This window comes from Moraxella catarrhalis (assembly GCF_001632285.1).
GTDB lineage: Bacteria > Pseudomonadota > Gammaproteobacteria > Pseudomonadales > Moraxellaceae > Moraxella > Moraxella catarrhalis.
The window spans coordinates 1-57671 of sequence record NZ_LWAH01000011.1 but is presented as its reverse complement, the minus strand read 5'-3'; the positions used below and the strand labels follow the sequence as shown (position 1 = coordinate 57671).

The window sequence follows — 57671 nt, the reverse complement described above, 5'->3', positions numbered from 1 at the left end:
GTTGTGTTTTGTATTGGTGAGACCAAAGAGCAATATCAAGACAATCAGACCTTATCAGTACTTGATGATCAGTTATCGGTATTACAAACCTTTCGTGTGCCACGGGGCAAGCTTATCATTGCTTATGAACCTATTTGGGCGATTGGCACAGGTCTGACACCCAGCACTCAAGAAGTCATCGCAACCCATGCGCATATTAAGTCAGTCTTAGCATCGTATCACTTTGAAGGCGTCAGTGTGCTTTATGGTGGCTCGGTGAATGAGCAAAATGCTGCTGAATTTGCTCAAGCTGAAGGTGTTGATGGGGCATTGGTCGGAGGTGCTTCTTTAAAATTGGATACCTTTGCACAGATTATTGCTGCATTTGAGTCAGCATCGTAGCTTATTTTATTTTTGTATACCATACGATTGGGAAATTTATGCTTACAATTCTTTTAGCCATTCATATTATTATTGCCATTGTCATGGTGGGTTTTATTTTGATTCAACATGGTAAAGGTGCCGATGCAGGCGCATCTTTTGGCTCAGGTGCAGCAGGTACAGTTTTTGGTGCGGCAGGGTCGGCAAACTTTCTAACACGCACAACCGCAGTGCTTGCGACAATCTTTTTTGCAACAAGCCTTGCACTGGCTCACTTCGCCCAAAAACAAGCCGAAGATCAGTTACGCTTGGATGTGCCAGCCGTTGTCAGCGAGACACCGAATACCCCGCCAATTAAGTAATGATTTTGCTTGCACTTGACAGATTTTTTGGGTAGAATACTCCGATATTTTGCGATCGTGGTGGAATTGGTAGACACGCTATCTTGAGGGGGTAGTGCTTCACGGCGTGAGGGTTCAAGTCCCTCCGATCGCACCAAATTCAATTTCTGGCTTATCTTTAGGGATTTTTTGCTTGAATTAGGCATCAATCACTGCCGATAGATATGAATCACTCATAGACTTGACTGGCAGCCAGATTGCTTAGCTAAAAATTTTTAAAAATTGCTTGACATTAAAAAAATAGTCTATATAATAGACATTCTAAATTGATGCGGGGTGGAGCAGTCTGGTAGCTCGTCGGGCTCATAACCCGAAGGTCGTTGGTTCAAATCCAGCCCCCGCTACCATTTTTAAAATCCTAAGCGTTGCCAAATTACAATCTTAGGTAGCTTAATATCTTGAATTAAGCTGTCGGCTGGTATTATGATTGCCCACCAACCTTGTGTTATGTGGGTTTTTTTATATCTAAAACAAATTCATCACTGAAATAACGCTTATCACTCATGATGGGTTATACGATGTTATAATAGTGCTTTATAGACTGTTGTGATAAGTACCGCCGTTTTGTAAATATTATTTTAGGAATTATCATTCAATCATGAAACCATCAAGCAAAATTGCTGAGCTGACCGAATTGATTGCCCCTGCGGTAGCTGCCTGCGGTGTTGATTTGTGGGGCATTGAGTTTATGCCCCAAGGTCGCAAATCATTACTGCGTATTTATATTGAATCACTGCCCGAAAATCGAGCGGCAGGCGAGCATGTGACCATTGAGGATTGTTCAGCGGTTAATCATCAGGTTTCTGGTGTATTAGATGTTCACGATCCAATTGCGGGCGAATATGTCCTAGAGGTGTCAAGTCCGGGTTTTGATCGTCCTTTATTTACGCGTGAGCAGGTAGCGGCATATGTGGGTGAGACGATCAATTTGCGATTAATCCATGCCATTGGTAGCGGTGATACGAAACGCCGCAAAGTAGTGGGTCGCTTGACCTGCGTGGGCGAGGATAGCATGACAGTGATCACCGAAGATAAGCTTGAATTTAATATTGCATTTGATAGCGTGGATAAAGCACATTTGGTGTACGAAGACTGATTTATTTGGTCTAATGCCTGTCATATGAGATTGCATGGTGAAGTGATGCAATCATTGCATAAAAATTAATCAATATCAATTAACCCAAAGGATCTACAGATGAGTCGTGAAATTTTGACTGTGGTTGAGACCGTCAGTAACGAAAAAGGACTAAATCCTGAAGATATTTTTGAGGCGATTGAGCAAGCGCTTGTCGTCTCAACCAAGAAAAAAGTCTATACTGAGCAGCCTGAAGTTGCCATCCGTGTACATATTGATCGCAAAACGGGCAATTATGATACATTTCGTTATTGGACAGTGGTTGCTGATGAAGATCATGAGATGCCAGCGTGTCAGCTTGCGATCAGTGATTTGGACGAAAACGAATGGCAGATTGGTGATGTCAAAGAAGAACAAATTGAGTCGATTGAATTTGGTCGTATCGCTGCCACGCAAGCCAAACAAGTAATCATTCAAAAAATCCGTGAAGCTGAAAGAGCGTTGGTTGCCGATGCGTTTGAGTCACGCATTGGTGATTTAATCAGTGGTGAAATTAAAAAACAAAGCCGTGATGCTTATATTGTGGATTTGGGTGAAGGCGGTGAAGGTTATTTGGCAAAAGATCAGACATTGCCGCGTGAGACATTGCGTGTCAAAAGCCGAGTTTCTGCCATCTTATCTCAGGTCAATCGTGATGGTCGTAGCCCACAGCTGATGTTGTCACGGACCAGCAATGAGATGCTGATTGCTTTGATGAATAAAGAAGTGCCAGAGATTAGTGAGCAGATTATTGAGATTCGTGATGTGGCTCGCTTACCTGGTTTACGCGCTAAAATTTCGGTAAAAACCAATGATCACCGTATTGATCCTGTGGGTGCGTGTATTGGTATGCGTGGTACGCGTATTCAAGCTGTACAACAGGAGCTAGATGGTGAACGCATTGATGTGATTGTTTGGAATGAAGATCCGGCACAATATATCATCAGTGCGCTTGAGCCTGCTGATGTCATTGGTCTTGTGCTTGATGAAGATGCTAAAACTGCTGAAGTGATTTTTGCAACGAATGATCAATTAGCCCGTGCCATTGGATCTCAAGGTCAAAATGTTCGCTTGGCTTCTGAATTAACTGGCTACAAGCTGAACATGATTTTGGAGTCTGAATACAGCGAGCGCCAAGCTTCTGAAAATCAAGCAGTGATTGACCTATTTTATGAACGCTTGGAGCTTGATCGTGATTTGGCTGAAGTGTTGGCGGAAGTGGGTTTTGCCGATATTGAAACTGTGGCGTATGCACCAGTAGAGGAATTCTATGAAATTGATGGCTTAGATGATGAAACCATTACTGCCATCCAAGAGCGTGCCAAAGAAGTCATCATCAGTGATGAAATTGCCAAGCAGCAAAATATCAAAGAGCCAAGTGCCGAGCTTTTGGCTTTAGAAGACATGACGCCAGCAATCGCTTACAAATTGGCCGAGCGTGATATCATTACGCTGGATGATTTGGCAGAGCAAGCCATTTTTGATATCGAAGATATCGAGGGCTTGAACAGCCAAAGTGCTGGAAAATTCATTATGGCAGCACGCCAATCATGGTTCGAATAATCATGAGTGTAGCGGTCGTAGGCGTACAGCAATGAGCGTACAGCCATTAAAATAACTTTGCCAAGCCTAAAGGTTTGGCAGACAATACATAAGTGGGCAGTGTTTGGCAGTTGTGCCAAGCCCACTTGCCAAACCAAAACAATTAGGTGATATGAATGGCAAAAACAGTTAAACAACTTGCACAAACTTCAAAAACAACAACCGAAACCATCCTAAAACAACTTGCCGATGCTGGTCTACCAAGTCGTGGCGAAAATGATCTTGTTACCGATAGCGAGCAAGATAAACTGGTGGCTTTTTTAAAGCAAAGCCATGGTGAAAAACCCAAATCTCGCATCAGTTTAAAATCCAAAACTACCTCAACCGCTCAAGTGACAGGCACATCAGGTAAGGCAAAAACGGTCAATGTCGTGCGTACCAAAAAAGTCGTCTATGACAAACCAGATCCAGCTAAGATTGAAGCGAAAATCGCAGCCCAAGCTAAGGCTGCCGAAGAAGCACGCCTAAAAGCTGCCGAAGAAAAACAAGCTGCCGAACGCAGCAAAAAAGAAGCAGCCGAGCGTCAAGCGGCAACCTTGGCTGCGATGCGTGCAAGCAGTGAGCCTGTAAAAAATCATGAGGTTAATGCGACGGTTGTCGTCAAAAAGATAAAAAATCCAGAAGACGCCAAGCCTGCTGATAAAGCAGAAAAAACCGATAAGAAAAAACCTGCCAAACCCATCAAAAAAGAATCGGCAACTGACAAAAAAGCGCGTGAAGCTCGTGAAGCAGAAGAAGAGCGTTTGCGTCAGATGGAGGCAGAAACACGCCGTAAAGCTGCCGAAGAAGCTCAAAAACGCACACTTGAGCAGATGAAACAAATGGCGTCTCGCTATAGCGATGCTGATGACGGTGCGACTGCCGCTATTGTTCGTACCAAAGACGATGCACCGTTGGCTGATGGCTTGGTGGGTGCTGCGCTTGAAGAATCATTTGAAAAAGAGCGTCGTGAAATTAAACGAGGTGCAACAGGCACTGCTGGCAAAGGCGGTAAAAAAAGCCGCAAAGGTCAGCAAGAAGAGCGTGAAATGAAAACCCGTGCAAAGGGCTTAAAATCATCTCAAGCCAATAAACATAAATTTGAAATGCCTGTTGAAAAAATCGTCCATAATGTTGAGGTTGGTGAAAATATCGTTTTATCCGATTTGGCACAAAAAATGGCGGTTAAGGTGCGTGAAGTCATCAAATCACTGATGAAGATGGGTGAGATGGTGCGTGAGTCAGACAGTATCGATCAAATGACCGCTGCACTTGTCATCGAAGAATTTGGCCATAACTTTGTACCGATCAGCGATACCCAGCTAGAAGATGATTTACAAGTCGCTGTTGATGAAAAATCAGGTAATGTCCAAACACGCCCACCTGTAGTAACCATCATGGGTCATGTTGACCATGGTAAGACATCGCTTTTGGATAAAATCCGCACTACTAAAGTTGCAAGCGGCGAAGCAGGCGGTATTACTCAGCATATCGGTGCATATCATGTAACAACAGATCGTGGTCTAATTACCTTTTTAGATACCCCAGGCCATGCTGCTTTTACCGCCATGCGTTCTCGAGGGGCTCAAGCAACAGATATCGTGGTGCTTGTGGTTGCTGCTGATGACGGCATGATGCCACAAACCGAAGAGGCCATCGATCATGCTCGTGCTGCAGGGACACCGCTCATTGTTGCGATTAACAAGATGGATAAAGATACCGCCGATCCAGATCGTGTGATTAATGAGTTGTCCGTCAAAGAAGTCATTCCAGAAGAGTGGGGTGGCGATACTCCTATGGTTAAAGTCTCTGCCAAATCGGGTATGGGTATTGATGAGCTTTTGGAGGTTATTAGTATCCAAGCAGAACTGATGGAGCTTGAGGCACCGATTGATGGTGCTGCCCAAGGTGTGGTGATTGAATCACGCTTGGATAAAGGACGAGGTGCTGTGGCAAGCTTATTGGTTAAGCGAGGTACATTAAATCAAGGTGATTTGGTTTTGGCAGGCGAATACTATGGTAAGGTTCGTGCCATGACTGATGAAAATGGTCAACGCATCAAAACCGCAGGCCCATCAATTCCTGTTGAGATTTTGGGTCTACCAGAAGCACCCGCAGCAGGCAGTGAATTTTTAGTGGTATCTGATGAGAAAAAAGCCCGTGAAGTTGCTGATTTTCGGGCAGCACGGGAGCGTGAACGCACGCTTGATCGTCAAAATAAAATGCGACTTGATACCTTATTTGAAAGTATGGGATCGGCAGAAGTTGCAACTTTGAATATCATCTTAAAAACAGATGTCCGTGGTTCACTAGAAGCGTTATTAAATGCATTAGACGAACTTTCAACTGATGAAGTTAAAGTGCGTGTGATCAGCTCAGGCGTTGGTGCGATTACCGAATCTGATGTCATCTTGGCAGAATCAAGTGAAGCGGTATTGCTTGGCTTTAATGTCCGTGCTGATAATGCAGGTAAACGCAAGGCAGATGAAGCGGGCATAGATATTCGTTATTATAGCGTTATCTACGGTCTTATTGATGATGTCAAAGCAGCAATGAGTGGCATGCTTGCACCAGAGCATCGTGAGCAGATTTTAGGTATCGCTGAGGTTCGTGATGTCTTCCGCTCAAGTAAATTTGGCGCAGCCGCAGGCTGTATGGTTCAAGAAGGTACTATTTATCGCAATAAGCCAATCCGAGTCTTGCGTGATGACAAAGTCATCTTTACAGGCCATTTACAATCTTTGCGTCGCTACAAAGACGATGTCAATGAGGTAAAAGCAGGTATGGAATGCGGTCTTGCGGTCAAGGGCTATGAGGTTGCCGTGGGTGATAAGATTGAGGTCTTTGAGATCCATGAAGTGAAACGAGAGCTATAATTGTGATGATGGCGTTTGGGTATATTGTTTAAAATCATGCAAGTGATACGCCCAAAAGTTAGTATTTAGTCACTCCATTTAATTATTGATTTTATTTAATAAATTTTAATTAAATTTTTAATAAATTATTGGTCTGATCGTTCAAAAAGATTGGTGTTGATACACCAATCTTTTTTAATTGATATGATATGCCGTTGTATGAGTGAAACAAACTTTTATCTGATAAATCTACCAAATGAATCATTTGGCATAATCTAAGTCATCATTTTGAATCACTAAATTTTCACCTTCTTGTATATCCAGCACTTCTTTTTGTAGCTTGGTGGTAAAAACATGCTCACGCTGAATGGTTTGGGTGTTTAGGTGAATATCTTCAATGGCGTGAGCTGTTTTTGTGACCGTCGCAGTCTCACAATACAACAACATCTCAATTGGTGTATCTGGTGTTAATGAACACACCTGACCGTTGATGGTAATTTTGGCGTGTGTGGCTTTTGTGTTGTCAATAATATTAACCAAGTCATCATCATTTGACAACTGTTCATGAGTTGCCAAAGAGGCATCATCTTGTTGATAGGTGATGACAAGATGTTCTTCAGTTAAGGTGATGGGAATATTAACGGTGCGTGTGTGTATCTTTTTGGATAAAATTACCTTACCTGTATTAACACGCTGTTTTTGAACTTCGGCCCTTTCTTCCAAAAGCTCTAAGGTTTGAGTATCATCAATTGTATGCGGTGTTTTCATTGTCTTATTTCCTTAAAATTTTAGGTCTTTAAAAATTTCTTTGAGATTTGGTTTGGATTAATCAAACCCAGCTTTTCAGTATTGATTAAATTTAAAAAAAGCCAGAGCATTGCCCTGGCTTTTTGGATGCTTGACTGATGCGATTTACTCATTCAAGTCAAAGTTTAGGTTAGGTCAGATTATAGACCACGAGCACGGCGTACTTCATCAGCGGTAATGCCTTCATAGTTGACCACATTGCCATTTTTATCAACCACATTGCCTAAATCATCCACATTAAGCTCTTCACGCTGAATGGTTTCTAAAATGGTTTCTGTACGAGTTTCTGAAGTTTTGCCTAAGGTGACCTCTTCGGTGACATAAGTTTGTTTGGTAACATTGGCTCGCTCAGCTTCTAGCTCAACGCTGATGGTGTCTGCACCCGAATCATTAATACGGCGATCTGTTGGGCGATCTACAGCGGTACGCTCAATGTGAGCATGCTCTTCTTCTAAATCCACTTCCATACGGCGTTCTTCGGTAACCACATGCTTACCAAGGCTAACAATGCCTGCTACGATACGGTCTTTATTGACTGTTAAGCGTTCTTCTAACAATTCTAGCGTATTTGGAGCATGATAATGGCTTTCATCTAACTCAAGACGGCTTTCTGCAGGCAGTGTCTCTGCTGCATAAAATTCACGGTCTTTGTTATATTGTTCTTCATAGGTATAGCTATAATTTTGATCATAGCCTTCCATTGCTTCTACTTGCTCTTTGGTCAGACTGTCAAAATATACCTCATCGCCAACAATGCAAGACAAGCCTGCTGGAACCAAAACCTCTTTTGAGAAGAACCAACCACCAGCATCAACCACTAGGTAGCGAATCTTACCTGTGTCTACCTCGACCAATACATCTTGTACTTTACCAAGTTTTTCTTGACCGATGCCATAAGCAGTTTTGCCAATTGGGTTATAATAGTCATTTCCCAATGCTTCACGGTTGGTAGCTTCAATGTCATACAATCGTACTAACTTACTCACCATACTTCTCCCTTTGTTTTGTTGATCTGATTGATGGCTCAATCAGGATTTCTAATCTTTTTATATACCGCTTAAATTTATATACCGCTTAAACTTCAGATACAAATTTAAACTATCGAGGTAACCTAATATCATCAAAACGATAAAATGATTTATCTTTTCTTTTATCTGTTTTTATCTGTTGGCTACTTCTTGATGTCTAGCGATACTTTTAGTATAAAGAATTTAAAATTTTGTACTAAGCGTTTTTTGTCAATAATTATTATGATTCAATTAACTATTTATAAACCAAAGTAACCCAATGTAACTTTAAGTAAATTTAATAATTTTTTGAAAATTATGTTGATTATCGGTGACTATGGGCAAGCTGATTGATGAAATTTATCGTTTTATCATGCCTTTTATGTAAAAATCGGTGCTACTTTTAACGAGTATGTTGAATGAGTAAGATGACCAAATGCAAAAGCAGACAATAAGATCAATCGGCAAAAATGTCATTCATTGGTTTTATTAAAAAAATGGGCTATACTACCACCATCATACTGAGGTGAATTTTAATAACATTTTATTAATCGTATATCTATTTAGAGGACTTATGAATCAACGATTACAGCGACTTGCTGACCAAATTCAGCGTACTTTAGCCATTTTAATTCGAGATGAGATTAATGACCCACGCTTGACGGGGTTTGTGACCATTTCTAGTGTGAAGGTTAGCCCTGATTTGGGCTATGCTGATGTTTATGTGACGATTTTGGAGCCAAGTCAAGATGGTGGCATGAACAGTGAGGCACATGCTCAAAGCTTAAAAGTACTTAATACCGCTGCTGGATTTTTGCGAACTGAGCTGGCACGCACCATGAAAACACGCACCACGCCACGCTTAAGATTTCATTACGATGAGGTGACCGCCCATGGTAATCGTATGATGAGCTTGGTTGGTCAAGCCATGCAAAAAACCCAAGAAAGTGAAAAAAACTATCTGGATGAAGAGCATCAGTTGGATGATGATAAATCATGATGAATCGGCCGACCAAAAAAGTGGTGATTTCAGGCATTTTATTATTAGATAAACCTGCTGATATCAGCTCACACAGTGCTTTGGCAAAAGCTAAGTATTTATATCAATCCGAGTTGTATGATTCTAAAAAAGCAGGTCATACAGGCACGCTTGACCCTATGGCAACAGGGCTTTTACCGATATGTTTTGGTGAGGCAACCAAATTTGCACAGTATGGGCTTAATGCAGATAAAAGTTATGTCGCACTGTTAAGCTTAGGCGTTAAAACAGATACTGCTGATAGATATGGTCAGGTGATACAACGCACCGATGCACCAAGCTTTAATCAGCAAACACTTAATGGGATTGCCAATGCTTTAATGGGCAAACAAATGCAAGTGCCGCCTATGTATTCCGCCTTAAAAAAAGATGGTAAAAAACTGTATGAATATGCACGATTAGGCAAGGTGGTCGAGCGTGATGCCAGACCTATTATCATACATAATTTGACACTCACAAAACTGGATAATACCACAATTAAACTGATTGTCTCTTGCTCAAAGGGGACTTATGTGCGTGTGCTGGGCGAAAGTGTGGCAGAGCATTTGAACTGTGTGGGGCATTTGATTGCCTTACACCGAACCTGTACAGGTGGATTTGATGTGGCAGATGCGATAAGCCTTGGTGAGTTGGCGAATTCATCTTTGGATGAACGCTTGGGCAGACTTTTGCCCACAGATGCGATGCTTGGTCATTTGCCCATGTTGAGACTGACAACGGATGAGGCGGCACGCATTAAAATGGGGCAACGATTAAATGTCAAAGACCGTCTAGATAGCTTGCTTGAGTTTGATGATGTGTTGCTTGTGCGACTGTATGCCCAAGATATATTTATTGGGCTGGCAGAGGTATCTAAAAGCGGAAGATTACAGCCTAAAAAATTGGTCGCATAACTGATCAGCCTTTCAAGCAGTACTTGACCTTGACGGTTTGGATGATTTTAGTGTAAAATGGTTGAGCTTATCATCAGTATAAGCCGATATAACAATTCATGTGAGTATATGATGAAAAAATTAATTTTAGCAACAGTCTTGGCAGGTCTTTCAACTGCCGCTGCAGCCAATGTTTTGGTTAATAACGGTTATTATGTTCAAGCCGATCTTGGTTATTCAAATCTAGAAGCAAAATATAACGACAATCGACCCAACGACAATAAACTTGAAGATAAAGGTTTGGGCTATGGCATAAGCTTTGGTAAAGATACCGACTTGGCTCGCTATGCCTTAGATTATAAAAATTATGGTAAGATTAATTCTTCTTACACTTATCAACCACAAACGAACACGAGTATCACCTCTTCAGGCGAGCTTAAGGCACAGTCTTTGGGTCTTTCAGCCATTTATGATTTTGATACAGTGTCAGGTTTTACGCCGTATGCAGGTGCTCGTGTGGGCATTAACCAAATAAAAAGCACTGTTTCAACAGTGACAACAACGGCTGCTGCCCAATCAAGAACTACCCACAGTCAAAAACAAGAAAACAAGGTTGGCTTTGGTGTGCTGGCTGGGGCACAATATGCCATCAACCCACAGCTTAGCGTTGATGCTGGCGTTGAGTATAATTATTTGGGTAAGTATGATAAATTGGATACAGACAGCAAGCTTAAGGCTCATCAATATGGTGCGAAAGTAGGTCTGCGTTATAACTTTTAAAATTAGCAAACTGCTGATTTTAAGCTTGCTAAAAAACCCATCGTGCGATATATCGATGGGTTTTTGTAAAAAGTGATAAAAATCAGCAAAACAGCTGACAGCGGTTTAAAAAACTGTTATAATTTATTTTTAGATGCCAAATGGCGTAGGTAAGCTTTAGCAATGCGATGCTTGCCTGAATTTATTTGCATTGCTTAGTAAGGAATGAATGATGTTAACGAATAAAGATCGTGAAGCGGTAATTGCAAAATATCAGCGTGGCGAGAATGATACTGGTAGCCCAGAGGTGCAAGTGGCTTTATTGACCGCTCGCATTAATGACTTACAAGACCATTTCAAAGCACACAAAGCCGACCACCACAGTCGCCGTGGTCTTATCCGCATGGTTAACCAACGCCGTAAGCTATTGGACTACCTAAAAGGTAAAGATTTGAACCGCTATACTGACTTAATCGGTTCATTGGGTCTACGCCGTTAATTTGTCCTTGTGGCATTGGGTTTTTAACCTGTATACGATACCGAAAACGGCGTGCTTTTGCGTGCCGTTTTTTATTAATTATTTGTTTGTTATTTAAATCATCAATTGCATTGAGCATGAATTTAGAACTCTAAGGCATGACATGAAACGATGTTATGCCTTAGGGCTTTAGATTATGCCAATCAATGCCTATTATATAAAAGGATCAATTTATGTTTAATCCCATTCGTCAAGAATTTCAATATGGCAACCAACAAGTTGTTTTAGAAACAGGTCGTATCGCTCGCCAGGCCAATAGTGTGCTTGTGCATATGGGCGGCGTTTCAGTTTTGGTTGCTGTGGTCGTGCGTCCTGAAGCCATTGCTGGTCAAAACTTTTTTCCTTTGACGGTGAATTATCAAGAAAAAATGTATGCTTCGGGCAAAATCCCAGGCGGTTATGGCAAGCGTGAAGGTCGTGCGTCAGAGTTTGAGACGCTGACTTCTCGCTTGATTGATCGCCCAATCCGTCCGCTATTTCCAGAGGGCTACTTTAACGAAATTCAGGTAACAGCAACAGTCATTTCATCAGATAAAACCCAAGATGCTGACATTGCAGCGATGATTGGTGCATCAGCAGCGTTAGCAATTTCACCAGCACCATTTAATGGTCCTATCGGTGCTGCTCGTGTTGGTTTTATCAATGGCGAGTATGTACTCAACCCAACTTTGGCTGAGATGAAGCAAAGTGATTTGGATTTGGTCGTGGCAGGCACCAAATCAGCGGTACTGATGGTTGAGTCTGAAGCTAAAGAGCTATCAGAAGACCAAATGCTGGGGGCGGTGCTTTATGGGCATGGTCAGCAGCAGGTGGTGATTGATAATATCAATACATTCGCCCAAGCGGTAGGCAATACCAAGCAAGAATTTGTCGCCCCTGCCATCAATGAAGAGCTAAATACTCAGCTAAAAGAGCAGTTCACCGCTAAAGTTAGTGAAGCCTACACGATTACCGTCAAACAAGACCGCTACGCACGCTTAGATGAGCTTGCCGCAGAAGCTTTGGTACTGGCAGGCGATGAGACAAGTGATGACTATGCCGATAAAGTCGCCCAAATTAAAGAGCTATTTGAAACCCTAAAATATCGTACCGTGCGTGATAATATCTTATCAGGCAAGCCTCGTATTGATGGGCGTGATTTGGAGACTGTGCGTGCCTTGGATATTCAAGTGGGCGTCTTGCCTTATACACACGGCTCGGCACTGTTTACTCGTGGCGAAACTCAAGCGTTGGTTGTAACCACTTTGGGTACAACACGGGATGTGAACCTTGTGGATACGCTGGCAGGCACAAAGCAAGATCACTTTATGCTACACTATAATTTCCCACATTATTCAGTGGGTGAGACAGGTCGTGAAGGTGCACCAAAACGCCGTGAAATTGGACATGGTCGCTTGGCACGCCGTGGTGTTCAGGCGATGTTACCTGCCGCTGAACGCTTCCCATACACCATTCGTGTGGTCTCTGAAATCACCGAGTCAAATGGTTCATCATCTATGGCGTCTGTCTGCGGTGCGTCGTTATCTTTGATGGATGCAGGCGTGCCGCTAAAAGCCCCTGTTGCAGGCATCGCCATGGGACTGGTCAAAGAAGGTGAGCGTTTTGCTGTGCTGTCGGACATTTTGGGTGATGAAGACCATTTGGGCGATATGGACTTTAAAGTTGCAGGTTCGGTAAATGGTATCACAGCTCTACAAATGGACATTAAGATTGAAGGCATTACCGCCGATATTATGGAACAAGCCCTAAAACAAGCACACGCAGGTCGTATCCATATCCTAAATGCCATGAATGAGGTCATCGCAACCTCTCGTACTGAGATTAACGCTCATGCACCAAATTATGCCACCATCACTATCAACCCTGAAAAAATCCGTGATGTGATTGGTAAGGGTGGGGCGACCATTCGTCAGCTGACTGAGGATACAGGTGCAACCATTGATATTGATGATAACGGCACAATTCGTATTTTTGGTACAGATAAAGCATCAACCCGTGCCGCCATTACTCAAATTGAGGCGATTACCGCCGAGGTTGAAGTGGGTACAGTGTACGAAGGTACGGTTGCTCGCATTGTTGATTTTGGGGCGTTTGTTACCATTTTACCAGGCACAGATGGTCTGGTACACATCAGCCAAATCTCTGATGAGCGTGTGGAGAATGTGAGTGATTATCTAAAAGAAGGTCAAACTGTCAAGGTTCAAGTTCAAGACATTGATAATCGTGGTCGTATTAAATTAACCATGAAAGGTGTTGAGCAGTAAGCCTTTGATTTAATTGTTAAAAAACAAAAACCACTCCGACATGGGGTGGTTTTTTATTAAAAATACCTTGACATGTAAGGGAGCTACCATTATACTACTAACATTAGTAAATTTACTAATTTTAGTATTTTAACCCTAAATTTGATGAGGTAAATATGTCAAAGTTTAAAAAAATCCCCACACATTTATTGCATATCCCTGTGATAATGCTAGAAAACTATCAAGCAATAGATGGTGCATTCGCTCACAATACAGATGCACAAGGGTTATCTGTGGGTGTTGCTCAATGGAATGGTGCAGGATATACTGATTTTTCAGCGAAAATATGGCGATTTGCTTATGATGAAAACAATTCAAAAGGCGGGCGTTGGTCAAGACAATCCGAGGAAATACCGCTACACAGAACGCTTGATTTAGCAAGTTTGGTGTGTGCCAGCATTTATTATACCAAAAATGGTGAATTTCCTAGCGATTGCGATTATGACTTATCTAAAAGTAATGATGCACATCATCAAGCGTTGTTAAAACAATTTTTGGAAAAAAATGATGAGTATTTGCAAACCTCTTTAAAGCGTTTGGCAAAATTAGTCAATCAATTGGTTGAGCAGGAGTAGAGTTTTTATGAGCCATGTTAATTTTTATCGCATTCACATCAAACCACATCGTGATGACGAAAAAAACCAAGATTTATTTGAGCTTTGTCTAAATCAGGGCATACTTGGCGGTGGCTGGGCTGTGGACGATTTGGATAATGGTGCAGATTGGCGGACTTTTTCTTGGCAGGTGTTAAAAAAGTATCCAAATAATAGCGACTTAAAAGAGTTTTTAAAGCATATGCCTAACATCAAAAAAGATGACATGGTACTGACAAAAGACCGTCATTCCAATTATTATCTTGCCAAAGTCATATCTGGTTGGGAATATGTGGATTTTGATGATATTATCAATCCTAAAAAATTAGACATTCATAATATCGTGCGTGTAGAATTTCAAAAAATCCCTAACGACATTAAAGGCGGAGAGATGTATGAATTTTTCAATGGTAAATATAGAAATCATACTTTGGTAGAGATAGCAGAGTTTGAGCAAATCTACACCAAAGAACTGTATAAATATCTATGGAATAAATTGTCAAATACTTGTGATTATGCCGTTGATGATTATTTCTTGCACATGGTAAAACAAATAAAAGCCTTATGATATTTGCTTAAAATAAAGTCGCCATCGTATGATGGCGGTTTTATTTTTAAGGATTGTTGTGATGAATTAAAAATAAAATCACAAATACTGCTTTAAATTATCCCTTGCTTTATTTTCTAACGCTTGATAAAAATAATTGGTTAAATAAATTCGCTCCTTGTTATAAAATCCTTTTAACACCGATTTTCTTTTAACATGATAAATAAAACGATTGACCCACGCATATTCTTGCCTGATTTGATGATTATATTCATCAAATCTATCAAAATCACTTCCCAATATCGCCAAATCAATATCCAATAAATAATCCAAATCTGCTTTATCATCGCCCGTTAAAGGATTGATATGGTCTTTGGTGGCAAGAAATAACGCTCAGTAATACCAATATCTGTATCGGATGATATGCCTTGTAATTCATCCTTCATCATGACCGAGCTGTCGTATTCATTGGCGGGGCTTTTGGGATTATAAATTACGTCATGATAAAAAAAGGGCAATGGCAACCAAATCGGGACGAGATAAATTATCCTTTATTTCATCAAACCACATAAAATATTCAGATAAATGGGTGAGATTATGATAATGACGGTGGGGCTGTTGGTAGTGGGTAATGAGATTATCTAAAAGAAGGTCAAACTGTCAAGGTTCAAGTTCAAGACATTGATAATCGTGGTCGTATTAAATTAACCATGAAAGGTGTTGAATAAACAACCTTAGTATCATATTATCATATGACTTTAAAAAACCGCTCTTTTGAGCGGTTTTTTAATAATTTTGGTTAAAGATGGTAAGTGCTTAAGCTTGAGTAATCTAAATCACTTGAACAACCAATCATTCTACCCACCACGATGATAGGGGTGATGATTAATCAGACTCATCGCACGATACAACTGCTCTATGACAATGATACGCACCAACGGATGCGGCAAGGTCAGCTCCGATAATGACCATTTAAAATCTGCTGCTTGCAATATCTCAGGCGAAACGCCATCAGCACCACCAATCACCAAGGCAATATCTGCACCATCTTGCATCGCCACACTCAGCTTATCACTCAAATGCTCAGTAGACAGCATTTTACCCTTAACTTCAAGCAGCCATAATCGCTCTTTTGGATGTTTGGCATTTAAAATTGTCGTCGCTTCGATGGCTTTATATTTATCAATCTCGGCAGGTGAGGGGGTTTTGCTGCGTTTGGCAGGAGGTAGTTCCACCATTTCAACACTAATCATGGGCTGAATGCGTTTGAGGTATTCTTCAAAGCCTTGTTGTACCCAATTTGGCATTTTGTGCCCAATACTTAAAATTCGTAATTTCATCAAAGCTTCCTATGGTTTTGATACCATTTTACTTAAAATTTGCCAAAATTTCATCGCAAAATAACATAACTGATGGCGAAAATGACAAAATTTTGTTATTCTAAGCAATTTACCAGCAAATTTATCAAGCAGCTTAAGCAATAGACTTAGACCATAAAAATACAGGAGTAAACAATGGTAACAAATACAGCAGTGTCGCACAGTCCTCAGTACGATGATTCTGAATTTGAATATGCAGGATTTTGGATACGATTTGTGGCATGTCTTGTCGATAATTTAATTGTTATGATTATAATTGCACCGTATTGGTTTTATAATTATCAGCAAATGATGGCCATGCCTGCTGACCAAATACCGTTTTATAGTGTTGGGGATGCCATCCTTTATAGTGCTGGGGATGCTATCCTAAACTTAGTGATGGCGGCGGCGGTTGTTTGGTTTTGGGTAAAAAAAGGTGCAACACCAGGTAAAATGCTCTTTGGGCTGCAAGTCCGTGATGCCAAAACAGGGCAATTTATCAGTGTGCCAAGGGCATTATTGCGATATTTTAGTTATCTGATTTCATCCGTGATTCTTTGTTTGGGACTTATTTGGGTTGGTTTTGATAAGAAAAAACAAGGCTGGCATGATAAAATTGCCAAAACTGTTGTGGTAAAACGCATTCGCTGATGGGTCGCCAGTTAAACAATAAAACCATCAAACGCAAGCAGGGCGATGTGTTTGAGCAGTTGGCGGTAGATAAGCTAAAACAAGCAGGCTATGAAATTATTTTAACCAACTTTACCACCCCATTTGTTGGTGAGATTGATATTATCGCCAGACAGCCTTTGGAGCAATCGCACCGTTTGGTGCAGCCAAGATTTTGTACGGTATTTGTTGAAGTGCGTAGCCGAACAAGTTCTGTGTATGGTACAGCGCTTGAGAGTGTTACCTCAAAAAAGCAGGCAAAAATCTACCGAACAGCAGAACGATTTTTAATCAATTATCCCAAATATATTGATGATGCATACCGTTTTGATGTCATGGTTTTTGATTTGGTTGATGGATTGATTGAACATGAATGGATAAAAAATGCGTTTTGATTGGCTCAATGGTCGTGAATTAAAATCAATCAAGCAATCCGTAGCTTTACTATAAGATATATCCCAGTAATATGGAAACATAGCATGATGAAAAAATTATTAATCGTTTTGACGAGCATGGCAATGATTGGTTTGACAGCATGTGTCAGCAATGGCACACAAAGTGTCGGCGCTGATGCGATGGGTCGCACCATTCCTGAGCGTATCAGTGATAGTAGTATTGAGCTTACCGCACGCCGTAATCTTGCAACCATTCCGGGTGTCAGTCCAAATACAGTGCGTATTGATATTGCCAGTTTTCGCCGAGAAGTTTTATTGACTGGCGAAGTACCCAGTGAACAGATTAAGATTGAAGTTGGGCGTACGATTGACTCGATGAGAGATGTCGAAAAAGTCTTTAATTATTTGACTGTCGTTGAGACACCCAAAAGCCAAAGCCATACTTTGCATGAAAATTATTTACGCTCAAAAATCAATACCCGCTTACTAACCAACCGCCATCTTAAATCATCACAATATAAGGTTGTTGTTCGTGACCGTACCGCTTATGTGCTGGGCTATTTGACATCCGAGCAGCAAGGTTATATCTTAGAAGCCATTCAAGCGACACCCGGTATGGAGGCTGCGGTAACTTTGACGACTTTGGTGAGTGTTCAGGAGTTAGAAAGTTATACCAATCATGAAGTGAATACACAGGCGTATACCAACGATGATGGCTATGATGCCATGGTGGCAAAGCCTGATACGCAAGAAGATAGTGGCTATATATTGCAAGAAATTTATACACCCAATGCCAGTAATGTAGCCCCAGCCAATACAGCACCTGTATTTGAGATCTCTCAATAGCGATTTGTACCATCATCTATCATGGTAATTTGGTGGCATATTTGGCAGCATTTGATGATAAATGTTGCCAGATTTGATATAATAATGTAATTATTTTGGGTGGATTAACCGCCCTATGGCAATGAGAAAACCTATGAATGCACAAGCTTTAATTGAGCTACTTCGCCCACATTTTGCCGATGCCCACATTGATGCGGTGAATGAAGGTAATAAATTTGAATTGTTGATTGTTGATGATGCCTTTGAGGGCAAGCGTTTGGTAGCGCGTCAGCAGATGGTTTATACACTTGTTAATCAATATATCCAAAACGGTGCAATGCACGCTTTGACGATTCATGCGCTTACGCCTGCAGAATATACTGCCAAAAAAGCTTAAGCTTAGGGATAAGTTATGGATAAGTTTAAAATTATAGGGGCAAGTCGTATCATTGGTGAGGTCACCATTTCAGGTTCAAAAAATGCTGCTCTGCCACTGTTGGCAGCAATGCTACTACCCAATGGTGAAACGGTGCTTCATAATGTGCCGACACTAAAAGATACAGCCACTTTGATTGAACTGATTGCAGGTACTGGCGTAAAAATTTATAAAGAAGGTAATACGGTCACAGCAGATGCAAGTGTTGTGACAAATTATTATGCACCTTATGAGTTGGTGCGTACGATGCGTGCATCGATTTTGGTGCTAGGTCCATTGCTTGCACGCTTTGGTGAAGCGGAAGTCAGTTTACCAGGTGGCTGCTCTATTGGCTCACGACCTGTGGATCAGCACCTAAAGGCACTAGAAGCCATGGGTGCAACTATCGAAGTTGAAAATGGCTATGTTAAAGCTCGTGCACCAGCAGGCGGTCGCTTGATAGGCTGTGATTTTAGCTTTGATATGGTGACGGTCGGTGGTACCGAAAATATCATCATGGCGGCAACGCTTGCTTTGGGTACCACACGCTTAGAAAACTGTGCGACTGAACCTGAGGTGGTAGATTTGGCAAATATGTTGGTTGCCATGGGTGCCAAAATCAGCGGTATCGGCACAACAACAATGGTTATTGAGGGCGTTGAGAGCTTGCATGGCTGTGAATACAGCGTGATCGCAGATCGTATCGAAACAGGCTCTTATTTGGCAGGCGCACTCATGAGCCGTGGTGATGTCTTAGTGCTCAATACATCGGCAGAGTTTTTACATCCTGTACTCAAAAAATTTGAAGCCATGGGTGCGACCATTACCACAGGTCACAACTGGATTCGTGCGGTGATGACCACGCGTCCAAAAGCTGTTGATATTCGTACTCAAGTACATCCAGGATTTCCAACCGATATGCAGGCACAGTTGATGGCGGTGTGCTGTTTGGCAGAAGGTACAAGCACGATTATTGAAAATATCTTTGAAAATCGTTTCATGCATGTGCCAGAGCTTCAGCGTATGGGGGCAAATATCCGCATCGATGGTCATACTGCCATTGTTAAAGGTGTTGAAAAATTTATGCCAGCGCCCGTTATGGCAACCGATTTACGAGCATCCATGTCGCTTGTGATGGCGGCGGCGTGTGCCGAAGGTGAAAGTGTTATTGATCGCATTTACCATATAGACCGTGGCTATGATGATGTTGAAAATAAACTGCGTGGGTTGGGTGTTAATATTGAGCGTATCAAAGGCTAAAGTTATCAAGACTTTAACGCCATTTTGACCAAATAAAATTCTGACCTTTTACCATCTAAATTGTGGCAGTAGTAACTCATGATAACCATGACAGAAAATTTTTCAGGCTTAACCATTGCTCTATCAAAAGGGCGAATTTTGGACGAAACCTTGCCTTTATTTGCTAAGGCAGGGATTGTACCGCTAGAAAATATTAACCAGTCTCGAAAGCTTATTTTTCCGACCACACATCCCAATGTTCGTTTGTTGATTTTGCGAGCTTCTGATGTGCCGACATATGTAGAGCATGGGGCGGCAGATATTGGCGTGGCGGGTAAAGATGTTTTGATCGAATATGATGCACAGATTTATGAGCTGCTGGACTTGGGCATCGCCAAATGTCGTCTGATGACTGCAGGTGTCAAAGGTGCAGTACTGCCTAATCGCCGCTTGCGTATCGCCACCAAATACACCAATGTAGCACGCAACTATTTTGCGTCTCGTGGTGAACAAGTAGACATCATCAAGCTGTATGGCTCTATGGAGCTTGCTCCTTTGGTGGGGCTTGGTGATTTGATTGTGGATGTCGTAGATACGGGAAATACCTTGCGTGCCAATGGTTTAGAGCCTTTGGAAACCATCTGCCAAGTGTCATCACGCCTGATTGTCAATCCTGTCAGCTATAAGCGTAAATTGGTACAGATTGAGCCAATTTTACAAATTTTGGAAAAAGCTGTCTTGGAGCAGGGTGCTTAAAGATCGTGTCATCTTTTTTGTTTATGATACGCTTGTTCCTGATAGCATGTTGGGTAAAATATATCTTGAGCAAAGCCATATCATATTTTGCTGATAATCTCACCTTATCTAAAGTCAAACTTTGCTGATTTCATCAAGTAACCAAGATTTAATCATGATAAAACTTGTATTGAATTTGTATTTATTAAAAGAGTATCCATGCCAACTTTAAAAATTCTAAAAAGTCAAGATGATAACTTTGCCAGCCAATTAAAAGATTTGCTTGCCTTTGAAACGGTAACTGATAGTACGCTGATTGCTACTGTGAATGATATTATCGCCACAGTACGAGAAGATGGTGATGACGCAGTGCTTAAACTCACTCAAGAATTTGATAAGCACCCAGCCAAGAGTATGCATGAGCTGTTTGTCAGTGCTGATCAATTAAAAGCGGCATTTGACGGTTTGGCTGATGATGTCAAACATGCCTTACAATACGCTGCTAAGCGGATTTTTGAGTTTCATCAGCATCAAGTCGAGGCGGGTTTTCGCTTTACCGATCATTTGGGCAATAGTTTGGGACAAAAAGTCATACCCCTTGACCGTGTGGGTATTTATGTGCCGGGGGGATTGGCAAGTTATCCGTCTAGCGTTTTGATGAATGCCATACCTGCCAAAGTCGCAGGCGTTGGGCATATCACGATGGTTGTTCCTGCACCGAATGGCGAGCTAAATCCTTTGGTACTGGCGGCAGCACATCTGTCGGGTGTGGATAGCGTCATTACAATTGGTGGGGCTCAGGCAGTGGCAGCATTGGCATATGGTACAGACAGTATTGCCAAAGTAGATAAAATTACAGGACCGGGCAATAAATATGTTGCTGCTGCCAAGCGTGCAGTATTTGGACAAGTGGGCATTGATATGATTGCAGGGCCATCTGAAGTGCTGGTCTATGCCGAAGGTGAACCTGATGATAATGCTGACTGGCTTGCTATGGATCTGTTATCCCAGGCGGAGCATGACACTGTAGCACAGGCGATTTTTGTTACCACTTGCCCAAGCCAGTTAGATGCGGTCAAAGATGCCATTGATCATGCGTTGGCAGAACTACCAAAAGCGGATATCGCAAAGCAGGCTCTTGCCAGTCGTGGAGCGTTGATTTTGGTCAAAAACCGAGCTGAAGGGATTAACATCATCAATCAAGTCGCCCCTGAGCATTTGGAGCTGTCACTGAATAACCCTGAAGAAGTGGAGCAATATGTACGCCATGCAGGAGCAATCTTTCTAGGAAGGCATACGCCAGAAGCTATCGGCGATTACTGTGCAGGTTCTAACCATGTCTTGCCAACATCAGGCACGGCACGGTTTAGCTCGCCACTTGGGGTCTATGATTTTACCAAAAAAACCTCGCTTATCTATTGTACACCAAATGGTGCCAAACCTTTGGCAAAAACAGCAGATATTTTGGCAGTACAAGAAAACTTGGATGCTCATGCCTTATCGGCACGCTATCGTCATCATGATTGATATTGATTTGAATCATTTGGCACAATCAAAATCTCTGCAGCAGATAAGCACATCATAGTTAACATCTTAATAAAAGTGTCGGATAATCATGAGTATTGACAACCGTTTGTGGAGTACTAAGGCAAAAAACCTTAGCCCTTATGTACCTGGCGAGCAGCCCAAGCATGATAATTTGGTTAAACTAAATACCAACGAAAATCCCTATCCACCAAGCCCAAAAGCAGTGATGGCAATGCAGGCAGTGCTTGTTGATGAGGCTTGTGCATTGCGGCTTTATCCTGAACCTGAGTCAGACGAACTCCGCCAAACTTTAGCAGATTATCATGGGCTTGGGTTAGATGAGGTGTTTGTTGGTAATGGGTCGGATGAAGTATTGGCATTGGTATTTGCATGTTTTTTTATGAAACAGCGTCCATTATTGATGCCTGATATTAGCTACAGCTTTTATCCTGTTTATGCTGATACCTTTGGTGTCACAACCCAAAGTATCCCACTTAAGGACGATTTTAGCATTGATATAAAAGAGTATCATCAGTCGTGTGATGGTATTATCTTGGCAAATCCCAACGCACCAACAGGGCGGTTGCTGCCCATCGAAGATATCAAAAAGCTGATTGCCATGCACCCTGATGCGGTTGTTGTCATTGATGAGGCATATATTGATTATGCTGATGATGTCAAGCAGGCATCTGCGGTGAGACTGATTCGCCAGTTTGATAATTTGGTGATTACCCAAACTTTTTCAAAATCTCGTGCCTTGGCAGGTTTGCGTGTGGGCATGGCATTTGCCAATCCAAATTTAATTGCCGCATTGATGGCAATGAAAAATAGTTTTAATTCTTATCCACTTGACCGCTTGGCTCAAGCAGGTGCCAAAGCCAGTGTTGAAGATGTGGCATATTTTGAAGATAAACGCACTCAGGTCATCAAGCTTCGCAAAGCACTCACCCAAGACTTGCAGACGCTTGGCTTTACCGTACTGCCTTCAGCGGCAAATTTTGTATTTGCAACTTTGCCAAACCATCAAGCAGCTGATTTAAGTCAGGCACTACGCCAAGAAGGTGTGATTGTGCGTCATTTTAATCAGCCACGCATCAAGGATTATTTGCGTATTAGTGTGGGTACGCAAGCACAAAATCAGCGATTGATTGATGTATTGACGCAGATTTTGGCAAAAATGGATTAAATCACCAGTTAATCATTTATTGTACCAACCATATGAAATGGTAGGCACGCTCTAAAATCACTGATTTAACTGATTGATATTTGCATATCATCATTGACCAAATGTGTGATTATTAAAATCAGCTTAAGATGACTTAAGCAAAGCCAGCCGTTTGTGTTTTACACAAATTAGCCAAAAGGAAAATAACCATGACCATCATTAAACAAGATGATTTCATTCAAAGTATCGCCGATGCATTTCAGTACATTAGTTACTATCACCCGACAGATTATATTGAAGCTTTGGTTGAGGCTTTGGCGCGTGAAGAAAACCCTGCTGCCAAGGATGCCATGACCCAAATTTTGGTTAATAGTCGTATGTGTGCCGAAGGACATCGTCCCATTTGCCAAGATACGGGTATTGCAACTGTATTTTTAAAAGTTGGGATGAATGTCACTTGGGATGCGACCATGAGCGTTGAAGATATGGTTAATGAGGGAGTTCGCCGTGCTTATAATCATGCTGATAATACCCTGCGCGCTTCGGTATTGACTGACCCAGCAGGCAAACGCCAAAATACCAAAGATAATACCCCAGCGGTCATCCATATGCAGATTGTGGCAGGTGATAAAGTGGAAGTGACTTGTGCGGCCAAAGGTGGTGGTTCTGAAAATAAATCAAAGCTTGCCATGCTAAATCCATCAGATGATATTGTTGATTGGGTACTAAAAACTATCCCCACAATGGGTGCAGGCTGGTGTCCACCTGGTATTTTGGGTATTGGTATTGGTGGCACACCAGAAAAAGCAGCACTGCTTGCCAAAGAATCTTTGATGAGCCATATCGATATTCATAAACTTAAGCAAAAAGCCGACTCTGGTGCCCAGCTGTCTACGACAGAAGCGTTACGCTTGGAAATTTATGATAAAGTCAATGCGTTGGGTATTGGTGCACAAGGTTTGGGTGGATTGACAACGGTATTGGATGTCAAGATTTTAGATTACCCAACACATGCCGCTTCAAAACCTGTGGCAATGATTCCAAACTGTGCAGCAACTCGCCATGTGGAATTTGAGCTTGATGGTTCAGGTCCCGTTGAGCTTATGCCACCAAGCTTGGATGTGTATCCAGATGTGACTTATAATCCTGAAAATGGTAAGCGTATTAATGTCGATACATTGACCAAAGAAGAGATAGCCAATTGGCAAACAGGTGATGTGCTTTTACTGAGTGGTAAGATTTACACAGGCCGAGATGCTGCACACAAGCGCATGACAGATATGCTCAATAATGGTGAAACGCTGCCAGTTGATTTCACCAATAAAATTATCTACTATGTTGGTCCTGTTGATCCTGTGGGTGATGAGGTGGTTGGTCCTGCAGGCCCAACAACAGCAACACGCATGGATAAGTTCACCCGTCAAATGCTGGAGCAAACGGGTTTATTGGGTATGATTGGTAAATCAGAGCGTGGTGAGGCAGCTTGTCAAGCGATTGCTGATAATAAGGCGGTCTATTTGATGGCAGTGGGTGGCTCGGCCTATTTGGTTTCTAAGGCGATTAAAAATGCCAAAGTTGTGGCATTCCCTGAGCTTGGTATGGAGGCGATTTATGAATTTGAGGTTTGTGATATGCCAGTGACTGTGGCAGTGGATAGTAGCGGCAGTTCGGTACATGCAACAGCACCAAAGATTTGGCAGGCTAAAATTGGTAAAATCCCAGTAGTAGAAGCTTAACCAATTCTTAGCAAGTGCATTTGCCATATTACCCTAGGTTATCTTAGGGTAATTTTATTTAAACTTAATTAAATTTAATATTTTTAAATTAAAATAAAATAACAGAAAATAAAACCGCCCAAAGCAACTGAACGATTTGGGCGGCATAAATAAATGCTTAAATGGCTAAATTGCGATTACTCTACCGAAGCACTCAGCTTCATGTCAATATTGCCCTGAACTGCTTTTGAGTAGGGGCAAACGGTATGCGTTTTTTCAACCAATGATAACAGCTCATCTTCGGTGATATCGCCATTACTGGCAACAACATGAATAGCACCAGTGAAAAAGAAGTTAGAATCACCTTCTTTGTTAAGCTCAATGGTTACCTCGGTTCTGCTATCAAATGATTTGTCAGCTGATTTTTTGACAAGCGCTAAAGCACCATCAAAACATGCAGCATATCCCATTGCAAAAAATTGCTCTGGGTTATTGCCCGCTTGATTTGTACCAGGGGCAACCATGTTGTAACTTTTATCATCATCCAAAAGAGTGGCAGTGCCAGTTCTTGCACCACTGACGCTGGCGGTTGTTTGATAGATTTGACTCATCATTGACTCCCAGTTGTTGTTGTGTTTCTTTGATTGTAGCAAATCATCATATGAAGTCAAGCAAAATACTTTATCATGCCCACCAATACAAGACAAAAAAAGAAGAACCCAAAATGGATTCTTCTTTTGTGTCAGCAAATAACTTGGAACAGTTAAAACTGTTTTATGATTATTTGGCTTGTTCGGTTGCTTCAGTTGCAGCAGCTTGAGCAGCTTCAGCATTAGCTTGAGCTTGGTCAGCAGCAGCGTGAGCAGCTTCAGTGGCAGCAGCATCACCAGTCATAGCATCACCAGATGCTTCGTTGGCAGCAGCAGTTGCGTCAGCTGCTGCTTCAGCCGCAGCTTCAGCTGCATCACCAGTCATAGCAGCAGATGCTTCGTTGGCAGCAACAGTTGCGTCAGCTGCTGCTTCAGCTTGTTCTTGTGGTTTTGAGCAAGCAGTTAGTGCTAGAGTAGCGATTAGTGCAGATGCGATTAGTTTGATTTGCATGATAAACTCCAATGAGGTAAATATTCAATAAATATTTGACAGAAAAATACCTATGGATAATTAATTGAGCATTGTTTAAATCTAAATATCAGATTAAACATATCAATCATCTATCCATAGGTTGACACATATATGTATCAGTATACAACAACTTAGCAAAGATAAAAAGAAAATTTTGTTATTAGCTTAATAAAAATGTAACAAAATATTGTTTTTCTTTACTTTTGCCACCTTAAGTAAGTGGCAATAAATTGCCGTTAGACTTTGGTGTTGAAAAATTCTAACACATATTTTTTAAAATGGCAATTCAGTGATGAAAATAAAAATAAGTTAGGGTATGGGCATACCTAAACCAAAGCGATAATTTTAGTTTTGAGATTTTTTGACCATTTGCTCAAAAAATTCATCATTGGTTTTTGAGTCTTTTAGGCGTTCAAGTAAAAACTCAGTTGCTTGGGCGTCTTCCATGGGTTGCATGAGCTTACGAAGTATCCAAACTCGGCGTAGCGTGTCTTCATCTAGCAAGCGTTCTTCTCGGCGTGTACTGGATTTTTTGATATTGATGGCAGGGAAAATACGCCGTTCAGCAAGCTCACGCTCCAAGGTAATCTCTTGGTTGCCCGTGCCTTTGAATTCCTCAAAAATGACACTGTCCATCTTTGAACCTGTGTCAATCAAAGCGGTTGAAATGATGGTCAAGCTGCCGCCTTCTTCGACATTTCGTGCCGCTCCAAAAAACCGCTTGGGACGCTCAAGTGCATGAGCATCCACCCCACCTGTCAGCACTTTGCCACTTGATGGGATGACAGTATTATAAGCACGCGCCAAGCGAGTGATAGAATCAAGTAAGATCACCACATCTTGCTTATGCTCAACCAAGCGCTTGGCTTTTTCGATAACCATTTCGGCGACTTGGATATGGCGTTGTGGTGGTTCATCAAAAGTAGAGGCAACAACTTCTCCCCAAACGGTGCGTTGCATCTCGGTGACTTCCTCGGGGCGTTCATCAATGAGCAGAACGATCAAGTAGCATTCAGGATGATTTTTGGTGATGGCTTGGGCGATGGTCTGTAGTAGTACCGTTTTACCAGCTTTGGGCGGTGCAACGATGATAGAGCGTTGACCTTTACCAATGGGTGCAATCAAATCAATAATGCGGCCTGTTAAGTCCTCGGTCGTGCCATTGCCTGCTTCAAGTACCAGTTGCTGGGTGGGGAAAAGTGGGGTAAGATTTTCAAAAATCAGCTTGTGGCGACTACGATCAGGCGTATCAAAGTTAATTTCACTCACCTTTAAGAGAGCAAAATATCTTTCTGAGTCTTTAGGCGGGCGGATCTGCCCTGCGATGGAGTCGCCTGTTTGCAAATTAAATCTGCGTATTTGGCTTGGGCTGACATAAATATCGTCTGGTCCTGCCAAGTATGAACCTTCACTTGAGCGTAAAAAACCAAATCCATCAGGTAAAATCTCAAGCACGCCATTGCCATAAATTGCTTCACCATTTCTAGCATGTGTCTTTAAAATGGCGAAAATAATGTCTTGTTTACGACTGCGAGCCATATTATCCAAACCCATATGCTCAGCAATAGCAAGCAGCTCGCCAACGGATTTACTTTTTAATTCAGTTAAGTTCATAGATAGGTAAGATGTGTGATGATACACCCAAAATAGGCAGTGATGGTTTTGCAAGGTATAGAAAAAGAAAAATGCAATCTCAAGAAATCGATTGCAGGTGCGTCCATATTAAGCGTAAATCAAGCATTTGTCAAGAGTTAGGGTGAACTTCGGGTAAATTATCAAACATTTTATGCAAAAATAAACCTGATTTGAACCGTGGATCAAATCAGGTCTTAAGATAAGTTGATTTATTATAAATGCTTGTCAAGCAAAGCGGCAAACTCAGATTTTGGACGACCACCAACCACAGTTTCTACCCGCTCACCATTTTTAAAAACAAATAAGGTCGGGATGCTGCGAATACCAAAACGAGCTGCAGATTGTGGGTTGGCATCAACATCAACTTTGACAATCTTGACACGACCTTGATAATCTTCAGCCAGCTCTTCTAGCACAGGAGCGATGGCTTTACATGGACCACACCACGCAGCCCAAAAATCAACCAAAACCAGACCATCAGAATTTACAACATCGGTATCAAAGCTTGCATCAGTGGCATTAATAATTGACATAATTTGCTTCCTTTTTAATTTAACAGTTTTACAGTGAATAAATGGCAATTGCCATGATTAAGTATTATGTGGTTTCTTGTAAAAAAATTCAAGATGTCAGCTTAAATGTCAAGTCATGATATAATAACAGCCTTGTTGCCCCAAGCCTTGGGCATGGCAATTGAATTTATTAAATTTACTGATTGAGCAAATAAAAGATGACCTTAACTGATGCTGATATTTTGCGTATGAATGCACTAGAGCTTTCGCATGATGACCTATTTTTTCATGAATTTGCCAAATCAATTACCATTTATGAAGATGAGGACATTTGGGTGCTGGATAAACCAGCTGGACTCTTGAGTGTTGATGGACGCATGCTAAAGGTCAGTTTGCAGTCACGACTTTTGCGTATCAATCCAAATATTAGGCTGATCCATCGATTGGATATGGACACTTCAGGGCTGATTATTTTTGCCAAATCCAGTGAGGCTCAAACGCACATTAGTAAGCAGTTCATTGACCGTATTCCCCAAAAAGAATATCAAGCGGTTGTGTTTGGAACACTGATGATAGATGATAAAAAGGGTGTCGTCGATGTGCCTGTACGCTATGAACCAACCACTAAGCCACGCCATATTGTTGATATGGATTGGAATAAACAGGCGTTGACTCATTATGAGGTGATGCATCATGAATTACGCTGTGATGACAATGGTAGGGCATATCCTGTGACTCGAGTGGCACTCAAACCCATCACAGGGCGTAGCCATCAGCTTAGGGTGCATATGGTGCATTTGGGCCATGTGATGATTGGTGATCCCATTTATGCTGAAGATGTGGCACTCAAACTGTCAAATCGGTTGAATTTGCATGCACACAAGCTTCGCTTAAAGCACCCAACGCATGGCATTTGGATGGATTGGGTCAGTCCAGTGCCATTTTAGGGCGGTGTATTTATTGGCTGATGACCCAAAGATCATGCACCAAATCCATCAGATTAGCCCAGAAACGACGGCACATTGATACAGACGCTTGGCGCGTGAGCCTGTACCACAAAATACCATCACAGGTTTTGGTGCGTGGTTAATCAGATCGGCGAATGCTTGGGCTTGTGCAAGATGAATGTCATCAATACCAATGGGCAGAGTGTGATAGCTAAGCCCAGCGTTTTTAGCACTTTGAGCGATGTCATACCCTTTGGGTTGTCCTTTAATCTCATCATCAAAACGCAGATTGATCAGGCTTTTAAAGCCCAATTTGGCAAGCCCATCACACTGCTTGGGATGGATTTGTTTGTAAAGGGTGATTTGACTATGCATGGGTAAATCCTTAATATGTGTTTTGATTTATGATACCCAATGACAAGATAACTTGCAATTTTGATTTGGCATAAGCTTATGACGGTATGACATGGTTGTCAGTGTAATTTTAAACATAAAATAAGGTCGAAGCGGTATTTAAAGATCTGTGCTAGGCTTGGTTAGACTTTGTACGGCTTGATTGGCACTTAAAAAAATGCACCCTGACAGATTTTCAATCACAGGACTGGTCTTTAAAATATCCATCATAGGGCCCTTCACCTCGGCCAAATGTAGGTGCTGACCTCGCTTGATACAGCTTTGATTAAAGGCACATAGCATCTCTTGGGCGGATAAATCGATATGATTGACCGCAGTCATAATCAGCACAATATCATGAATGTTGGTATCATCAGATAATCGCATTAAATTGGCATGAACAGACTGAGCATTACCAAAATACAGGCTTTCATCGATGCGTAAAAGTAACAGCCCATCAAAAGTAGTTGCCGTATGTCGCTCAATATTGCGAAAATGCTCGCTGTCGCCAACACGCCCCACGATCGCAATGTGTACTTGGTGTGTCCGATAAATCATCATTGCAAAACTTGCCAAAAGCCCGACAACCAAACCGCTATTTAAACCGAAAAGAATTGAGGTGAAAAAAGTAATGCCAAAACAGATGGCATCGGATTTATCCAGCTGCCATGCATTGATCAAGGTTTTGGTATCAATCATTGAGATGACAGAGCTGATGATGACTGCTGCTAAGATAGCGTAGGGCAGGCCTGTCAAATATTGCCCGAAAACAAGCAAAACCAGCAATACACCCAAAGCACAAATGATGGATGCCAATGGTGTTTTGGCACCCACAGATAGGTTTAGGCTGGTGCGTGAAATGCCCCCTGAGACCGCAAAACCACCAAAGAGGCCGCTGGTGATATTCGCTAAGCCCAAGCCACCAAGTTCCTTGTTGGCATCGTATGACTCACCTCGTATCCGTGCCTGCTGTGCGGAAATCGTACTTGATGAGATAAAAGCGATTAGTGCGATCAAGAGTGCCGAGGGTAATAAATCTAGTAAAGTGGTTGCAGAAAAATTGGGTAAGGTAATCTTTGGCAATCCTGTGGGCAAAGGTTGTAGCAATCTGATCTGCATTTGCTCAAATCCGATATGATGGCTGAGCCAAATAGAGATGGCAACAATTAAAATGACAAAAAAGCGATTGCCAAACCCACGCCACTGAGTGGGTAGCCAGCCCCAAATTATCGATTCACCATAACGGCTGATAATAAATAACAAGGTGGCACCAATCCCAAGTAACGCTGTCGGCAAATGGATGGGCTGAGTGCTGGTATAAATACTTAAAAATAAGTTGATTAAGCTGTCGGTATTTAGAGGTATGCCAATGATGTGCTTGAGTTGACTAAAAATAATTAATACCGCTGCCCCACTGATAAATCCTGAGGCGACACCACGACTGACAAACTGCATAATCCAGCCCAAACGAATCAGTCCAGCAATCAATAAAATCCCGCCTACCATAAAGGCAAGAACAATGGCAAGTGAAATATATTGTAAGCTGCCTGTAGCGTAGCCAGACAGTGCCGATGCAGTCATGATGGCAGTAATTGCCACAGGACCGATGGAGGAGACACTACTGGCACCTATCCATGCATAGACAATCACAGGGGTAATGGCAGCATACAGACCCATGATGGGTGGTAATCCTGCTAAGGTTGCGTAGCCTAAACTTTGGGGGATAACCAGCACTGCCATCATCAGTCCAGCTGGAATGTCCGATAAAGCAGTGCGTGGGTGCTGAATGAGCTGTAAAACCCAACGAGGTAGTAGACCTTGTATGCTCATCGGTTATTCTCCGTAAATCTTGATACCTTGGATAAATATACAGTGTCTAGCATGCTCACCGTATAAGTAAGATAACATCCGCTTTTTGGCAATGTACGCTCAGCTGTTGGCGTCTATCTTCCAGCTAATCTTTGGATAGATGCCGTGGCGACTGCTTGTCACGCCGATACTCATGTCAGAAGCAGATAAACCAATTTGTGCATTTTGAGCTTTTTTAATCAAAGTGGTGTGCGGTATACTCTCTGAATGAAGCTAAGTGTAGTCATAGCTGTGATAAATATTGGGATTGACATACTGTGGTGTGATATTGGCCGTGGTGGCACAGCCTGATAACACCACCATAGACGCTACTGTGATGATGAATTTTTTCATCACAAAACCCCAATGAAGGTCATTTTAAGTTTTTATTTGACCATAAACCATTGGGCGTCAATGCTGGCTTAGCGACGAGAAGCACACAAGGGGCTGTTGGGCGTTTGCTCAAGCTGCACCCATTCGCTAGGCGTATAAGCGTGAATAGCAAGGGCATGCACCATACCGCCGTTGACAGTTAAAAAAGGCTGAGCCAAGGCATAGACTGTCTGATGGCGAGCTGCCAGACGCTGTTTTTCAAAAGCGTCGCTGACGATCACAAGCTTAAAGTGGCTTTCTTTGCCTTCAAAATAGCCAGCGTGCATATGGCTTTCATTTTGCAATGATAGTATACTTGGGCTGAGTGCTTGTAGTGCTGCAGTTAATGTCTTTGCTGTTTGATTATTCATGATAATGACTTAATTTAAGCTGCTTAATTGGGTTAATGAATGTTTTGTGATGTCTGATATAGCGGCATCACTGTTGGGACTAAGGCTTTTAAATTGGCAATGCGATTGGTGGAGCTTGGGTGTGTGCTTAAAAACTGTGGCACGCCATTACCGCCAGCTGACTGCATTTTTTGCCACAAAGTGATCGCAGCATTTGGGTCATAGCCTGCACGAGCCATCAGCTCAATGCCAATTTTATCAGCTTCTGCTTCTTGGGTGCGTGAGTGCGGTAAATCCAATCCAAGCCGACCTGCCAAGCCAACCAATTGTGCTTGCCCACCTGACAATCCAAGGGCATTCACGGCAATACTAAGCACACCTTGGGTAGCAATATGACGACTGGCTTTTTCTCGTGAATGTTCACGCAAAGCATGTGCCATTTCATGTCCCATGACAGCTGCAATTTCAGCATCAGTTAATCTAAGACGCTCAATAATGCCAGTATAAAAGACAATTTTACCGCTCGGCATGACATAAGCATTGATTTGATTGTCGGTGATGGCGTGTACTTTCCAATCCCAACGGGTCGCATCTGGGCGTAAAACCGCCGTTTGTGGAATCAGATGATTGGCGATACGGTGAAGGCGTCGAACTTGAGCGGTATTGTTATCAAGCCGACCTTTGGTGCGTGCTTCATTGATGGTTTGTAAATAGGCTTGATGAGATAGCTGCATGATTTCTTGGCTTGAAATTAACAATAGCTGTTTTCGGTCAGCACCTACCACGCCTGTACTGGTTGTGCTAGCACAGCCAACTATGGTTGTGGTCGTAGCCGCTGCCAAAGTCACTGCCAAAATATTTTTTTTGATAAAATTTTGCATATTTACCCTGCTGTAATGACTTTAATGCCTTAAAATTGTCATGCTTATTGTGATTATAAACCAAAGCCATCCATAAGCCTAGCCATCTCAATAAAAAATTCACAAATCATCATCGTTTATAGAACCACTATTTAAGTAGTTATTTTTAAAAAGCCATTTTATTTAAAGCTCGCCTGACCGACCCGCCAAAAGCCTTGTCATCAAATTGTCATATAATTTTCATATAACCGTCATCTATCAGTCATTAAATCGTCATGCACGATTTTTACAATACGCATAACTTATGTGATAAATCTCCTTAGCTTTTAACATCTATATCCTTAATAGAGTTTACCCAACGGAGTTATGATGAAAACGAACATCAAATTGATTGGCCTATCTGTCGCTGCTGTTATCGCGCTAACTGCTTGTAGCAAAAAAGACGAACAATCTGCTGCAACTCAGCCAGAACCAGCTGCAACGGCAACAGCTCCAGCTGACGCTGCCCCAGCCGCTATGGAACAAGTTGCTATCAACATCACAGGTGCAGGTGCATCTTTCCCACAACCAATCTATGCCAAATGGTCAGCTGATTTCAAAGAAGCTACCAGCGGTCAAGTGAACTATCAATCAATCGGTTCATCAGGTGGTATCAAGCAAATCATCGCTAAAACTGTTGACTTCGGTGCTTCAGATGCGCCATTGACTGTGGATGAGCTAAATGCTGAAAACCTAATCCAGTTCCCAACAGTGATCGGCGGTGTTGTACCTGTGGTGAATATCGAAGGTATCGAAGCTGGCACGCTTAAGCTAGATGGCGAAACTTTGGCAAATATCTACTTGGGTAAAGTGACGAAGTGGAACGACCCTTCGATTGTTGCACTTAACCCAGATTTGACACTGCCAGATGCTGACATCACCACAGTATTCCGTTCAGACGGTTCAGGCACGACCTTTAACTTCACTGACTACCTAAATAAAGTTTCAACTGACTGGGCAGGCTCAGCGGGTGTGGACAAAGCCATCAAATGGCCAACCGCTTCTTCAGGCGCTGCTGGTAAAGGTAACGAAGGTGTAGCAAGCTATGTTAGCCGCATCAAAAACTCAATCGGCTATGTAGAGTACGCCTACGCCAAGCAAAATGGCATGTCTCATGTAGCACTTAAAAACGCCGCTGGCAAATTTGTTCAGCCATCAGCTGACAGCTTCGCTGCTGCAGGTGACATCGATTGGTCAGCAGCACCTGGCTTTAACCAAGTGCTAACCAACTCAGAAACTGCAGGCGCTTGGCCAATCGCTGCTGCAACTTTCATCATCGTACACAAAAACCCAGAAAATCCTGAGCAAGTTGCTGGTGTTCTAAGATTCTTTGACTGGGCATACACCAATGGTGACCAAGCAGCGCTAGATCTTGACTATGTACCATTCAGCGACAAAGCGGTTGAGCTGTTCAAGGCAAGCTGGAACGAAGTGAAAGACTCAAGCGGTAATGCAGTTTATGCACAATAAGCTGCCCTATAAGCTGCGATGACTTCTTGAAATGTGGCTTGTCAGAATTGGCAAGCCCATTATTTCTTAAAATACAGCCAATTTAGCAAAATCAGGGGAATTCCCAAATGACCACCCAAAATTCCGCACTCGCCGCCAGACTCAGTCGCCAAAAGCGACTTGATGGCGCTTTTGTTTGGACAACCAAACTGTCTGCACTGCTTGTACTTTTAACTTTAGGCGGTATCATGCTGTCACTAGTCTTTGGTGCAATACCGAGTATTCGCGAATTTGGTTTAAATTTTTATACCAGCAGTAACTGGGATCCAGTCGCTGGTCAGTTCGGTGCGTTGGCACCAATTTATGGCACAATCGTTACCTCCATTATCGCGGTCGTGATTGCCGTGCCAGTCAGTTTTGGTATTGCTGTCTTTTTGACAGAACTTTGCCCAAACTTCCTAAAAAAGCCATTGGGTATCGCCATTGAGCTGCTGGCTGGTATTCCATCGATTATCTATGGTATGTGGGGTTTGTTTGTCTTTGCCCCTTGGTTCGGTGATACCGTGCAGCCATGGCTAATCAATCATTTGGCAGGACTGCCGATCATCGGTCAGATGTTTGTTGGTGCGCCTATTGGTATCGGTCTTTTCACAGCAGGTTTGGTACTTGCCATTATGATCATTCCATTCATCGCTGCGACCATGCGCGATGTGTTTTTGGTGGTGCCTGATTTGCTAAAAGAGTCAGCGTATGGCATGGGTGCGACTACTTGGGAAGTTGTTACCAAAGTTGTGCTGCCTTATACCAAAGCGGGTGTGGTCGGTGGTCTGATTTTGGGCTTGGGTCGTGCGCTTGGTGAGACCATGGCGGTGACTTTCTTGATTGGTAACACCTTTAATATCAATACAAGCCTATTTACTTCTGGGGTATCGATCACCTCAGCCTTGGCTAACGAATTTGCTGAAGCCTCAAGCGAGATGCACTTATCGTCGCTGCTACACTTAGGTTTGATTCTGTTTGTGATTAGTTTTATTGTATTATCAGCCTCTAAGCTTATGCTGATGAAGATCGACAAGCGAGTTGAAAAATAAGGATAATACCATGATTAATGAAAAAGCAAATTTTGCCAATCGCATCCATATACCAAAGTATCATCGCCGCCGTGCGGTGAGCCGCTTTGCGATGGGATTGACCGTTGTTGCGATGACTTTTGGTCTGTTTTGGTTAGCTTGGATTTTGGTGACATTATTTGCCCAAGGTATCCAAGGCTTGATGTCTATGCCAGTGTTTGGTATGGATACACCACCGCCGATGGTCGAAGGTGGTCTGCGTAACGCCATTGTCGGTTCAATCATGATTTCTTTTGCTGGTCTTGCGGTGGGTACACCGATTGGGATTTTAACGGGCGTGTACTTAGCAGAATTTGACCAAGGCGGCTGGCTTGGTCGTGCCACGCGCTTTATGAATGACATTTTGCTGTCAGCACCTTCTATCGTGATTGGTTTATTCGTATTTGCTTTGATGGTTCAAGGTCGCGGATTCTCAGGCTGGGCGGGCGTTGTTGCCTTGGCGGTGATTGTGATTCCTGTGGTGGTGCGTACCACAGAAAGCATGCTGCTACTTGTGCCCAATAACCTGCGCGAAGCAGGCTATGCACTAGGCACACCAAAATATAAATTGGTCAGCCACATTACCCTAAAATCCGCCAAAGCAGGTGTGATTACAGGCGTGCTGCTTGCTTTTGCTCGTATTGCTGGCGAAACTGCGCCGTTACTATTTACCGCGCTAAATAACCAATACTTTAGCACGGATATGTCTCAAGCGATGGCAAACTTACCAAATACCATCTATCAGTTTGCGATGAGTCCGTATGACAACTGGCATGCTTTGGCATGGGCAGCGGCGCTACTGATCACTTTTGCGGTATTACTGTTAAACATCATCGCTCGTGCTTTATCGTCCAAAGCGCATTAAGAGTCAATTGATCTTAGCCAACATAGCCAAAGTGTTTGAACAATTGCCAAATATAAGGAAAACTCAACATGAATACACTTAACCAAAGTCTAAATCCAACCATGAACACAGCGTTTACTAATAGCAATACTGATGACAAAACTCTAAGCCAAACTGCCGCCAAAGTACAAGTGCGTAATCTTGACTTTTATTATGGTGATTATAAGGCGCTCAAAAATATCAATTTAGATATTTTGGATAAAAAAGTTACGGCCTTCATCGGTCCATCAGGCTGTGGTAAATCAACGCTTTTGCGCACGCTAAACCGTATGTATGACCTGTACTCAGGTATGCGTGCAACAGGTGAGATTATCTTGGATAACCAAAATATCTTAGACAGCCGCGTCGATGTTAACTTGCTACGCGCGCGCGTTGGCATGGTGTTTCAAAAGCCAACCCCATTTGCTATGTCAATTTATGATAATGTGGCGTTTGGTGTGAAGTTATATGAAAATTTATCTAAATCTGAGCTTGACGATCGCGTTGAATGGGCACTTCAAAAATCTGCCCTATGGAATGAAGTAAAAGACAAGTTGAAAAAATCAGGTCTATCTTTATCAGGCGGTCAGCAGCAGCGTCTATGTATCGCTCGCAGTGTGGCGACGCGCCCTGAAGTGTTGCTACTTGATGAGCCGACATCAGCACTAGACCCCATATCAACAGGTGCGATCGAAGAGCTGATCCATGATCTAAAACAAGACTATACCATCGCAATCGTAACGCATAACATGCAGCAAGCGGTTCGCTGCTCTGACTTCACCGCTTATATGTATTTGGGCGATATGATTGAGATGGGCGAAACTAGCCAAATCTTCAACAATCCGCAAAATCAAGCAACGGCAGATTATATCGCTGGTCGTCACGGCTGATTGATCAAGCAAGATTCTCTGTCTTGGGCCCAAGCTTTGGTGGGGCGATCAAAGGTGTCGTATTTTGATCGATGTCTTCTTACTTTTATGAATTAATTAAAGTTTGTTAAACGAATTAAGCCATGATTTGTGGCTGTTATCGGACAATATTTATGTTACAATTTAACTCAGCCCTTACCCAAAAGCCTTATTCAATCTACCCAAAAGCCGTTTTAGGGAGTTCGTCATCTATGAATGCAAAAATCTTGGTTGTTGAAGATGAGCCTGCCATCAATGAGCTGATTGCAGGGACTTTAGATTTATCAGATTTTGATGTGGTTCAAGCCTATGACACCCAAGGCGCTTATGTGGCTGTGGTCGACGAAAAACCCGATTTGATTTTATTGGATTGGATGATGCCACATGGAGAGTCTGGGATTGATTTTGCGCGCAGACTCAAGAAAAACCCAGCAACCGCTGACATTCCTATCATTATGCTCACCGCTAAAGGTGAAGAAGATAATAAAGTTTATGGATTAGATGCTGGTGTTGATGATTATATTACCAAGCCTTTTAGTACTCGAGAATTGATCAGCCGAGTCAAGGCAGTGCTTCGTCGCACAGGCATCGACATGGGCAAAGAGCTGATGCAGGCGGGCAATTTATCCATCAACACAGCCAGTCAAAGAGTTATGGCAGGTGGTACTGAGATTACTATGAGTATTACCGAATACCGTCTGCTTTGCTTTTTTGTGACGCACTCAGAGCGAGCCTATACACGTGCTCAGATCCTAGATGCAGTGTGGGGTGGTAATGTTTATATTGATGAGCGTACGATAGATGTACATATTCGCCGTCTGCGTAAGCTGCTGGCACCTTATGGGGCAGATACACTGATTCAAACAGTACGTGGTACAGGTTATCGGTTTTCGGATAAATCATGATGAAATACTCTGCGGTCGATTTTGGTTTATTGGTAGAGAATTTGACCGATGGTATTGTGGTCATGGATATGAGTCGCTTGATAATTGAGTACATCAATCCTGCCGCCAAAAGCTTACTTGCCATCACCTCTAATGATACGCATGCTCCTATCTTGCCAAGTATGATATTTAAAAATAGCGTATTTAAAAAGCTTTATGATATTTATCAAGACCAAAGCTTGCCCAGTTCGTTTTACCAAAATCACCCTACAATTATAGGTAATGTCCTAAATCTAAGCTTGATGCGACTGGTTGATAATCGCTGTGCTGTCATCATCAAAGATTATACACACATGCAGCAGCTTGAGCAGATGCGGACAGACTTTGTGGGTAATGTATCGCATGAATTACGCACGCCTTTGACGGTGATTTTGGGTTATCTTGAAAATTTTACACTAACTGATGATATTAAACCTGCATGGATGCGTGGACTAAAACTCATGCACGAGCAAGCCATTCGCATGAATGACTTAATCAATGATTTACTTATGCTGTCACGCCTTGAAAGTGACGAAACCAAGCCAATGGCTGAGGTCAACATGCCACGCCTGTTGATGCAGGTGTTTGATCAAGCGTCTGCCAGCAATCAAGCTGGGCATCTGATTGATATTCATCTGGACACTGATAAAAATATTTTGGGCATCGAGGCTTATTTGTACAGTGCAATTATTAATTTGGTTTTAAATGCCATCAAATATACACCGTCAGGCGGCATGATTGATATCATCTATGAAGAAGATGATGGCGATGTACATCTGTCGGTGACGGATAATGGTATTGGGATTGGTGGCGAGCATCTTGGGCGGCTGACTGAGCGATTTTATCGGGTAGACAGTGGGCGTAGCCGTGCGACAGGTGGGACGGGGCTTGGACTTGCCATTGTTAAGCATGTGCTAAATAAGCATAACGCCCGCCTAGAAATCAGCTCAGAAGAAGGCGTCGGTTCTATGTTTCGTATCATCTTCCCTAAAATTCAAACCATCTCTACACAGACCTTGTCAACATAAGTGATATAATAGATGCCCCTATCAGATACCGAAAAATTAGCCGCTATCGATATCGGCTCAAATAGTATCCACTTGGCCATCGCTGAACGCCATGGCGATCAGCTCAGACGCATCGCTTCGATGAGCGAAAAAGTACAATTGGCGATGGGACTTGATGAATGCAATCACTTATCATCGGCTGTCATTGATCGTGGTATTGAATGCTTGACACGATTTGCAGGGCGTTTGGGTGATGTGAATAATTCTCGGTTGCGTGTCGTGGCGACCAATACACTAAGGCGTGCTGTCAATAGCCAAGAATTTATCGTGCGTGCTAATGATATTTTACCTGTGCATATTGAGATTATCTCAGGACGAGAAGAGGCACGGCTGATTTATTTGGGTGTATCGCACACTTGCCCAAGTCATCAGCAAAGGTTTGTGGTTGATATTGGTGGCGGCTCAACAGAGCTGATTATCGGCAAAAATCTAAATCCCATACTCACCGAAAGCACGCAAATGGGCGTTGCAGGTTTTACTCAGCAGTTTTTTGGAGATGGCAACATCAACGCACTGTCTTTTGAAAAGGCGATTTATGTCGCCCAAAAAGAAATCATTAAGTATGGCAGCCACTATAAAAAAACTGGTTTTGAGGAAGCTGTAGGATCATCGGGTACGATTAAGACCATCCAACAAGCAATCGCAGGGTTTGGGTTGGGTGATGAGATTACTTTGGCAGGCGTAGAGCAATTAAAATCGTCTTTGATTGCTTGTGGTCATATTGATGCCATCGATATGGCAGGTGTTAAGTCGCACCGCAAAGGCATCTTTCCTGCGGGTGTGGCGATCTTACTTGCGATCATGCGTGTATTTGGGATTCGCCTGCTTAGGTACTGTGATGGCGCGCTCAGAGAAGGCGTGATGTATGACATGTTATCACGCATGGATTTTCATGATGTGCGTGATGACTCGGTGGGGATGCTGATTGATCGATTTGGTGTCGATAAAAAACAAGCCAAGCGTGTCGCCAAGACGGCAGGCTCGCTGTTTAATCAGGTTCATAAACCCTTAGGCTTAGCGATAGAAGGTGAATACATGCTTAGGCGTGCAGCTTTATTACACGAAGTAGGGCTTGCCATTGGGCATAGTAGCTATCATAAGCATTCAAGCTATTTACTCAGGCATGCAGATATGGCGGGGTTTTCTCGTACTGATCAAGAAAAGCTGTCTTTGTTGGTTCGTTATCATCGCCGTACCATTAATGGGGATGATTGCGACCGAATTATCAAAAATGGGGGCAAGAGCTTGGTTTATTTGGCGCTTTTATTACGCTTATCTGTCGTTGCGAATCATGGGCGTTTTGAGATATCCAAACATCAGCTAAAACTTACCATTGATAATCATCACTGGCATGTGACCGTAAAAATCGACCGACCTGAACATCAGGCGTGCGTCATTGATATTCAAGATGAAGCGCATTGGTTTGCCAAATGGGGTATTTGTTTGACGGTATCAAGCGTTTGATGGATCATATTGATAAAATTTTATTATAAATCAGTAAGTTGGCATAAGATTTCAGTTTTTGACAAATAATTGCAAAATTTTTGCAAAAATGGCTTGACGGTATGTATTTTTCGTGTATAATACACATCCATACAGCAAATGATGATCAGCGGGAATAGCTCAGTTGGTAGAGCACGACCTTGCCAAGGTCGGGGTCGCGAGTTCGAATCTCGTTTCCCGCTCCAAATTTTAAAAAGCTCAAATCGAAAGATTTGGGCTTTTTTGTTGTTTAAATCAAGGGGTTGGAAAAATGTCATCTTGTATTACCATTTGACGACTTATAAGTATATGAGTATATACAAATTTCTGTGTGCCTAAATTGGATACCAAATTGTTAAAAATTAACACCAATTATATACGTTGAGATTTATTATAGACTTATTTTTAATCAGCCAAAGATCTATAAAAATAACATCTTTTATTGCCAAAGATGTTATTTTTAAGTTAATGAAATATTAATTAAAAATATCAATATTTGTCTTTAAAATGTTACTATTAGATGCAAAAACTATCTCACTATGCCTGCTTACTCCCATCTATTGTGCTTTTAAGCTTGCAAAATTTATGATCCTCTTTTCTTATGAACTAACTACTATTTTAGCAATATTGATTATTTCTAATTTGGAAGCCCTTTTTGTTTTGAACAGCACATTTTTATTTAGAATTCTTATCTTTTTCTAATTTTAGAAGGATTGATACAATGATTAATCTGTATAAATTTTTCAAATAAATGTCATTATTGCGTAACTAAAATTTAATATGAAAACACTATTCTTTCATTGTCTTAATATTGACTTTACCTAGGATAGTTATATGCAATTCTCCAAATCAATCCCTTTATTTTTTTTATTCTCTATACCCTTTCTCGCTAGCTGTGGTACCAACTCAAAAGATGCAGCCGAACAAGATGATAAAGCAGTCGCAACGCCTCAGCTTTCTGTAGAAGAGCTGATCGAAAAAGCCAAGTCGGAGGGTCGGGTCAACAGCGTGGGTATGCCAAACACATGGGCTAATTGGGAGGAAACTTGGAATGATATTAACACCGAGTTTGGTCTTTCTCACCAAGATACAGATATGAGCTCAGCTCAAGAAATTGCAAAGTTTCTAGCTGAAAAGGAAAATGCCACCGCAGACATTGGAGATGTTGGAGCATCATTTGCCCCTGTTGCAGTTGATAAAGGAGTAACCCAACCTTATAAGCCAAGCACTTGGGATCAAATACCTGAATGGGCAAAGGATAAAGATGGTCATTGGGTAATAGGTTATACAGGGGCAATTGCTTTTATAGCAGATAAGCAAAAAGTTAATAAAATTCCTACCAGTTGGGATGAGTTAAAGAGATCTAAATACAAAGTAACCATTGGCGATGTTTCAACTGCTAGCCAAGCAGTTAATGGTGTTTTGGCAGCAAATTACGCACTTGGTGGTACAGAAGCTGATTTAACCCCCGCTTTAGACTATTTTACCGATTTAGCTAAACAAAAACGTCTTGGCATGGCTGATCCCTCGGTAGCAAATTTAGAAAAAGGCGAGATTGAAGTTGCAGTAGTATGGGACTTTAATGGTTTGAATTATCGAGACCAGATTAATCGCGAACGCTTTGATGTGGTAATCCCTAGCGATGGGTCTGTACAGTCTGGCTATGCCACCATTATCAATAAGTATGCCAAAAATCCTCACGCTGCTATGTTAACGCGAGAGTATATACTCTCAGATAAGGGGCAATTAAATTTGGCTCGTGGATATGCTCGCCCTGTACGTATTGACCATCTTACAATTCCAGAAGACGTGCAATCAAGACTGCTACCTCAAAACCAATATATTAACGCCAGGCCTATTGCTGATGCTAAAGCGTGGGAAGAGAGTTCGGCAAAATTGCCTCAGCAGTGGCAAGAGAGAGTGCTTATACATCAACAATAATTACTGGCGTTGGTTCTGGTAAACTATTATCTGAACACCTAATTCAGCATATGTTAAAAAGTTAAGAAAATGAAAAATACTAATAAGGTTATATTGGTTGTATTAGATGGGTTAAATGCCGATGTTGGTTTAACATGTATGGGCTTTTTGCAGGCTTTGTGTGAACAACACAAAGCCAAAGCTTATAAATTGCAGTGTGAACTACCCTCTTTGTCGCGCCCCTTGTATGAGTGTATTTTAACAGGTGTGCGCCCAACAGATAGCGGCATTTATCACAACCAAATCAATCGTTTGTCTAAAGAAAAAAGTGTTTTCAATTATTGCATTCAATCAAATAAAGTGACAGCCGCCGCCGCTTATTATTGGATTAGTGAATTATATAACCGCAGTCCATTTCAAGCAGCTTTTGATAGACATACTAATGATTCAAGTCTACCTATCCAGTTTGGCCATTTTTATTATGATGATGCTTACCCAGACTCCCATTTATTTGACGATGCAGACCATTTGCGCAAAATCTACCGACCAGATTTTTTACTAGTACATTCTATGAATATAGATGATGCGGGACATAGATTTGGTCTAAATAGTATGCAATATCGCAATGCCGCACGTAGAGCAGATATGCTTTTATCAAATTATATTAATCTTTGGTTGGATGATGGGTATCAAATAATTGTAACCTCGGATCATGGTATGAACAATGATCTATCTCATGGTGGCAATTTAATAGAAGAAAGAGAAGTGCCTTTTTATACTATCGGTGATAGATTTACCAATAAGAATATGGATGAGCCAATTCAACAAACTGAGATTTGTGGAACAATCTGCGCTTTACTTAAGGTGGAGCATGATAAAACGGTTTGTAGGAATTTATTAAAATGATAGCCAAATTCTTTAGGTCTAGGTCTGAGCAAACCACAAATGTGATCTTAGTCAAGTACCCAAATAGTGGATTTGCTGACAATGCCCTGAAAGGTCTTGGAGAGTATTTAGCACTGCTCCCCTTTGTTGTATTGGTAGTAATGTTTATTTTATTGCCCTTAGGTCTAATTATTTTTAATGCTTTTTATAATGAGTATGGTGAGTTTGGTTTTGGGAATTTCTCAAAGATATTTAATAGCGAATTTTATTTACAGGCTTTGGTGCTTTCCTTAAAGATTAGTTTATATAGCAGCTTGATTGGTATTATTATTGGGTTTCAGGGCGCCTATTCTCTATATGCAATCAAAGATTCAGCACTGGGGAGAGCTTTAATTTCTCTAAACACGTTGCTGAGTAACTTTAGCGGTGTTCCTTTGGCATTTGCAATGATGATTATTTTTGGCTCTAGTGGGGTAATTACTTTAATATTATCAAGATTCGGGATAAATGATCTAATAGATATTTATTCATTTAAGGGTATATTATTAAGCTATACATATTTTCAAATTCCTGTAGCTATACTATTACTATTCCCAGCAATTTCTGGCCTGAAAAGAGAATGGCAAGAAAGTGCTGCCTTGTTGGGTGCTAGTACGCGTCAATATTTTTTTAAAGTTGGATTGCCTGTTTTATCACCTGCTATTTTAGGTACGTTTATTATTTTATTTGCTAATGCACTTGGTGCCTATGCAACTGCCTATGCACTTACATCTGGCAGCTTTAATATCTTGCCAATACGTATTGCTGCCATGATTGCAGGAAATTTAACTTTAGAGCCTAATATGGCGGCGGCATTAGCTTTAATATTGGTAGGATTAATGCTGATTATAACTTTTGTTCATCAGTATTTACTTAGCCGCTACAAAATTGACTAAATATGGAAGCTGGTAATGTCTAAGCGTTTATCATATAAAAATGACTATCGGCTAGAAAAAGCCCCATTAAGCATTAAGCAGTATTTTCATCTAATCTTTTTAATTGCCCTGATTTCATTGATGATGATTCCTGTTGTGGCAACAGGCGTTTATGCGGTTTCTGGCGATTGGTCACAGTCCATATTGCCCGAATCATGGACTATAAAGTGGTTGCTTGAAATTTGGACTCAAGAAAGATTTTTGTGGGCCTGTTTTTACTCGCTAGTGCTCTGTATTGGCAGTGCTATATTAAGTATTATTTTAATTTTTCCTGTATTGCTTATTGTACACACTAGCAAACCACAATGGCAACGTTGGATTAATTTTATACTGATACTACCGTTTACCGTTCCACCAATCGTAGCATCAATTAGTATTTTGGATCTATATTCTGGCATACTTGGTAGCAAAATCGGTACAACGTTTATTCTTATTGGTTGTTATTTCACAATTGTACTCCCTTTTGTATACCGATCTTTGGATAATAATTTTAGAGCAATTGGGGTAAAAGATTTGATTGAATCTGCCAATTTGCTAGGTGCATCGACACCACAGATAATTGCTTATATTCTACTACCAAATCTAAAGCCAGGGTTTATAGTGGCCTTCTTTATCTCTATAGCGTTTTTAATAGGTGAATTTGTTTATGTAAACATTTTAATAGGTGGCCATTTTGAAACAATTCAAACTTATTTATTTAACTTAAAAAACCAATCCGGACATTTAAGTAGTGCTGTAGTAATCTCTTATTTTTGTATTCTAATCATTATTACAGCTTTCATAAATGGATTCAGCAATTCGCAAATAATGAGAAAAAAATGAGCTATATTCAAATAAACAATGCACATAAGTCTTTCGGTTCATTGACCGTTATAGATGATTTGAATTTAAATGTAGAAAAGGGTAGTTTAGTTACCTTGCTTGGTCCTTCAGGCTGCGGCAAGTCAACTTTGTTACGTTGTATTGCCGGTCTGGAAACATTGAATCAGGGTTCAATTATATTAAACAATCAAGATATTACCTATTTAAAACCCCAGAAACGCCGTATTGCCATGGTATTTCAAAATTATGCTCTCTTCCCCAACATGACAGTGGCAGATAATGTAGAGTTTGGATTAAAGATTAAAAAAGTCTCTCTTGAAGAAAGACTGACTAAAGTCAAAGACGTGCTTGATTTGGTTGAGTTAACTTCTTTTGCTCAGCAAAAACCAGAATCTTTATCTGGTGGACAAAAACAGCGTGTTGCACTGGCTAGAGCATTAGTTATGGAGCCAGATTTGCTTTTGTTAGATGAGCCATTATCCGCTCTAGATGCCAAACTACGTAAAAGTTTACGCATGCAAATTAAGCGCATTCAAAAAGAATTGGGATTAACTACACTTTTTGTTACTCATGATCAAGATGAAGCTTTAGCGATGTCAGACGAGGTGGTCTTGCTTAATAAGGGCAAGATTGAGCAACATTCCACGCCAGACACACTATATACTCAGCCTAACAATAGGTTTACTGCGGGGTTTATAGGACATTACAATATAGGATATTTTGAATCAGTAAAATCCAAATCTGCCAAGCAACTTTCAATGATGGCAATAAGACCTGAAACTATATTGTTAGATACGGATGATGGAGATATTCCAGGGGTTATTCTTGAAAGAACTTTGACTGGGGGAGTGGTGCGTTACCAAGTCAGAACAGATTATGGTGATATATTTGATGTTGATGTACTGAACCATGGCAAAATTAGCCAATTAAAAGTCAATTGCAAGGTTTTTTTAATAATCAAAGATGAACAAGTGATCAACCTAGATAGTTAATTTTCTACCTTAGGATACAAAACACTAGCTACTAAAATGCATCATTAACCTAAGGATTGCTTCAAGGTATAAAATGATTACTCACAGAGACTCTCAGATAAAAACCCTGGCTTTGTTTGATTTAGACCACACTTTAATTGATGTTGATAGTGATTATATGTGGGGTCAATATATTGTCGAAGAGAAATTGGTGGCAGATGATGATTATGGAATAACCAATCGACAATTTTACGAAAATTATATTGATGGAACACTTGACGCAACTTTATATAATGAATTCGTAGCTCGATTCCTAAGATCCAAAACTATGCCAGTCCTTCTACAGCTGCGTAATAACTTTATTGATAAGAAAATTAAACCTGCTATGCGTCCTAAGGGTATTGTCGCTATAAATAACCACTTAAGATTAGGGCATGAAGTTGTCATAACCTCTGCTACAAATAGTTTTTTAGTGCCTGCAATTGCAGAATTGTTTGGAATACACTCTAAGAATACACTATCCACACCTTTGCAAATCCAAAAAGATCTTTTCACTGGCTTTTTAACCGACAGACCAAACTTTAAAGACGGTAAGCTTTACCATATAAATAAATGGCTTAAAAATATGGAACGAGAGAATTTATATTTTGAAGGTACTTATGCTTACTCAGATTCAAAAAATGATATTCCTTTACTTGAATGGTCTGATAACCCTGTTTGCATCACACCTGATGAAGTTTTAGCCAAGCATGCATTAACAAGAAATTGGCCAATTGAAAACTGGTCTGTCAGATAACAATGTGCTCTCTCAGCTGCAGTTGCTATAAGTAGATAGCAAAACACATAGATTATTTGCAATCTATAATTTCAGCGAAAGCTTGAGGTAATTTAGATCTGCTAAAATATCACCGAATGCGGCCAGTCCCACTGTCACAAATATTGTTTGTACTATTCTACTAAAATTTTGTTCCATTATTATTGAAAGCAAGAAAATCTAATGATATGCATAGCTATCATTAAGATTAATGCCAGATATTGGGGATGTCTTATATTTAGATTTTAAGATACCGATCCAAGAATGATTTGAACAGCCATATATTAGGTTGAAATCGCCTGCTGCATATAATTTTTAAGCAACAAGATCGCATCACTGTTATCGACATGAAAATTTAATTTCCTGCGGTCACAAAGCGATAGTAATTATATTTTATATTTTTGCATATCCATACAATCAAAAGGTAAATTCAAAGCCCAATGCTGCCATTGTGTTTATATATCATCATTTGCCCCCATATATGGATCAGATGTCCAAAACTGTCAAACAGGATTTTGGCGGAACGATCATAAAAAGAAGGTAAAATGATGACTGATTTATCCATTTTAGACTTATCCCCATTTCGTCAGGGCGAAACCTTTGCTCAGGCAGTGGATAATACCGTGGCACTGGCTCAGCATGCCGAAAAATTAGGGCTGAGCCGTTTTTGGATTGCCGAACACCACAATATGCCATATTTGGCAAGCTCTGCGACCAGTCTGCTTATTCAGCGTGTATTGGATAAAACGGCACACATTCGTGTCGGCTCAGGTGGTGTTATGCTGCCCAATCACTCACCTTTTGTGGTAGCAGAGTACTATGGGACATTGGCGAGCCTATATTCTAATCGAGTGGATTTAGGGCTTGGTCGTGCACCTGGTACAGATCCTGAGACTGCACGCGCCATCCGTCGTAATCATGATGATTTTGCGATGAGTTTTCCAAATGATATCAAAGAGTTACAATTTTATTTTGGTGATGATGCAGATAGTAATAAAGTGCGTGCTTATCCTGCCAAAGGTCTAAAAGTGCCGCTTTATATCTTAGGTTCTAGTACCGAAAGTGCGTATTTGGCGGCTCAAATGGGTCTGCCATATGCATTTGCCTCACACTTTGCACCACGCTTTTTAACGCAAGCGGTACAGATTTATCGTAATCACTTTCAGCCATCAGCAGTGCTTGATACGCCTAAGGTCATCGTTGGCGTAAACGCATTTGTTGCAGATACCGATACCGAAGCTGAGTTTTTGGCTAGCACAAGTTTACAGTTTTTCTTAAATATAGTAACAGGTCAGCGTAGCGGTATGAAGCCACCAGCGACAGACATCGCTGCCCATATCCCAGCGCATATTGTACAGATGGCTGATAGTATGATGTCATGTCGCTTGCTTGGTTCTGCTAAGACAGTCGCAGAATAGCTCGAACAATTACAAAGCCAAGTTCAAGCCGATGAACTGATGGCAGTCAGCTATATTTATGATGTCCAAAAACAGCATGATTCTTATGAGCTATTATCTGATATTGTCAAAAATTTTAAATAGCTTTAAATAGATTGGCTTAAATAATTTTTGGTATGCTGAATGAAAATAAATAGCTAAATAAAAATAGGCACTTTTAACCTAAGATAAAAAGTGCCTATTTTCCCAAAGATGGAGTTAACCAATCTGTTTGGTGCCAAAGATTTTATCACCAGCATCACCAAGACCTGGAATGATGTAGCCGTTTTCATTAAGATGACTGTCTAAAGCGGCGGTATAGATTTTGACATCGGGGTGTGCCTTATTGACTAAGCGTACGCCTTCAGGTGCTGCGACCAATACCAATGCTTTGATGTTAGTGCAGCCATGTTTTTTAAGCATATCAATCGTAGCGACCATGCTACCCCCTGTTGCCAACATCGGATCCAAAATTAATGCAGGGCGACGGTCAATATCACTGACAAATTTCTCAAAAAAAGGCACAGGTTCTAGTGTCATTTCATCTCGCTGAAGTCCAACGACAGAGATTTTGGCAGTTGGTAATAGATCAAGTACACCATCAAGCATGCCCAAGCCTGCGCGTAAAATTGGTACAATGGTGACAGTTTTACCTTTAATCTGCTCGCCTGTAATTTCACCACACCAGCCTTGCATGCTAAAGCTTTCAATCTCAAAATCACGGCTCGCTTCGTACGCCATCAGTCGCCCAAGCTCATTGGTTAGCGTGCGAAATTTATAAGTGCTGGTTTCTTTTTCACGCATGAGCGACAGTTTATGACGGACAAGCGGGTGATCAATGACATGAATATTTAAAGAAGTGGTCATAATAGTACCTTAATTGAGAAGATTTGCCACGGTTTAATGATTGAAATGTCTGGCGATACCGTGCATGATAGCAATTTTTTGCCATCATTGCACTGGCTTTTGTCTTGAAAATTTGAGCAAAAACCACTCACAAAACCCTTGATCCACTTGCTAAAATCTTTGGCGATAGCGTGCTTTGGCTATTTATTAAGTAACAGATCGCCTGTTTTAATCCAGCCTTTTTTATCGCATAGCTTGGCAAATATCCAAGTTAATATTGCAGGTAGAATGACATGAAAGCTGATGATAAGTAGCCAAGTCATGGGGCTGATACCCATGGCGTCAAGTGTGCCAATCTGACCGACAAAGCCTGATGTACCCATGCCTGCACCTGAAGGGATATTGACCATACCAAAAATCGCTGTCGCAAAGGGAGCAAGTACAGCACCTGCTAAAGTGGGTGGTAGCCAGATTTTAGGGTTTTTTAGGATATTGGGTACCTGAATCATGCTAGTACCCAGCCCACATGCTATCGCACCACCGATACCATTGTCTCGATAGCTCATCACCGCAAAACCGATCATTTGTGCCGCACAACCGACTGTTGCCGCCCCTGCTGCCAAACCGCCAAGCCCAAGACTGATGGCGATCGCTGCACTTGAGATGGGTAGAGTTAACATCAGTCCCATCGCAATTGCCACAATAATACTCATCACAATCGGCGATAAATCTACCGCCCACATGATCAACTGCCCAAGGCTTATCATCAATTGGTCAATGGCAGGACTGATAAATCCTGCGACCGCCATACCGATAATCAGCGTTGTTGCAGGTGTGACGATGATGTCTAAAGGTGTCATACGGTGGACAAATTTTCCAAACTCTGCACCAATTAATGCTGCTATGAATGCACCGATAGGACCGCCCATCGCCGCCCCTGCAAAGCCTGTTGTGATTGAGGTGAATAACACCAATGGCGGTGCTTTAAGTGCATAGGCCACACCAGCACCAATGGCCGCTCCCATTAGGCTTTGTGCTTGTTTGCCAATCTCAACCAACCATGGTAAATCAAGCCATGTACCCAAATTTTTGATAATCAAACCCAAAATCAGTGATGAAAATAAGCCAAGTGCCATAAAGTTAAGCGCTTCGATACCATAACGCTGCCAAGAGATCACAATATTTTGGCGTTCAAGATGTGCTTTAAAAGAAAATTTGGTCATAAGATGGTCTTAAGTTGATAAAAATCCACGCCTAAAAATTGTTTTGTGGCGTTCATGACAGGTCAGTCAAAACTATTATTATAATTCAAAATTTATGCCAAAGTGATGAAAATTTGATCGAGTATGGTGCGGTTGGTTGATTATTTTTGGCTGAATTTTTTGAGAGATTTTTAAGTATTTACTATCATTGAAATACTCAAAAAGCGATAAAATTTCTGCTAAAATAGGACGCTTAAGCTTAACGCATCATACCCAAAGTAGATTTATGAATACCCAAACTTCTTTTTTTAATGATACCTCTAAAAATAATCCTAGCAAAGCCAATGATCAAATTATCGCTCAAATGCGTGCCTTAATTAAGCTGCTAAAGCGTCACAATCATGCGTATTATGTGATGGATGCACCAACGATTTCAGATGGTGAATATGATGGTCTGCGTCGCACATTAATGATGCTTGAGCAGCAGCATCCCAATTTGATACAACCTGATAGCCCGATTAATACGGTCGGTGGTGAGCCGCTGCCTTTTTTTACGCAAGTGGCTCATGAAGTGCCGATGCTATCACTGGGCAATGTATTTAATGCTGATGATTTGTCAGGGTTTTTGCGTCGTGCCAATGAGCGATTGGGTATCGCCATTGATGAGTATGAAATGGAACTAAAACTTGATGGCTTGGCGGTATCATTAAAGTATCAAAATGGTCAATTCGCCCAAGCTGTCACTCGAGGCGATGGGCAGGTGGGCGAGGATATCACGCATAATGTCAGAACCATTCGTAATTTACCACTGACTTTGACAGGATGTGAGCAAATCAAACAGCTTGAGATTCGAGGTGAGGTGTTGATGCCCAAAGCAGGTTTTGAAAAATTAAATCGTGAAAGCATCGCACAAGGGATCAAGACTTTTGCCAATCCTCGCAATGCTGCTGCAGGTTCGCTAAGGCAGTTAAATGCTGCCATCGCCGCCGCGCGTCCGTTGGCATTTTTTGGATACTCAGTGAATGATGGATTGCCTGATGGTATCACCACGCAGTCAGGTGCAATGCAGTGGCTTGGTCAGCTTGGGTTTGAGATAGCACCTTTTAAGGTTGCCAAGAGTCTTGATGAGATTCAAGCATTTTATGCCCATGTCATCAAAACTCGTAGCCAGCTACCGTTTGAAATCGATGGTTTGGTGATTAAGGTGAATGATCTAAATTTACAGGCACGGTTAGGGTTCTTAAGCCGTGAACCACGCTGGGCAACAGCTTACAAATTTCCCGCCGAAACTGTGCCCACACGACTCATAGATGTAGAGTGGCAAGTAGGGCGTACAGGGACTTTGACACCTGTGGGCAGACTTGAGCCGATAACTGTGGGCGGTGTTACGGTCAGTAATGTGACTTTGCATAATTTTGGTGAGATTGAGCGTCTTGGGGTGATGGTTGGAGATGTGGTCAATGTGCATCGAGCAGGTGATGTCATTCCTAAGGTATCTGGCGTTATTGGTGAGCTACGCCCTACCGATGCCAAACCTATCCTCCTGCCAACGGTTTGCCCAGTTTGTCAATCACCGATTAGCTTACCAGAAGGTGAGGCGTTGGCAAGATGTACTGGTGGGCTATACTGTGCCGCACAGCAGCAAGAAGCATTGATTCATTTTGTCTCTCGCCGTGCCATGGATATTGATGGTTTGGGCAGTCAGTGGCTGATTAAGTTTTTTGAAATGGGGCTTGTTCAGACGGTGGCAGATATTTACAAACTCCACAAGCAGGCTGAGTATTTAATAACGCTAGAGGGTATGGGTGATAAATCAGTCACCAAAATGCTATCGGCTATTGAAAAATCAAAACAGACCACCTTACCTCGTTTTATTTTTGCTTTGGGGATTCGTGGTGTTGGCGAAAGTACAGCATTGTCATTGGCGCAGCAGTTTGGGGAATTACAGTCGATCATTGAGGCAGATTTACAAGCACTACAAGCTGTACCTGATATTGGTGAGATAACTGCCCAATCAATTTATGATTTTTTTCGGGCATCGCATAATATTGAGGTTGTGCAGGCACTGATTGAGGCTGGTGTTTCTTGGCAAGCAATGGATACGCCTGACAAATCATCATTGCCATTGACTGGAGAGACTTGGGTGGTGACTGGTACTTTAGGCAGTATGGGGCGTGATGAAGCCAAAGATAAGCTCATTGCCTTGGGTGCAAAAGTTGCTGGTAGTGTTTCAGCAAAGACCACACGGCTACTTGCTGGTGAAAAAGCAGGTAGTAAGCTTGAAAAAGCCCAAAAACTTGGCGTTACAGTCGTTTTAGAAGATGAATTTTTGGCACTGATTGCTTTATATAATCAGGTATAAAAATGCGTTGGATAAATAACCCCCAAACTCTGTCTATCCTTGGGCTTTTAATTGGGTGTATCCTGTTTGGCATGGGCAGCTTAATTGTGGCGTATGTCGATGTTGGTGCCTATGCAATGTCATTTTGGAGATTGGCAATTTCATCGGTAGTTTTTGTGCTGCTTGCACGGCTATTTCGCCAAAAGTTTCCCCAATCAAGATCTGCTTTGATTTATGCGTTACTTGCAGGTGCAGCGCTTGGACTTGATTTGGCACTATGGCATGAGAGCATTCATGCAGTAGGTCCTGGCATTTCCACATTGCTAAATAGTTTACAAATTTTCTTTTTAACCTTCATTGGGTTTTATTTTTTTGCTGAGCATCAAAAACTGATACAGCTTGTTAGTCTAATACTGGCGGTTATGGGTGTGGTGCTAATTGCCAGCCCTGAGTTTGGGCATAATATGCAGGCAGGTTGGGGCTTTATCACAGGTATTATTTCAGGTGCTTGCCTTGCAATTTCTTTGACTTGGGTTCGGCAAGTGCATTATCATGAACCAACACCACTATTTAGCTTGATGGCTTTGGTGGGTTTGGGCGGTGCGATCGTGATGTTGCCTTTGATGCTATGGCTGGATCAAGATCACATTTTACCTAAAACACCACATGAACTTGGCTGGATATTGGTCTATGGCACAGTCATGCAGTGCTTGGCATTTGGTGCGATTACTTTTAGTATCCCACGCCTAAGCTTGGCGGTGACAGGGCTTTTATTATTATCAGAGCCTGTGGCGGCATTGGTGCTGGATTATTTTTGGTTAAATAAAACCATCACTTTAATACAGTGGCTAGGTGCAATACTGACCATGTTCGCCATTTATTTGGGTTCAGTCAAGGTTAGACACTGATTTAATTATTATAAAACCTTTGGTAATTCATCGGTTTATTGGGAGTTTTGAGCTGATACAATCTCAATGGGCAGCTCCAAGCCCTCAGCAAATTTATCAGAGATAATATAGCTGTGCCGCTCATTGACAATATTGGGCGTTACTTGAATGATTAGTGCAGGGTTGCTGCCATCACGGAATTGATGAGCGATATATCGATTACCAAGCTGATCAACAATTTTACCAAGTACTTCAGGGCTTGCCATAGATAATGCCATGGAATGTTGTGCTTGTTTGGCACTGATATTAAAGGCATTGGCATAATTCATCACAGGTTCACTATCAATTAAAAAAGGATAGTTAAAATCTTGTAAGTTGGCTTTCTTGGTTTTAGTATCAATATAAGACCAATTAAGCTTAGCTTTACCATCAGCGGTAGTGATCAGTTGAGGGCTTTGTATCTCTTGAGTGTCACTTGTGTCAAGTTCATTGAATAAACTTTCAAACTCATGAGCGTTTTGGCGTGCATTTTTTGGGTCATCGCTTAACGCAGTATTTGTTTTGGCGTGATCGCTGATGGGTTGTAGATTTTGCTCAACAGTATTATCTTGACAGCCAATTAAAATGACAGCCGTCAGAAAGATGAATGGTTTTATGCGTGATATTGTGATCATATCAATCATCCAAATAGATTTTTGCATCAAATTGACCAAATTTTAAGTAGTTTGGTTTGTCTAAAGATTACAGCTGATTTTTAAAGCCTCGCTGCTTATCGCGTGCAAAATCTCGTTCTTTGAGCGTTGCTCTTTTATCATGCAGTTTTTTACCCTTTGCCAAAGCAATTTCACATTTCACCCGACCATGTTTCCAATAACAAGATAAGGCAACCACGGCATAACCTTTTTGATTGACCATGCCATAAAGCTTATCAATTTCACGCCGATTGAGTAACAGCTTGCGTGTGCGGATATTATCTGGATTAATGTGTGTTGAGCTGGTTAATAGTGGCTGAATATGTGCACCAAATAAAAATGCTTCATTATTTTTAAAAATGACATAGCTTTCGGTGATTGACATTTTACCTGCACGAATCGATTTTACCTCCCAGCCTTCAAGCACTAAACCTGCCTCATAGGTTTCTTCGATGAAATATTCATGTCGTGCTTTTTTATTGGCACAAATTTGATTACTTGGTTTTTTTGCCATAATTTGTCCTTGCTTCTATTATTTTTACGATTGCCAAAGCAATGTCTTGGTTTGGGCATAGTATAACAAAAATTATTCAGTTATTCATCTGACATCAATTATAGTTAGTTTAACTAAATTTTATGAGTGATTATTTTAAAATATAACATACCCAAGCTAACGGATTGTACAAGATTTAAATAATTTGCTAATATACAAAGTTTAAGATGAATGCATGCATGATGGACAGCTAAGATTTAACCATTTCAACTAAGATTTTGATGAATTTTAAGGAAAAAATATGCTAAATAGTCAACCCACCCTAAAAACATTGCTTGAACATCGCTCAATTCGTAAATATACAGGTGAGCCGATTGATGACAAAGTGTTGACAGCAATACTAGAAGCAGGGCGTGCAGTTTCAACCTCAAGCTTTTTACAGGCTGCCAGTATCATTCGTGTGGTGGATAAAAATAAGCGTACCCAGTTACGCCAAATTTCATGCGATATGAGCGAAGAAGAATACCAAAAAGCACTTGCTGATGGCAAGCGTTTGGGTCATGCTTATGTTGAGGATTGTGCTGAATATTTAGTTTTTTGTATGGATAGTTACCGCCATAATCAGCTTGCTAAGGTGCAGACAGATTGGACGGAGGTCATGATCATCGGAGCGATTGATGCAGCATTAATGGCACAAAATATTCTAGCAGCTGCAGAGAGTTTGGGGCTTGGTGGCGTGTATATTGGTAGTTTGCGTAATGACATTCGCCGTGCAGGTGAGATTTTAGGTTTGCCAAAGCATGTTGTACCTTTATTTGGGCTTTGCTTGGGGCATCCAGATATGTCCTCTAAAATTAATCAATCTCAGCGTCCACGCTTACCACTGGATGTGTTGGTTTCAACCGATACTTATCAAATACCAGATGAAAGTACGCTGACCAAATATAATGAGGTGGTGCGTGAATATTATCAAGGACGCAGATTGGATTTGGATTGGGCGGCACAAATCACTGCAACCTTTGGCGATGAAGTGCGTCCATTTATGCTCAACTACTTGCAAGATCAAGGCTTTGCCAAACGATGATTGACCAAATTTATCACACTTTTGATGATTTATGGTTTAATCAATAAAGGTGGATAAGTTCTGCCTTTATATTTTTATATTTAAAAATCAACCATATTTAAAAGTCAACAAAATTTTGTTACTATAGACATTTTGTTTTGTAATCAAAAGGCGTATCGCCATGACAACCACTCCTAGAAAAGTTCTTTATCCGGGTACTTTTGATCCCATAACCAATGGGCACATTGATTTGGTGACTCGTGCGCTTAAGTTATTTGACGAGGTAGTCATTGCCGTGGCATTTGCACATCATAAAAAGCCAATATTTGATTTTGATGAGCGTGTGGCATTGGTGGAGCAATATTTTGGGAACAATCCTAAAGTGTCGGTGGTGGGTTTTGAGGGGTTGTTGGTTGAATTTGCCAAAGAGCAAGGTGTAAGTGCGGTACTCCGAGGTTTGCGTGCAGTCAGTGATTTTGAGTATGAATTTGGGCTTGCCAATATGAATCGAAGTTTGGATGATGATTTTGAAGCAGTTTTTTTAACGCCATCTCAGGAGTACTCATTTATTTCATCAACTTTGGTGCGTGAGGTTGCAAAACTTGGTGGTGATGTTAGTAAATTTGTTCCTGAATCTGTATTAATAGCATTTGAGCAAAAATTTAATATAAAATAGGCAGTATTATGGCATTAAAAATCACCGAAGAATGTATTAACTGCGATGTTTGCGAACCAGTTTGCCCTAATGAAGCCATCTCTGCAGGCGATGATATTTATGTGATCAATCCAGCCTTATGTACCGAATGCGTTGGGCATTACGACACACCGCAGTGTGTGGATATTTGTCCTGTAGACTGCATTCCTAAAGACCCAAAATTTCCAGAGACCGAAGATGAGCTGCTGGTAAAATATCAAAAACTTACCTCTGATTTATAAAATGTGTTATAATGATAACTTGGCAGACTAGACAATCGCTGGCACAATTGTGCGGGAGGAAAGTCCGGGCTACATAGGGCAATGTGCTAGCTAACAGCTAGGGGGCGAAAGCCTACGACCAGTGCAGCAGAGAATAGACCGCCTATTAAATAGGTAAGGGTGAAACGGTGGGGTAAGAGCCCACCGCGTGACTGGCGACAGCTCACGGCAAGGTAAACTCCACATGTAGCAAGACCAAATAGGAACTCAATGGGTTGCCCGCTCAGAGTTCGGGTAGGTTGCTTGAGCATATCAGCAATGATATGCCTAGATGAATGATTGTCCACGACAGAACTCGGCTTATCGGTCTGCCTTTACTTTTCTAATATTTGCATGATTATTTGATTTTATATGATCATTAGCTTTTGCTATGATTGATTGATAAAATTTTAAAATTTTTTGATTTTATCGTTGACAAGCCAAAACTTTATGCTATAATTTGCGACCTGTAACGGCGATGTAGCTCAGCTGGTTAGAGCGCACGACTCATAATCGTGAGGTCAAGAGTTCAAGTCTCTTCATCGCCACCAAATATATTATAAAAATTAATGCTTGACATATAATTTTAATGAGTTATAATATTATCCTTACTCTAGCGAGTAAGAATTTTTCTAAAATTTAAAGTTTTAGAA

At 41.4% G+C, this 57671-nt stretch carries 55 protein-coding genes, 4 tRNA genes, 1 other RNA gene and 2 pseudogenes (1 of these 62 running past the window's edge); 47 read left to right on the top strand and 15 right to left on the bottom strand.

Annotated features, from left to right (window positions below; all coding sequences use genetic code 11):
* From tpiA to infB, 7 genes are all read left to right on the top strand, one after another.
* Positions 1–381 carry the 3' portion of a triose-phosphate isomerase gene (gene tpiA, locus A4U55_RS01700; RefSeq protein WP_003657309.1) on the top strand. 372 nt of this gene lie to the left of the window's left edge, so 381 of the gene's 753 nt are visible here — the last part of the coding sequence; its start codon lies off the left edge, out of view; it ends in the stop codon at positions 379–381.
* Positions 382–419: 38 nt separating this feature from the next.
* Positions 420–722, top strand: a complete 303-nt coding sequence (secG, locus tag A4U55_RS01695; RefSeq protein ID WP_003657310.1) for a preprotein translocase subunit SecG — start codon at positions 420–422, stop codon at positions 720–722.
* Positions 723–773: 51 nt separating this feature from the next.
* Positions 774–858, top strand: a tRNA-Leu gene (locus A4U55_RS01690).
* Between the two features lie 173 nt (positions 859–1031).
* A tRNA-Met gene (locus A4U55_RS01685) sits at positions 1032–1108 on the top strand.
* A 251-nt stretch (positions 1109–1359) separates the two neighbouring features.
* Complete coding sequence (rimP, locus tag A4U55_RS01680; RefSeq protein ID WP_003657311.1) at positions 1360–1857, top strand: ribosome maturation factor RimP; 498 nt, start codon at positions 1360–1362, stop codon at positions 1855–1857.
* Between the two features lie 99 nt (positions 1858–1956).
* Positions 1957–3438 carry a transcription termination factor NusA gene (nusA, locus tag A4U55_RS01675; protein ID WP_003657312.1) on the top strand — a complete coding sequence of 494 codons (1482 nt, stop codon included), beginning with the start codon at positions 1957–1959 and terminating at the stop codon, positions 3436–3438.
* A gap of 155 nt (positions 3439–3593) precedes the next feature.
* Positions 3594–6332: a translation initiation factor IF-2 gene (infB, locus tag A4U55_RS01670; RefSeq protein ID WP_003657313.1), complete on the top strand. Its 2739-nt coding sequence runs from the start codon at positions 3594–3596 to the stop codon at positions 6330–6332.
* A gap of 240 nt (positions 6333–6572) precedes the next feature.
* On the opposite strand, the gene A4U55_RS01665 is transcribed toward infB, so the two are convergent.
* On the bottom strand, positions 6573–7079 hold the full coding sequence (locus A4U55_RS01665) for a YsnF/AvaK domain-containing protein (protein WP_003657315.1): 507 nt from the start codon (positions 7077–7079) through the stop codon (positions 6573–6575).
* Between the two features lie 179 nt (positions 7080–7258).
* Complete coding sequence (locus A4U55_RS01660; RefSeq protein ID WP_003669881.1) at positions 7259–8107, bottom strand: DUF2382 domain-containing protein; 849 nt, start codon at positions 8105–8107, stop codon at positions 7259–7261.
* Positions 8108–8699: 592 nt separating this feature from the next.
* Between A4U55_RS01660 and A4U55_RS01655 the strand changes: the two genes are divergently transcribed.
* The 8 genes and pseudogenes from A4U55_RS01655 to A4U55_RS09385 form a co-directional block, all read left to right on the top strand.
* Positions 8700–9125 carry a ribosome-binding factor A gene (locus A4U55_RS01655; protein WP_003657318.1) on the top strand — a complete coding sequence of 142 codons (426 nt, stop codon included), beginning with the start codon at positions 8700–8702 and terminating at the stop codon, positions 9123–9125.
* Positions 9125–10057: a tRNA pseudouridine(55) synthase TruB gene (gene truB / locus A4U55_RS01650; RefSeq protein ID WP_063453958.1), complete on the top strand. Its 933-nt coding sequence runs from the start codon at positions 9125–9127 to the stop codon at positions 10055–10057. The genes A4U55_RS01655 and truB overlap by 1 nt, the downstream gene beginning before the upstream one ends.
* Before the next feature lie 111 nt (positions 10058–10168).
* Entirely contained in the window at positions 10169–10816 is a 648-nt protein-coding gene (locus A4U55_RS01645) for an opacity family porin (protein WP_036336020.1), read from the top strand.
* Positions 10817–11024: 208 nt separating this feature from the next.
* Entirely contained in the window at positions 11025–11294 is a 270-nt protein-coding gene (gene rpsO, locus A4U55_RS01640) for a 30S ribosomal protein S15 (RefSeq protein ID WP_036331213.1), read from the top strand.
* A gap of 212 nt (positions 11295–11506) precedes the next feature.
* Positions 11507–13597, top strand: coding sequence for a polyribonucleotide nucleotidyltransferase (gene pnp / locus A4U55_RS01635; RefSeq protein WP_003669886.1), 2091 nt, complete (start codon positions 11507–11509; stop codon positions 13595–13597).
* Between the two features lie 155 nt (positions 13598–13752).
* Positions 13753–14211 carry a DUF6530 family protein gene (locus A4U55_RS01630; RefSeq protein WP_003662910.1) on the top strand — a complete coding sequence of 153 codons (459 nt, stop codon included), beginning with the start codon at positions 13753–13755 and terminating at the stop codon, positions 14209–14211.
* Between the two features lie 7 nt (positions 14212–14218).
* Positions 14219–14797: a hypothetical protein gene (locus A4U55_RS01625; protein ID WP_003662911.1), complete on the top strand. Its 579-nt coding sequence runs from the start codon at positions 14219–14221 to the stop codon at positions 14795–14797.
* A 614-nt stretch (positions 14798–15411) separates the two neighbouring features.
* A pseudogene (locus tag A4U55_RS09385) lies at positions 15412–15504 on the top strand (hypothetical protein); the annotation flags it as partial.
* A 129-nt stretch (positions 15505–15633) separates the two neighbouring features.
* On the opposite strand, the gene rlmH reads toward A4U55_RS09385, so the two are convergent.
* A complete protein-coding gene (gene rlmH, locus A4U55_RS01615) occupies positions 15634–16116 on the bottom strand; it encodes a 23S rRNA (pseudouridine(1915)-N(3))-methyltransferase RlmH (RefSeq protein ID WP_003661523.1) in 483 nt (160 codons plus the stop codon).
* Between the two features lie 174 nt (positions 16117–16290).
* Between rlmH and A4U55_RS01610 the strand changes: the two genes are divergently transcribed.
* The 9 genes from A4U55_RS01610 to A4U55_RS01570 all read left to right on the top strand — a co-directional run bounded on the left by A4U55_RS01610 (position 16291) and on the right by A4U55_RS01570 (position 24840).
* Positions 16291–16785 (top strand): RDD family protein, encoded by a 495-nt coding sequence (locus A4U55_RS01610; RefSeq protein WP_003660481.1) that lies wholly within the window; start codon positions 16291–16293, stop codon positions 16783–16785.
* Positions 16785–17198 (top strand): YraN family protein, encoded by a 414-nt coding sequence (locus A4U55_RS01605; RefSeq protein ID WP_003657335.1) that lies wholly within the window; start codon positions 16785–16787, stop codon positions 17196–17198. Before A4U55_RS01610 ends, A4U55_RS01605 begins: the two co-directional genes overlap by 1 nt.
* Positions 17199–17282: 84 nt before the next feature.
* Positions 17283–18044 carry a BON domain-containing protein gene (locus A4U55_RS01600; RefSeq protein ID WP_003657342.1) on the top strand — a complete coding sequence of 254 codons (762 nt, stop codon included), beginning with the start codon at positions 17283–17285 and terminating at the stop codon, positions 18042–18044.
* Between the two features lie 133 nt (positions 18045–18177).
* The gene (locus tag A4U55_RS01595) at positions 18178–18420 is read left to right on the top strand and encodes a BolA family protein (protein WP_003657343.1); all 243 of its coding nucleotides are present in this window, start codon (positions 18178–18180) and stop codon (positions 18418–18420) included.
* 15 nt (positions 18421–18435) lie between these two features.
* Positions 18436–19698 (top strand): UDP-N-acetylglucosamine 1-carboxyvinyltransferase, encoded by a 1263-nt coding sequence (gene murA / locus A4U55_RS01590; protein WP_003660484.1) that lies wholly within the window; start codon positions 18436–18438, stop codon positions 19696–19698.
* 78 nt (positions 19699–19776) lie between these two features.
* Positions 19777–20433, top strand: a complete 657-nt coding sequence (gene hisG / locus A4U55_RS01585) for an ATP phosphoribosyltransferase (protein WP_003657345.1) — start codon at positions 19777–19779, stop codon at positions 20431–20433.
* A 198-nt stretch (positions 20434–20631) separates the two neighbouring features.
* Positions 20632–21939, top strand: a complete 1308-nt coding sequence (gene hisD / locus A4U55_RS01580) for a histidinol dehydrogenase (protein ID WP_003664952.1) — start codon at positions 20632–20634, stop codon at positions 21937–21939.
* An 88-nt stretch (positions 21940–22027) separates the two neighbouring features.
* The gene (gene hisC / locus A4U55_RS01575) at positions 22028–23125 is read left to right on the top strand and encodes a histidinol-phosphate transaminase (RefSeq protein WP_063453942.1); all 1098 of its coding nucleotides are present in this window, start codon (positions 22028–22030) and stop codon (positions 23123–23125) included.
* A 188-nt stretch (positions 23126–23313) separates the two neighbouring features.
* A complete protein-coding gene (locus A4U55_RS01570) occupies positions 23314–24840 on the top strand; it encodes a fumarate hydratase (RefSeq protein ID WP_003657350.1) in 1527 nt (508 codons plus the stop codon).
* Positions 24841–25016: 176 nt separating this feature from the next.
* On the opposite strand, the gene A4U55_RS01565 is transcribed toward A4U55_RS01570, so the two are convergent.
* The 4 genes from A4U55_RS01565 to trxA all read right to left on the bottom strand — a co-directional run bounded on the left by A4U55_RS01565 (position 25017) and on the right by trxA (position 28109).
* The gene (locus A4U55_RS01565) at positions 25017–25430 is read right to left on the bottom strand and encodes an Ohr family peroxiredoxin (protein ID WP_003657351.1); all 414 of its coding nucleotides are present in this window, start codon (positions 25428–25430) and stop codon (positions 25017–25019) included.
* A 169-nt stretch (positions 25431–25599) separates the two neighbouring features.
* Entirely contained in the window at positions 25600–25920 is a 321-nt protein-coding gene (locus A4U55_RS01560; protein ID WP_063453941.1) for a hypothetical protein, read from the bottom strand.
* Positions 25921–26286: 366 nt separating this feature from the next.
* Entirely contained in the window at positions 26287–27555 is a 1269-nt protein-coding gene (gene rho, locus A4U55_RS01555; protein WP_003657353.1) for a transcription termination factor Rho, read from the bottom strand.
* 233 nt (positions 27556–27788) lie between these two features.
* Positions 27789–28109 (bottom strand): thioredoxin, encoded by a 321-nt coding sequence (gene trxA, locus A4U55_RS01550; RefSeq protein WP_003657354.1) that lies wholly within the window; start codon positions 28107–28109, stop codon positions 27789–27791.
* Between the two features lie 197 nt (positions 28110–28306).
* On the opposite strand from trxA, the gene A4U55_RS01545 reads away from it, so the two are divergent.
* Entirely contained in the window at positions 28307–29035 is a 729-nt protein-coding gene (locus A4U55_RS01545) for an RluA family pseudouridine synthase (RefSeq protein WP_003671936.1), read from the top strand.
* A 48-nt stretch (positions 29036–29083) separates the two neighbouring features.
* Here the strand turns inward: A4U55_RS01545 and A4U55_RS01540 are convergent, their stop codons facing one another.
* The 4 genes from A4U55_RS01540 to A4U55_RS01525 form a co-directional block, all read right to left on the bottom strand.
* Positions 29084–29410: a beta-lactamase hydrolase domain-containing protein gene (locus A4U55_RS01540; protein ID WP_003660492.1), complete on the bottom strand. Its 327-nt coding sequence runs from the start codon at positions 29408–29410 to the stop codon at positions 29084–29086.
* 138 nt (positions 29411–29548) lie between these two features.
* Positions 29549–31258, bottom strand: coding sequence for a SulP family inorganic anion transporter (locus A4U55_RS01535; RefSeq protein ID WP_063453940.1), 1710 nt, complete (start codon positions 31256–31258; stop codon positions 29549–29551).
* A 440-nt stretch (positions 31259–31698) separates the two neighbouring features.
* On the bottom strand, positions 31699–32019 hold the full coding sequence (locus A4U55_RS01530) for a BolA family protein (RefSeq protein ID WP_003664940.1): 321 nt from the start codon (positions 32017–32019) through the stop codon (positions 31699–31701).
* A 32-nt stretch (positions 32020–32051) separates the two neighbouring features.
* On the bottom strand, positions 32052–32879 hold the full coding sequence (locus A4U55_RS01525; protein WP_003664938.1) for a M48 family metallopeptidase: 828 nt from the start codon (positions 32877–32879) through the stop codon (positions 32052–32054).
* A 348-nt stretch (positions 32880–33227) separates the two neighbouring features.
* On the opposite strand from A4U55_RS01525, the gene pstS reads away from it, so the two are divergent.
* From pstS to A4U55_RS01450, 15 genes and pseudogenes are all read left to right on the top strand, one after another.
* Positions 33228–34367, top strand: a complete 1140-nt coding sequence (gene pstS, locus A4U55_RS01520; RefSeq protein WP_063453939.1) for a phosphate ABC transporter substrate-binding protein PstS — start codon at positions 33228–33230, stop codon at positions 34365–34367.
* Positions 34368–34474: 107 nt separating this feature from the next.
* Positions 34475–35437, top strand: coding sequence for a phosphate ABC transporter permease subunit PstC (pstC, locus tag A4U55_RS01515; RefSeq protein WP_003657367.1), 963 nt, complete (start codon positions 34475–34477; stop codon positions 35435–35437).
* A 10-nt stretch (positions 35438–35447) separates the two neighbouring features.
* Positions 35448–36320, top strand: coding sequence for a phosphate ABC transporter permease PstA (pstA, locus tag A4U55_RS01510; RefSeq protein ID WP_003657368.1), 873 nt, complete (start codon positions 35448–35450; stop codon positions 36318–36320).
* A gap of 101 nt (positions 36321–36421) precedes the next feature.
* A complete protein-coding gene (pstB, locus tag A4U55_RS01505) occupies positions 36422–37228 on the top strand; it encodes a phosphate ABC transporter ATP-binding protein PstB (protein ID WP_003657370.1) in 807 nt (268 codons plus the stop codon).
* A 230-nt stretch (positions 37229–37458) separates the two neighbouring features.
* Complete coding sequence (gene phoB / locus A4U55_RS01500) at positions 37459–38151, top strand: phosphate regulon transcriptional regulator PhoB (RefSeq protein ID WP_003657372.1); 693 nt, start codon at positions 37459–37461, stop codon at positions 38149–38151.
* Complete coding sequence (gene phoR, locus A4U55_RS01495; RefSeq protein ID WP_003674348.1) at positions 38148–39197, top strand: phosphate regulon sensor histidine kinase PhoR; 1050 nt, start codon at positions 38148–38150, stop codon at positions 39195–39197. Before phoB ends, phoR begins: the two co-directional genes overlap by 4 nt.
* Positions 39198–39209: 12 nt before the next feature.
* Positions 39210–40700 (top strand): Ppx/GppA phosphatase family protein, encoded by a 1491-nt coding sequence (locus tag A4U55_RS01490; RefSeq protein WP_003657375.1) that lies wholly within the window; start codon positions 39210–39212, stop codon positions 40698–40700.
* A gap of 148 nt (positions 40701–40848) precedes the next feature.
* Positions 40849–40924: transfer RNA gene (locus A4U55_RS01485), tRNA-Gly, on the top strand.
* A gap of 628 nt (positions 40925–41552) precedes the next feature.
* Positions 41553–42659: an ABC transporter substrate-binding protein gene (locus A4U55_RS01480; RefSeq protein WP_003660504.1), complete on the top strand. Its 1107-nt coding sequence runs from the start codon at positions 41553–41555 to the stop codon at positions 42657–42659.
* Between the two features lie 69 nt (positions 42660–42728).
* Positions 42729–43544, top strand: a complete 816-nt coding sequence (locus A4U55_RS01475) for an alkaline phosphatase family protein (RefSeq protein WP_003657378.1) — start codon at positions 42729–42731, stop codon at positions 43542–43544.
* On the top strand, positions 43541–44458 hold the full coding sequence (locus A4U55_RS01470; protein WP_003657379.1) for an ABC transporter permease: 918 nt from the start codon (positions 43541–43543) through the stop codon (positions 44456–44458). Before A4U55_RS01475 ends, A4U55_RS01470 begins: the two co-directional genes overlap by 4 nt.
* A 15-nt stretch (positions 44459–44473) precedes the next feature.
* The gene (locus tag A4U55_RS01465) at positions 44474–45319 is read left to right on the top strand and encodes an ABC transporter permease (RefSeq protein WP_003657380.1); all 846 of its coding nucleotides are present in this window, start codon (positions 44474–44476) and stop codon (positions 45317–45319) included.
* Positions 45316–46311 (top strand): ABC transporter ATP-binding protein, encoded by a 996-nt coding sequence (locus tag A4U55_RS01460; protein ID WP_003660511.1) that lies wholly within the window; start codon positions 45316–45318, stop codon positions 46309–46311. The genes A4U55_RS01465 and A4U55_RS01460 overlap by 4 nt, the downstream gene beginning before the upstream one ends.
* Before the next feature lie 73 nt (positions 46312–46384).
* A complete protein-coding gene (locus A4U55_RS01455; RefSeq protein WP_003657382.1) occupies positions 46385–47086 on the top strand; it encodes an HAD family hydrolase in 702 nt (233 codons plus the stop codon).
* Between the two features lie 566 nt (positions 47087–47652).
* Positions 47653–48645 (top strand): annotated as a pseudogene (locus A4U55_RS01450) (LLM class flavin-dependent oxidoreductase).
* Positions 48646–48759: 114 nt separating this feature from the next.
* On the opposite strand, the gene upp reads toward A4U55_RS01450, so the two are convergent.
* Positions 48760–49407 carry a uracil phosphoribosyltransferase gene (gene upp, locus A4U55_RS01445; protein WP_003657385.1) on the bottom strand — a complete coding sequence of 216 codons (648 nt, stop codon included), beginning with the start codon at positions 49405–49407 and terminating at the stop codon, positions 48760–48762.
* 179 nt (positions 49408–49586) lie between these two features.
* Positions 49587–50609 (bottom strand): PTS transporter subunit IIC, encoded by a 1023-nt coding sequence (locus A4U55_RS01440; RefSeq protein WP_003657386.1) that lies wholly within the window; start codon positions 50607–50609, stop codon positions 49587–49589.
* Positions 50610–50874: 265 nt separating this feature from the next.
* Between A4U55_RS01440 and ligA the strand changes: the two genes are divergently transcribed.
* The gene (gene ligA / locus A4U55_RS01435) at positions 50875–52950 is read left to right on the top strand and encodes an NAD-dependent DNA ligase LigA (protein WP_003673388.1); all 2076 of its coding nucleotides are present in this window, start codon (positions 50875–50877) and stop codon (positions 52948–52950) included.
* A gap of 2 nt (positions 52951–52952) precedes the next feature.
* Positions 52953–53837: a DMT family transporter gene (locus tag A4U55_RS01430; protein ID WP_003657390.1), complete on the top strand. Its 885-nt coding sequence runs from the start codon at positions 52953–52955 to the stop codon at positions 53835–53837.
* Between the two features lie 35 nt (positions 53838–53872).
* Here A4U55_RS01430 and A4U55_RS01425 read toward each other — a convergent pair whose 3' ends face one another.
* The gene (locus A4U55_RS01425) at positions 53873–54517 is read right to left on the bottom strand and encodes a hypothetical protein (protein ID WP_003657392.1); all 645 of its coding nucleotides are present in this window, start codon (positions 54515–54517) and stop codon (positions 53873–53875) included.
* Between the two features lie 40 nt (positions 54518–54557).
* A complete protein-coding gene (gene smpB, locus A4U55_RS01420; RefSeq protein ID WP_003660526.1) occupies positions 54558–55022 on the bottom strand; it encodes an SsrA-binding protein SmpB in 465 nt (154 codons plus the stop codon).
* Positions 55023–55302: 280 nt separating this feature from the next.
* On the opposite strand from smpB, the gene nfsA reads away from it, so the two are divergent.
* The 5 genes from nfsA (at position 55303) to A4U55_RS01395 (ending at position 57569) form a co-directional block, all read left to right on the top strand.
* Positions 55303–56085: an oxygen-insensitive NADPH nitroreductase gene (gene nfsA / locus A4U55_RS01415; protein WP_003657395.1), complete on the top strand. Its 783-nt coding sequence runs from the start codon at positions 55303–55305 to the stop codon at positions 56083–56085.
* 160 nt (positions 56086–56245) lie between these two features.
* Positions 56246–56740, top strand: a complete 495-nt coding sequence (gene coaD / locus A4U55_RS01410; protein ID WP_003657396.1) for a pantetheine-phosphate adenylyltransferase — start codon at positions 56246–56248, stop codon at positions 56738–56740.
* An 8-nt stretch (positions 56741–56748) separates the two neighbouring features.
* Entirely contained in the window at positions 56749–57000 is a 252-nt protein-coding gene (locus A4U55_RS01405) for a YfhL family 4Fe-4S dicluster ferredoxin (RefSeq protein ID WP_003657397.1), read from the top strand.
* Between the two features lie 19 nt (positions 57001–57019).
* An RNA gene (gene rnpB, locus A4U55_RS01400) (RNase P RNA component class A) lies at positions 57020–57358 on the top strand.
* 134 nt (positions 57359–57492) lie between these two features.
* Positions 57493–57569: transfer RNA gene (locus tag A4U55_RS01395), tRNA-Met, on the top strand.
* Positions 57570–57671 lie beyond the last annotated feature (102 nt).

Coding starts and splice junctions, on each gene's coding strand:
- A4U55_RS01665 (WP_003657315.1), bottom strand. CDS start 7,079: ATGAAAACACCGCATACAATTGATGATACTCAAACCTTAGAGCTTTTG.
- phoB (WP_003657372.1), top strand. CDS start 37,459: ATGAATGCAAAAATCTTGGTTGTTGAAGATGAGCCTGCCATCAATGAG.
- A4U55_RS01545 (WP_003671936.1), top strand. CDS start 28,307: ATGACCTTAACTGATGCTGATATTTTGCGTATGAATGCACTAGAGCTT.
- A4U55_RS01565 (WP_003657351.1), bottom strand. CDS start 25,430: ATGAGTCAAATCTATCAAACAACCGCCAGCGTCAGTGGTGCAAGAACT.
- A4U55_RS01655 (WP_003657318.1), top strand. CDS start 8,700: ATGAATCAACGATTACAGCGACTTGCTGACCAAATTCAGCGTACTTTA.
- rho (WP_003657353.1), bottom strand. CDS start 27,555: ATGAACTTAACTGAATTAAAAAGTAAATCCGTTGGCGAGCTGCTTGCT.
- rpsO (WP_036331213.1), top strand. CDS start 11,025: ATGATGTTAACGAATAAAGATCGTGAAGCGGTAATTGCAAAATATCAG.
- infB (WP_003657313.1), top strand. CDS start 3,594: ATGGCAAAAACAGTTAAACAACTTGCACAAACTTCAAAAACAACAACC.
- ligA (WP_003673388.1), top strand. CDS start 50,875: ATGAATACCCAAACTTCTTTTTTTAATGATACCTCTAAAAATAATCCT.
- A4U55_RS01630 (WP_003662910.1), top strand. CDS start 13,753: ATGTCAAAGTTTAAAAAAATCCCCACACATTTATTGCATATCCCTGTG.
- A4U55_RS01595 (WP_003657343.1), top strand. CDS start 18,178: ATGAATGCACAAGCTTTAATTGAGCTACTTCGCCCACATTTTGCCGAT.
- hisG (WP_003657345.1), top strand. CDS start 19,777: ATGATAACCATGACAGAAAATTTTTCAGGCTTAACCATTGCTCTATCA.
- phoR (WP_003674348.1), top strand. CDS start 38,148: ATGATGAAATACTCTGCGGTCGATTTTGGTTTATTGGTAGAGAATTTG.
- A4U55_RS01405 (WP_003657397.1), top strand. CDS start 56,749: ATGGCATTAAAAATCACCGAAGAATGTATTAACTGCGATGTTTGCGAA.
- secG (WP_003657310.1), top strand. CDS start 420: ATGCTTACAATTCTTTTAGCCATTCATATTATTATTGCCATTGTCATG.
- smpB (WP_003660526.1), bottom strand. CDS start 55,022: ATGGCAAAAAAACCAAGTAATCAAATTTGTGCCAATAAAAAAGCACGA.
- truB (WP_063453958.1), top strand. CDS start 9,125: ATGAATCGGCCGACCAAAAAAGTGGTGATTTCAGGCATTTTATTATTA.
- A4U55_RS01570 (WP_003657350.1), top strand. CDS start 23,314: ATGACCATCATTAAACAAGATGATTTCATTCAAAGTATCGCCGATGCA.
- A4U55_RS01470 (WP_003657379.1), top strand. CDS start 43,541: ATGATAGCCAAATTCTTTAGGTCTAGGTCTGAGCAAACCACAAATGTG.
- A4U55_RS01490 (WP_003657375.1), top strand. CDS start 39,210: ATGCCCCTATCAGATACCGAAAAATTAGCCGCTATCGATATCGGCTCA.
- A4U55_RS01560 (WP_063453941.1), bottom strand. CDS start 25,920: ATGCAAATCAAACTAATCGCATCTGCACTAATCGCTACTCTAGCACTA.
- upp (WP_003657385.1), bottom strand. CDS start 49,407: ATGACCACTTCTTTAAATATTCATGTCATTGATCACCCGCTTGTCCGT.
- A4U55_RS01625 (WP_003662911.1), top strand. CDS start 14,219: ATGAGCCATGTTAATTTTTATCGCATTCACATCAAACCACATCGTGAT.
- trxA (WP_003657354.1), bottom strand. CDS start 28,109: ATGTCAATTATTAATGCCACTGATGCAAGCTTTGATACCGATGTTGTA.
- pnp (WP_003669886.1), top strand. CDS start 11,507: ATGTTTAATCCCATTCGTCAAGAATTTCAATATGGCAACCAACAAGTT.
- pstA (WP_003657368.1), top strand. CDS start 35,448: ATGATTAATGAAAAAGCAAATTTTGCCAATCGCATCCATATACCAAAG.
- A4U55_RS01455 (WP_003657382.1), top strand. CDS start 46,385: ATGATTACTCACAGAGACTCTCAGATAAAAACCCTGGCTTTGTTTGAT.
- A4U55_RS01480 (WP_003660504.1), top strand. CDS start 41,553: ATGCAATTCTCCAAATCAATCCCTTTATTTTTTTTATTCTCTATACCC.
- coaD (WP_003657396.1), top strand. CDS start 56,246: ATGACAACCACTCCTAGAAAAGTTCTTTATCCGGGTACTTTTGATCCC.
- pstS (WP_063453939.1), top strand. CDS start 33,228: ATGAAAACGAACATCAAATTGATTGGCCTATCTGTCGCTGCTGTTATC.
- pstC (WP_003657367.1), top strand. CDS start 34,475: ATGACCACCCAAAATTCCGCACTCGCCGCCAGACTCAGTCGCCAAAAG.
- hisC (WP_063453942.1), top strand. CDS start 22,028: ATGAGTATTGACAACCGTTTGTGGAGTACTAAGGCAAAAAACCTTAGC.
- A4U55_RS01525 (WP_003664938.1), bottom strand. CDS start 32,879: ATGCAAAATTTTATCAAAAAAAATATTTTGGCAGTGACTTTGGCAGCG.
- rlmH (WP_003661523.1), bottom strand. CDS start 16,116: ATGAAATTACGAATTTTAAGTATTGGGCACAAAATGCCAAATTGGGTA.
- A4U55_RS01645 (WP_036336020.1), top strand. CDS start 10,169: ATGAAAAAATTAATTTTAGCAACAGTCTTGGCAGGTCTTTCAACTGCC.
- A4U55_RS01460 (WP_003660511.1), top strand. CDS start 45,316: ATGAGCTATATTCAAATAAACAATGCACATAAGTCTTTCGGTTCATTG.
- A4U55_RS01465 (WP_003657380.1), top strand. CDS start 44,474: ATGTCTAAGCGTTTATCATATAAAAATGACTATCGGCTAGAAAAAGCC.
- murA (WP_003660484.1), top strand. CDS start 18,436: ATGGATAAGTTTAAAATTATAGGGGCAAGTCGTATCATTGGTGAGGTC.
- A4U55_RS01660 (WP_003669881.1), bottom strand. CDS start 8,107: ATGGTGAGTAAGTTAGTACGATTGTATGACATTGAAGCTACCAACCGT.
- nfsA (WP_003657395.1), top strand. CDS start 55,303: ATGCTAAATAGTCAACCCACCCTAAAAACATTGCTTGAACATCGCTCA.
- rimP (WP_003657311.1), top strand. CDS start 1,360: ATGAAACCATCAAGCAAAATTGCTGAGCTGACCGAATTGATTGCCCCT.
- A4U55_RS01475 (WP_003657378.1), top strand. CDS start 42,729: ATGAAAAATACTAATAAGGTTATATTGGTTGTATTAGATGGGTTAAAT.
- A4U55_RS01610 (WP_003660481.1), top strand. CDS start 16,291: ATGGTAACAAATACAGCAGTGTCGCACAGTCCTCAGTACGATGATTCT.
- nusA (WP_003657312.1), top strand. CDS start 1,957: ATGAGTCGTGAAATTTTGACTGTGGTTGAGACCGTCAGTAACGAAAAA.
- A4U55_RS01605 (WP_003657335.1), top strand. CDS start 16,785: ATGGGTCGCCAGTTAAACAATAAAACCATCAAACGCAAGCAGGGCGAT.
- A4U55_RS01425 (WP_003657392.1), bottom strand. CDS start 54,517: ATGCAAAAATCTATTTGGATGATTGATATGATCACAATATCACGCATA.
- A4U55_RS01600 (WP_003657342.1), top strand. CDS start 17,283: ATGATGAAAAAATTATTAATCGTTTTGACGAGCATGGCAATGATTGGT.
- A4U55_RS01535 (WP_063453940.1), bottom strand. CDS start 31,258: ATGAGCATACAAGGTCTACTACCTCGTTGGGTTTTACAGCTCATTCAG.
- A4U55_RS01430 (WP_003657390.1), top strand. CDS start 52,953: ATGCGTTGGATAAATAACCCCCAAACTCTGTCTATCCTTGGGCTTTTA.
- A4U55_RS01540 (WP_003660492.1), bottom strand. CDS start 29,410: ATGCATAGTCAAATCACCCTTTACAAACAAATCCATCCCAAGCAGTGT.
- A4U55_RS01440 (WP_003657386.1), bottom strand. CDS start 50,609: ATGACCAAATTTTCTTTTAAAGCACATCTTGAACGCCAAAATATTGTG.
- hisD (WP_003664952.1), top strand. CDS start 20,632: ATGCCAACTTTAAAAATTCTAAAAAGTCAAGATGATAACTTTGCCAGC.
- pstB (WP_003657370.1), top strand. CDS start 36,422: ATGAACACAGCGTTTACTAATAGCAATACTGATGACAAAACTCTAAGC.
- A4U55_RS01530 (WP_003664940.1), bottom strand. CDS start 32,019: ATGAATAATCAAACAGCAAAGACATTAACTGCAGCACTACAAGCACTC.